The organism is Nocardioides sp. PD653-B2 (assembly GCF_002117935.1).
In the GTDB taxonomy this organism is placed as follows: domain Bacteria; phylum Actinomycetota; class Actinomycetes; order Propionibacteriales; family Nocardioidaceae; genus Nocardioides.
The window spans coordinates 56,181-110,779 of sequence record NZ_BDJE01000022.1 but is presented as its reverse complement, the minus strand read 5'-3'; the positions used below and the strand labels follow the sequence as shown (position 1 = coordinate 110,779).

Below are 54,599 nucleotides of genomic sequence, written 5' to 3'. Positions count from 1 at the left end.
CCTCGTAGATCACGTACCCGGCGACGCCGAACAGCAACACCCCGTTGGCCAGCGCTGCGAGGACCTCCAGGCGATAGGTGCCGAAGGTGCGCTGCGGGTGCGCCGATGCTTGGGCCAGCGTGATCGCGGCCAGGGCCATCCCCAGGCTGAGGACGTCGGTGCCCATGTGTGCCGCATCCGACAGCAGAGCCAGCGAGCCGGTAGCCAGGCCGACGATGAGCTCGACGAGCATGTAGGACGCAGGGAGGACGAACGCGATCAGCAGAGGCCTGCGGTGCCGGGCCCCTGCGGTGGCAGCGCTGGCGTGGCTGTGTCCGTGGTCGTGTCCCATTCCTCAGACCCCCGGGGTGCCGTCGGCGGTGTGGCCGAGGTACTCGCGGGTGACGTCCAGCAGCAGCCGTACGTGGCTGTCAGCCAAGCGGTACCGGACCATCCGCCCATCGCGCCGGTTTGTGACGACCCCGGCCGTCCGGAGCAGCCGTAGACCGTGGGACAGCGCGGAGGGCGACATCTCGACCATCTCGGCCAGGTCGCACACACAGGTCTCACCCGCCTCCAGCAACGCGAACAGCACCCGCACCCGGCCCGGGTCAGACAGCAGGGCGAACGCGTCCGCGATCCGACCCGACTCCTCAAGGTTGACCAGCAGCGGCCGGGTCGCGTCAACCCGGGCCTCGTCGACACCCGTCACCGAGCACGCATCGAGGCCGATCACCTGGCCTCTGGCGATTTGGACATCTGAACACTTGAACGAGCGGTCACAGTTACCGTAGTGCACGCCGGGTGCTCATCTCATTCGTCAGCCCCCGTGCGCTCGGCCACGCCACGGATCGAACTCGCGCTTGTGAATGATTTCACAAGTGCGTTGGATCGGCTTCCCGTCTGTCTAGGGTCGAGGCATGCTCGACCCCCTCGTCATGTTCGCCGGCCTGGCGGACGTCGCCCCGCAAGCGGCCCACCTTGCGACGAACGTCGAGCCGGCTGGCCTGTTGCCGGCGCGGCAGCAGATGGCGCTGTCGCTGGGGTGGCACATCGTCCTGGCGTGCTTCGGGGTGGCGTTCCCGGCGATGATCTTCGCGATGCACCTGATCGGCATCCGACGCGACGATGCCGACGCACTGCTGTTGGCGCGGAAATGGGCGAAGGTCTCGGCGGTCCTGTTCGCGGTCGGTGCGGTGTCGGGGACGGTGCTGAGCTTCGAGATGGGATTGTTGTGGCCGGGGCTCATGGGTACCTACGGCGACGTCCTCGGACTCCCCTTCGCCTTCGAGGGCCTAGCCTTTTTCGTCGAGGCGATCTTCCTCGGTATCTATCTCTACGGCTGGGACCGGATGCCACCCAAGCGGCACCTGCTGATGGTGGTGCCGATGGCGGTCACTGGTGTGGTGGGCACGTTCTGCGTGATCGCGGTGAACGCCTGGATGAACGCCCCGGTCGGCTTTGACCTCGTCGACGGCGAGGTCACGAACGTGGAGCCGTGGGCGGTGTTGCTTAACCCCGATGCGTTCTGGCAGTTCCTGCACATGTGGGTGGCCGCCTACATGGTCGCCGGCTTCACGATCGCCTCGGTGTACGCCGTGGGGATGCTGCGGGGTCGCCGTGATCGGGCGCATCGACTCGGATTCACCCTCGCCTTCGCGGTCGCGAGCCTCTCGGCCGTCGTTCAGCCGCTCATAGGGCACCTTCTCGGCAGCCGCCTCGCCGAGACACAGCCAGCCAAGCTCGCCGCGTTCGAGCTGGCGACGGAGACCGAGAGCCCCTCACCTCTACGGCTGGGCGGCATCATGATCGACGGGGAGGTGAGGTGGTCGATCGACATTCCCTATCTCGGCTCGCTGATCGCGCGCAACTCCTTCACCAACCCGGTCGAAGGTCTCTCCAGCTTCCCGGTCCAGGACCGTCCGCCGGTCAACATCACCCACCTGGCGTTCCAGAGCATGGTGGGCATCGGGACTCTGCTGATGGTGGCCGCGGTCGCGTTCTGGGTTGCCCGTTGGCGCGGCCGTGACCTGTTGGAGGGCCGCTGGTTCCTCCGGTTCGCCGCCGTCTCCGGGGTGCTCGCGGTCGTCGCCATGGAAGCTGGCTGGATCGCCACGGAAGTCGGCCGGCAGCCGTGGATCGTCTACGGCTTCATGCGCACACCCGAGGCGGCCGGGGAGAACTCGGGCCTGTGGTGGCTGCTCGGTTCAACCGCGGTGGTCTACACCCTGATGACCGCCGGGGCGGTCGTTGTGCTGCGGTCGATGGCGCGGCGCTGGCGCTCCGGCGAGATCGACCTCCCCAGCCCGTACGGACCACAAGCCCAGCGCCCTCACAGCTCCGGCGCCTCGACCCCTCAGGAGGCACAGCGGTGAGCCTGGCGGTGGTGGTCGCTGCTGCCCTCTTCGCGGGAGTTGTCGCCTACGCGCTGTTCGGTGGCGCCGACTTCGGGTCCGGCTTCTACGACCTGACCGCCGGCGGCACGACCCGTGGCGCCGAGCTCCGCACGCTGGTCGACCACAGCATCGGACCAGTCTGGGAGGCCAACCACGTCTGGCTGATCTACATTCTAGTCACCTGGTGGACCGCGTTCCCCGACACCTTCGCAGCCGCGATGTCGACGCTCATTCTGCCGATGCTTCTCGCTCTGCTGGGGATCGTGCTCCGGGGGGCGAGCTTCGCGTTCCGCAAGTACGCCGCCACACTCACGCAGGCCCGCCTGTTCGGCACGATCTTCGCGATCTCGTCGGTGATCACACCGTTCTTTCTCGGCGCCGTGGCTGGCGGGGTCGCCTCCGGGCGGGTGCCGGCGACCGGGCGCGGTGACCTGTGGACCTCCTGGCTCAACCCCACCTCGGTCTTCGGCGGGATCATCGCGGTCGGCACCTGCGCCTTCCTCGCCGGGACCTTCCTGTGCGCCGACGCCCGCCGCTCCGGCCAACACAAGCTCGCAGAGCAGGTGCGACGGCGGACGCTGGCGGTCGGGGCCGTCACCGGCATCGTCGTCTTCGCAGCGCTGATACCGCTGAAGCAAGATGCGCCCACGCTGGCCGACGGACTCGAGAACCAGGCCGCACCCCTGATCGCGATCTCGGCGCTCGCCGGCATCGCCACGCTGGTACTGGTCAGCATCCGCCGCTTCGCGGTCGCCCGAGTGACAGCCCTGATCGCCGTCGCCGCCGTGGTCACGGGGTGGGGCGTGGGTCAGTACCCCTGGCTGCTGGTCGACCACGTCACCATCACCGACGCCGCCGGCGCCCCGGCCACGCTGGAAGCGCTGCTCGTCGCGGTCGGCCTGGCTGCGGTCATCGTGCTACCCGCGCTGGGCTATCTCTACAAGCTGACCCAGTCGGAGTCATGGTCGCACTAGACCGACAGCGATGGAGGCCACACTCTTCGCCCGGGCGCACGACGGCAGTCGGGGTCAACAAGGTCCATGCCGACCAGGGACACCCGAGGGAGTGGTGTGTGAGCCGATCCGGTTGCCGGCGCGGGTGATGACGGTGGCGTGGGCACTGCGTCGGCGTCCGTTGCTCGGCCACAGTCTGTGTTCCTATCGCGAGGTCAACGTCGGCATCGGTGACGCCGGGCTCGCGCCCCGACGTGAGGGTCGCCGGCGTAGCGATGCAGAGAAGGATTGACCAAGGGCAGTCGTACGCCCTTGGTTCCGCCACTACTATGGCGCTTAGTAGAACTGCCCGTGTCGTGGAAGGGGTTGGCGATGTCCGATCTGATCTATCTGCTCGCGGTACTGGTCTGTCCGATCGCGATGGGCGCGATGATGCTTGTGATGATGCGCGGAAGCCACTCGGACAAGTCTCGTGTTGGCGCGGGTGACGAGGTGGCGCAACTTCGCGCGGAGGTCGAGCAGTTGCGCGGGGAGCGAAACTCGGGCCAGACGTCGAGCGGGGTGTGAGCGATCTCCTCGTGCCGCTGGCGGTGCTGGCCGGGACCCTCGGGTTGACGTGGGTGTGCTGCGTTCGCCCTGCCTTGCGGGCGCGTGCGGTCAGCACCGGGTCAGGCGAACACGAACGGGCAGATCTGCATGGCTGCTGCGCACAGCGCGGGCGCGGAGGCGACCAGGAGCGGCCCCCCGAAGGCCGTCGTGACGCCGATGCTGAGCAGCGTGGTGCGGGCGATGCTCAGGCGCTGCGGCGGCTGGATGAGTCGGTGGACACGGGCCAGTGCTGAACCACCGGCCGCGGCCAGGACGGCAGTCGGCGCGGGAGTCGGGGCGGTAGCCAGGGTGACCACGGCCTGGGCGAGGCGCCGGCGGGCGGCCGTCGCAGGGGGGCTGGGGACGACGGATCTGACTGCGGACTGCCGAATGGCCTGGTCGTCGGCGGCCATCTCCAACAGCGGGGGCACGTGCTGAGCGGCCAGTCGGAACAGCGGTACCCAGCCGAACGCAGCCGCCAGTGTTGCCGAGATCAGCGTCGCCAAATGGTGGCGCTGGCGCAGGTGCGCCCGCTCGTGGGCCAGCACCAGCCGGACCTGGCTATCGTCGAGCAGATCCAGTGCACCGGAGCTCACCACGATCGTGTCGCCGCCGCGTGCTCTCGAGCCAGGCAGGCAGTACGCCGCGGGGCGCTCATCGTCCAGGAGCAGGAGCAGGAGCCGGTCGCCCTGGTCGCCTTGTAGCCGGCGGGCCACCAGGGCGAGCACCCGCAGCTGTGCACGCCGCGCGCGTCTCGCCCGACGAGCGACCACGGCCAGGCAAGCCAGTAGACGCGCGAGCATCGAGACGCCCACGACCATTCCTGCCAGGCCCAGACCCAGGGCCGCGGAGCCGGGTGCGGCGAGCCCCGCACGCAGCGTCATCGCACAGCGCTCCAGGAGGTCGCTCAGGCCTGAGGTCACCATCTGGGGCAGCATCGGCGCCGCCAACGCCAACCCGCCGAGCACGACCGACGACACCACGCCGAAGGAGAGGGAGTGCCACAGCGCGACGGCCAGCCGCGGCGTGGTGGCGGCCCAGCGGGCTCGCGCGAGCGGATAGCCGGCGATCCAGCCCATGGCAGCGGCCGCCACGAACAGCACCACCGGCGTCGTCATGACGGGTCGCGCTCGGCGAGCAGGGCCCGCAACTGGGCGGCCTCGTGGGCGGTCAGCTGGTCGACGAAGCTCATCAACGCCGCGTCGCGGTCGCCGGCGCCGGCGCCGGCCAACGCTGCTTCCATCGCCTCGGCGGTGTACTGGGCGCGAGTCTGAGTGGCCGCGTAGACGTAACTGCGGCCCGCGCGGCGCCGTTCGACGAAGCCCTTGTGGAACAGGTTGTCCAGGACCGTCAGCACCGTGGTGTAGGCCCGGCTGCGGCCGTGGGGGAGGGAGTCGAGTACCTGACGCACCGACTGTGGTTCGGTGGATTTCCAGAGCTGCTCCATCACGAGCGCCTCCAGGTCACCCAGCGTCCGCATCGCCGCTCCCTTATCCCGTCCGCCCGTGGCGGTGGTTCCTGCCGGGGCCATATTCTATGCGGGATAGTAGATCGACCCCCCTTCGCCTCGGACAAGGACTCCAGCAATGACGAGTCATCTGGTCGCCGCCGGTCTGGTTGACCCCACGGCGCTGCCCGGGATGACCTCGCCGCCGGTCCCAGTCCTCGGTGGGTGGCGGTGGCCGTGAGGCAGTCGCTCGAGAGGGGGGCCGGTCCGGTTCCGTTCGTGCGGCTCCGGATCCAGGATCGGGATCGGCATCGGTGGCTGACCCTCGTCGCTCTGCTCGCTCTGGGGATTGCCGTGATGATGGCGGTGGCTGGTCTGCCGCCGGTCGACCTGCACGGCCCGTTGCACAGGTTCGGGATCATGGATCCGCTGTGCGGTGGCACCCGCGCGGCCCGATACGCCGCCCGGGGCGACCTGGGCGAGGCGTGGCGCTACAACCCGCTCAGCATCGTGATCGTGTACGGCGCCGCGCTGGCCATCGTGCGCGCGGGGGTCGGGTTCGTCTCCCGCCGCTGGGTCACGCTGATCACCGAATGGACACCGGCGCGGCGACGGTGGGCGATCGCCATGGTGGTCGCACTGGTGGTCCTGCTCGAGATCCGCCAGCAGCTGCGCGCCGACCTGCTCATGGCCGGCACGGATACCTGGCGGTAAGTGGCGGGGGCTGGGGCTCAGCTCGCCGCACCGGGGAAGCGGACCTCGCCGGTCACCTGGGTGACCCCGGAGAACCGGAGGCTGTCGAGCCAAGTGCTCTCCAAACCGGCCGACCGGTTCGCGGATCCGCTGTCGCGGTCGAGGTGACATCCGCCCGCGAACCGCGACCATGTCTGGTTGTTCAGCTGCTCCAGCATCCTCAGGGCTGACGCGACGACGCGACGTGCTCGTAGAACCGAAGGACATCGCAGGGCATCAGGACGCGGGGGACCTCGGCGAGCGCGGCGGGCCGTTGGTGCCCGCCACAGCTCAGGTGTTCCCGTTGGCGGCCCGGAACCGCCGCAGGCGCAGGCTGTTGGTGACCACGAACACCGAGGAGAACGCCATCGCCGCGCCGGCGAGCAGTGGGTTGAGCATGCCGGCGGCGGCCAGGGGAATCGCTGCGACGTTGTAGGCGAAGGCCCAGAACGGGTTGCCTTTGATGATCGCCAGGGTGCGCCGGGCGAGCCGGATGGCGTCGGCCGCGACTCGCAGGTCGCCGCGGACCAGGGTCAGGTCGCTGGCCTCGATGGCGACGTCGGCGCCGGTGCCCATCGCCAGGCCCAGGTCGGCCTGGGCGAGGGCGGCCGCGTCGTTGACCCCGTCGCCGACCATGGCGACGACCCGCCCGTCGGCTTGGAGCCGCTTGATGGCCTCGACCTTGTCGGCGGGGAGCACCTCGGCGATCACCGCGTCGGCGTCGATGCCCACCGCGGCGGCGACGGTGGCCGCGACGGCCCGGTTGTCGCCGGTGAGCAGAACCGGCCGCAGGCCCAGCTTGCGCAGTTGCCGGATGGCCGCGGCCGAGGTGGGTTTGATCGCGTCGGCGACCACGAGGACGCCGCGGCCGGCGCCGTCCCAGGCCACGACGACGGCCGTGCCGCCCTGTCGCTCCGCGTCGGCCAGGGCGGTCTCGAGCTCGGGTGGGATCGTGATTGCCCGCTCCCGGAGCAGCCTGAGCCGGCCCACCAGCACTTCGGTGGCCGCGCCGCCGTGCGCGATCCGCCCAGTGACGCCCAGACCCTCGATGTTGGCGAAGTCGTCGACCCGGGGGAGTGAGCCGTGGCGTTCGGTGGCGGCGGTGGCGATGGCGCGGGCGATGGGGTGTTCGGAGGCGTCCTCGAGTGCGCCGGCCAGCCAGAGCACCAGGCCCTCGTCCTCGACAGCCGCCGGCACGACCTCGGTCAGCGTCATGTGCCCGGTGGTCACGGTGCCGGTCTTGTCCAGCACGATGGTGTCGACCTTGCGGGTGGACTCCAGCACCTCGGGGCCCTTGATGAGGATGCCGAGCTGGGCGCCGCGGCCGGTGCCGACCATCAGGGCGGTCGGGGTGGCCAGGCCCAGTGCGCACGGGCAGGCGATGATCAGGACGGCCACGGCGGCGGTGAAGGCCTGCGCGGCACCGGCGCCGGTGCCGATCCAGAAGCCGAGAGAGCCGGCGGCGATCGCGATCACGATCGGCACGAACACACCGGAGATCCGGTCGGCCAACCGCTGGACGGCGGCCTTGCCGGTCTGTGCCTCCTCGACCAGGCGGGCCATTTGGGCGAGCTGGGTGTCCGCGCCGACCCGGCTGGCCCGGACGACGAGGCGGCCGCCGGCGTTGACGGTGGCGCCGACGACGGTGTCACCGGGACCGACTTCGACCGGGACGGACTCGCCGGTGAGGAGCGAGGCGTCGACCGCGGAGACGCCGTCCTCGACGACGCCGTCGGTGGCGACCTTTTCGCCCGGCCGGACCACGAACCGCATGCCGACGGTGAGCTGGTCGACGCCGATGCGCTCTTGGACCGGCCCATCGGGGTCGTCACGCAGTACGGCGACGTCCTTGGCGCCGAGGTCCATCAGCGCCCGCAGCGCGGCGCCGGCGCGGCGCTTGGCCCGGTGCTCGAGGTAGCGGCCGGCGAGGATGAACGTGGTGACGCCGGCCGCCGCCTCGAGGTAGATGTTGCCCGACCCGTCGGACCGGGCGACGGTCAGCTCGAAGGCGTGCTTCATGCCGGGCTCACCGGCGGTGCCCCAGAACAGGGCATAGACCGACCAGCCGAGCGCGGCCAGGGTGCCCAGCGAGATCAACGTGTCCATCGTGGATGTGCCGTGGCGCAGGTTGGTCCACGCGGCCCGGTGGAACTGCCAGCCACCCCACACCACCACCGGCGCGGCCAGGGTGAGGGAGAGCCATTGCCAGTTGGCGAACTGCAGCGGCGGGATCATCGCCATCGCCATCGCGATCACGGGAACGGTGAGGGCGATGGAGACGAGCAGACGGTGCCGCAGGGTCGCCGTGGCGGCGTCCTCGGGCGCTGTCTCGCCCTCCGTGCCGCCCGCCTCGCTGGCGCTGCCCCTGGGCCGACGGACGGTCGCGCCGTACCCCGCGGCCCTGACGGTAGTGACCAGGTCGTCGGTGCCCAGCGCGAGCGGGTAGGTCACCTTCGCGCGCTCGGTGGCGTAGTTGACCAGCGCGGTCACGCCCTCGAGCTTGTTGAGCTTGCGCTCGATCCGGTTCGCGCACGACGCGCAGGTCATCCCGGTCAGATCGAGCTCGACGTCGGCTGTTGGCGTCTCGGACGCGGGTGCAGAGGAGGTGGTCACGATCGTTCTCCTAGTCAGTGACCGTTGTGGCCGGACTCGGACGGCGTGGACTCGAACGGCGTCGACTCGGTCGGCGTCGAATCGGACGGCTCCGGGGGCTCAGCCGCTTCGCTGGCCTCGGCACTGAGAGCGAAGGACGCGGTGCGCACGACGCCGTCGTGCTGGAAGTCGAGGAACAGCCGGTAGGCGCCGGCGCTCGGTACCTCGGCGACGAACGCGACCGCCGGGCCGGGCTCCGTGGTGCCGTCGCCCGGGGTGCCGTCGGGGTGGACGTGCAGGTAGGCGAGGTCGCCTTCACGGAGCGCCACGAGATGTCCGTAGGCGCCCAGGTACGGCTCCAGGTCGGTGACAGGCTTGCCATCCTTGGTCACGGTGAGTCTCAGGCGGGAGTCGGTGCCCGCGACGAGCTCGCCGTCGATCGTGACCTGGTACCCATCCACCGCACTCGTTCGCGACTCGCCCGGGCTGGCCGCGGGCTGGTAGCGGCCCGCCACCGGGAGGTCGGCGCCGAGAGTCAACGCGTCCACGTCGGTGGGCTTGAAGTCCGCGAACAGTCGCCAGTCGCCGGGGGTGAGCGCGAGATCGGTCGACCAGGTGCCGTCTGTCGCGAGCGTCGGGTGGACGTGCTGGAACCCGGTCAGGTCGCGCCGTACCGCGATCAGGTGCAGTTCCTTCGCGTGCTCGACGTCGTACCCGGTCACCGGCTCCCCGTCGGGCCCGAGGATCCGGAACGACAGTGGGACCCCGGTCCCGGGCGCAGCGGTTTGCTGGCCGAGGTCGAAGGTGTACCCGCCTGAGGAGACCATCAGGCCGCCCGGGACCTCCATGGCGTCCTCCATGGCGTCCTCCGCGGACTCCGCCCCTTCGGGAGCTGTTCCAGCCGAGGTGTGATCCATGGCCTCGGCACCCTCGCCGTTGTCGCCGATCGGGCCGATGCCACGGCCGACCACGAGGGCGGTCGCGAAGACCGCGACCACGGCGGCCACGAAGGCGGCGATGCGGACCGCCGTGCTCATCCGAGCTGGTACCCCGCTTCCTCGACCGCGGCCCGTACCGCCACCGGGTCGATCGGCTGGTTGCCGATGACCGTCAGGGTGCCTGTCTCCAAGACGACGTCGACCTGCTCCACGCCGGGAATCTCGCTGACCTCTTCGGTGACGGAGGCGACGCAGTGGCCGCAGGTCATGCCGGTGACGGTGTAGGTGCTGCTGCTCATGGGAGGACTCCTTCGATTCAGCTCGGCTCCGTGTCGACTCCAACCATATACCCTACGGGGGTACGGCCCGGTTAGGGCTTGGGTGTCGCGATGTAGCCGGAGCCGGCCCCGGCGATGGCGGCCACGATCGCGTCGGGGGTGCAGGTGGCCGGGTCGAACTCGACGACAGTGCGGCGCTTGCGCAGCTTGGTCGTCGAGCGGCGTACCCCGTCGAGCTCCTCGAGGATCTCGTCGATGAGCAGCGTGCACGATGCGCAGTGCATGCCCTCGACGCTGAAGGTCTGTCGTGTCGTGGTCGCCATGACCGTCCTCCTCACTGGACCGTGATCAGCCCGGAGTACATGCCCATGGCACAGGAGTACTCGATGGTCCCCGCCTCCAAGGTGCCGGCGTCGATGACGGTGTCGCCGTTGGCAGGGAGCACCTCATCCACGCCGAGAGAGCCGATCACCAGGGCTCGCTCGCAACCGGCAGCGTTCTCAGACCGGAAAACCTGCTTGGTCGGGACTCCGGCCTTCACCAGCACATTGCCAGGGGAGTAGCTGCCCGGGCTGACGGTGATCACCGCGGTCTGGGTGCTGCCGTCCGCGGCCGCGGTGACCGTCGAGGCGTCCGCCGGCGCCTCCTCGAACCCGAGGGTGCTGGCCAGGTTCCTCGCGGCGAGCGGCGAGCCCAGGATGGTGAGCCCGCCGTTGAACGTGTACAAGCCCATGCCCAGCAGGACGACGCCGGTCGCGATCGCGAGGCGGTTCTTCCACGTGGTGACCGCCTTGAGGGCCAGGTACCCGATCAGGGTGAACAGCGGGCTCGTCCCGATCACGAAGACCGCCATCGTGGCCGCGCCGCCGACCCACGAGCCCGAGGTCAGCGCCAGCGCCATCACCGACAGGGTCACTCCGCACGGGATCAGGATGGTCGCGAAGCCCAGCACCGCCGGAGCGAGCGCAGCCTGGGATCGCGCCCGGCCGCGCACCAGGCGCAGCCAAGACGATGGAGGAGTGATCACGAAGCCCTTGAACCCGGGCATCCCGAGCTGGGCGAGACCGAGCACACGATCAACGCGCCGGCGAGCAGCTGAACTAGCGCTCGCGTGTGCGCCGACAGTTCAACTGCCGTACCCACCCCACCCAACAGTGCTCCGAGGATCGTGTGGGACACCAGCTTCCCGGCCAGGAAGCCACCCACAGGACTCAGATCGTCCGCCAACCGCCCGAGCCGCAGCCGAGATGTCCCCAACGCGGGCCGGTCGGTGCCCGCCGCCCGGCCCTGCCCGTGGTCGCGGGACATCGCGGCCGACGCAGGCCGAACCCCCTTGTGTTGGCGAGCCACCAACCCGGTGAGCAGCCCACCCTGAACCGCGGCGCAGGAGACGCCGCCCGCCAGCAGGCCCGTGACCAGGATGGCCATCAGGTTCATCGACCGACTCCCCTCGGGCGAAGGCGGCACAGGTGAACCATCGGCACGACGCACTCCTCAGTGGCATAGGGGGATCCTGATCGGCCTCGAATGCCGCGACCAACCGATCAACTATGGAACATAGTAGATCCGTCCGGATCCTGCGCCCGCCGAACTGGGAGGGCGTCCAAGACCGCGCTCTGCCGTGAGAGATTGTGCGCCACGTGTCCTTGCCCAATGGGTGCCCGCCGGTTGGAGCGGCTCATTGCGTCGGAGGGTTTGGTTGGCCGCCGTTCGTGTCCTCGTCGAAGGCGGCGCGCATCCGCAGATCATCTCTGGGATCGGCCGGTGCGCAACACCCGGTCGACCGCTGTCGCCGCCGGGACGAGAGCCACGTCAAGGCGACCACCAAGACGATGAGTGCGCCAGGAGCCAGGTAAGCCATCCGCGCCTCCGATCGCCAGGTACTCGTGTTGGCGGTCACCACGGCTCGCAGCGGGCGATCACTAGGTCGAGTCCGAGGACGGTGTCACCGTACTGCGGATCCTCCTACGCACGCGACGTCACTCGGAGCATCCGTCTCGCCGTCGAGGGGGACGACCCTGCGCTGATGGCGGCAGACGTCCCGAGCCAGAAGCCGACAGGAGAACGCAATCCGAGATACCGGAGGGGGGTACCCTGAGAGTGGAGTTTCCCGACCGAGAGCCTGAAAGGCACCGCGATGACCGAGCAGCAGCCCGCGCACGAGCACAGCTACATCGCCAACAACACCAAGGGTGACTACCTCAAGCGGCTGCGCCGCATCGAGGGCCAGGCGCGCGGCCTCCAGCGGATGGTGGAGGAGGAGCAGTACTGCATCGACATCCTCACCCAGGTCTCGGCGATGACGAAGGCACTGCAGTCGGTGGCACTCGGCCTGCTGGACGAGCACATGGCCCACTGCGTGGTCGACGCCGCCCGTGAGGGCGGGCACGAGGCCGAGATCAAGCTCAAGGAAGCCTCCGACGCGATCGCCCGCCTCGTCCGTTCCTGACCCACAAACCTGCCATCACAGCCACATCGAGAAGGAATGAGAACGATGAGCCAGACCAGCACCTACACCGCCACCGGCATGACAAGCGGCCACTGCGTCTCCTCGGTCACCGAAGAGGTCCAGGAGATACCCGGAGTCGAGTCCGTCGACGTGGTCCTCGAGACCGGTGCCGTGAGCATCACCAGCGCCGAGCCCATCGACGCCGCCGCCGTCCGGTCCGCCGTGGAAGAGGCCGGCTACCAGGTCGCATGACCCGCAGCTGAGCAGGGCGATGAAGCGCACCAAGCTTGAGCGCGGTCGCTGAGCGGATCTCCATCGCGATGGAGATGGTCCAGGGCTGCGAGCGGTGCCTGCAGTCCCACATCGACGCGGCGCGAGGACTGCGGATCGGCGAGGACGAGATCGAGCTGGCGCGCCACGGGACGTCGTCGGGTCCCCGCTATGCCGCGATGATCGCCTACGGGCTTCAGGTCTATCGCGAGCCCACCATCATCAGTGACGAGCAGATCGAGGCGCTGCGCTCGCATGGGTTCAGCGACCGCGAGATCGCGGACGTGGATGGCCTCGTTGCCCCCAACGTGCTGACCGGCGGGTTCAACCTTGTCGCCGGACTTCAATCCGACCCCGGTCACGTCGCCTAGCCCCGAGAGCCGGCACGGATGGCGTCAAGCACATGGTCGATACCATCGGAGCGTGACCCTGCCCGTGCCAGTCCCGACCTCAGCGCATCGCACGCTGCGGTTGGCTGGACTGATCGTGGTGCTCACAGGCCTGTTCGGTATGCACGGACTCAGTGGTCAGAGCAGTGGTCATGGTGCCGCAGGCATGAGCATGCAAACAGCTCCGCCGGCGCTCCTGACGGAGTCCTCGATGAGCATGGACGCCTCCGACCTTGCCGCGATCCCCACGGGCATCGTGTCGGATGCTGGGCTGCGGGCCGGCAACCAGGCAAAGGAGCTGCTCGAGGCTTCCACCGGCTCCGGTCATGGTGGCATGGCGATGGGCGCCATGTGCCTGGCCATCCTCGGCGCCGCGCTGCTGGCCCTTCTGCGGCTCCTCCACCGGGCGCGAGTAGCACCAGTGGTCTGGTCGTTGCCTCGATGTACCCGAGTGATCGTTCCTCGTGGTCGGGACCCTGACCCGCCATCCCTGATCAAGCTGTCGATTCAGCGCTGCTGAGCATCTGCGGAGCACCCCTGCTGTGGCTCCGCTGATTCCCGCATGCCCTCATTCGACAGACCACTCAGGAGATATACCCATGAAGAGAGCACTCATGTCCGTCGCATTTGCCGTCGTGGCAGCACTGACCGTTGCCGGCTGCGGCAGCGACACCGATTCCAACGATTCAACCGGTAGCAGCGGTGCGCAGTTCAACGACGCCGACGTGACATTCGCCCAGTCGATGATCCCGCACCACGAACAGGCCGTGGAGATGGCCACGATGGCCCAGGAACGCGCCTCCAGTCCCGAGGTGAAGCAGCTTGCCGAGAAGATCGAGGCCGCTCAGGGCCCCGAGATCGACACTATGACCGGCTGGCTCGAGGACTGGGGCCAAGAGGTCTCTTCCGACTCCGAGGGCGGGATGGATCACTCCGGCAGCGACATGTCCGGAATGATGAGCGACGCCGATATGGAGAGTCTCGGTACTGCTACCGGCGCCGGGTTCGACCAGATGTTCCTCGAAATGATGATCGAGCACCACACTGGTGCCATCGAGATGGCTAAGACCGAGCAGCAGGACGGCGAGAATCCCGACGCCATCGCGCTGGCCGAGAAGATCGAGGCCGATCAGACCGCCGAGATCGCCCAGATGGAGGACCTCCTCGGGTCCTGACCACGACCCTCGTGTCCACCAGGTGCCCACTCAGGCGTGGCCCGCAGATCTCGTGCGGGCCACGCCGGCTCGGCAGCAACGGGCGCCTGACACCCGCCTGGGTGGACCGCCCCATCCGCCGTCCCCAACTCATCGGAAGGAACCCACGTGACTCTGACTCACGCACGGAACAGATCAGTACTTCGCCGGATGTCCGCCGCCCCGGTGATCAGCGCTCTACTCCTCGGCCTGCTTCTGGGCTGCGGCAGCGACCCAGCGAACAACGACGCCTCTAGTCAGGCCGGAAACTCAGGCGGATCGGCTGACCCGGACCAGACCTCAATGCCCCCGTGGCCAGCACCGACCGACGTACCCGCGCGGGTCGCCAGTGCCGGCCTGGACCTGGGACCCATGGGAACCGCCGAGCACTACCACCCACAGCTGCGGATCATCATCGACGGCAAGGACGTGCCGATACCGGCCAACATCGGCGTCGACCCCACCACCGGCGCCATGTCAGCGGTCCACACCCACGAGACCGACGGGACGATCCACATCGAGGCCGACACCGTCGGCGAAACCTTCACGCTGGGCCAGCTGTTCACCCAGTGGGGAGTCACGCTGACCCCGACGCAGATCGGTGGGGTGAGAGCGAAGGACGGACAGCAGGTGAACGTCACCAGCAACGAAATGTCGGTCGCCGGCGACCCCAAGGACCTCCGCCTCGAGCCCGATCAGCTGATCGTGCTGCGCCTGCCCTGAACCCCCGCACTCGTTTCCGGTGGCTCCGATGCCCTTCGCTCAGTTTTCCTGGGCGTCGGCCAACGGATCCGACTGGGGCGAGATGAGGACCGACTCCTTGACTACATACCCAAGGGGGGTATCATGGAACCATGAGCGACTCTCTCCAGCGCAACGCATCAGCTACGACGCCGCTCGTGAAGGATCCCGTCTGCGGGATGGACGTGGACCCGGCCACGAGCCCGTACAGCTCCGAGCGCGACGGGCAGACCTACCACTTCTGCTCGGAGCGCTGCCAAGCGAAGTTCGAGACCAGCCCGGAGACCTACCTGGTCCCACACCCCGACCAGCCCGACCAGCCCGACCAGCCCGACCAGCCCGACCAGCCCGGTCAGCACGATCACGGCGGGCACGACCATGGCGATCACCAGACCGATCACGGCGCCGATCGCGTGGCCGATCCCGGGGCCGGTGCTTCTGCGGCAGCAGGTGAGGCCACCGAATGGACCTGCCCGATGCACCCGGAGATCCGGCGTCCGGGGCCGGGTTCGTGCCCGATCTGCGGGATGGCGCTCGAACCGGTCACGGTGACCGCGGACAGCGGGCCGAGTCCCGAGTTGGCGGACATGACCCGCCGGTTCTGGGTGGGTGTCGCCCTGTCGATCCCGGTTGTCCTGCTGGGCATGGGGGCCGATCTGGTCCCGCCGATCCACGACCTCATCTCTGCCAGAGCCTCTGCCTGGGTCCAGCTCGTCCTGGCCACGCCGGTGGTGTTGTGGGCGGGCTGGCCGTTCTTCGAGCGCGGCTGGATCTCGGTGCGGACCCTGAAGCTCAACATGTTCACGCTGATCGCGATGGGCACCGGGGTCGCCTGGCTGTTCAGCGTGGTCGCGACCGTCGCACCGGGCATCTTCCCCGACGCATTCCGGATGGACGGCGCGGTCGATGTCTACTTCGAGGCTGCCGCGGTCATCACCACCCTGGTCCTCCTCGGCCAGGTCCTGGAGCTGCGCGCCCGAGAGCAGACCTCAGGGGCCATCCGTGCCCTGCTCGACCTCACTCCCGACTCCGCCCACCGGATCCACCCGGACGGCACCGAGGAGGAGGTGACCCTGGACCAGGTCCAGGTCGGTGACCGTCTCCGGGTCCGCCCCGGCGAGAAGGTCCCCGTGGACGGGATGGTCGAGGAAGGCCGCTCCTCACTCGATGAGTCCTTGGTGACCGGGGAGTCGATGCCGGTCACCAAGACCACCGGCGACACCGTCATCGGTGGCACCATCAACCAGACCGGATCAGTGGTCGTGCGTGCCGACAAGGTCGGCCGCGACACCATGCTCGCCCGGATCGTCCAGATGGTCGCCGAAGCCCAACGCTCACGGGCACCCATCCAGCGGGTCGCCGACCAGGTGGCCACCTGGTTCGTGCCCGCGGTCATCGTCGTGGCGGTTGTCGCGTTCATCGTCTGGGCCATCGTCGGGCCCGACCCCCGTCTGGCGCACGCGCTGATCGTGGCCGTCTCAGTCCTGATCATCGCCTGCCCCTGTGCTCTCGGCCTGGCCACGCCGATGTCGATCATGGTCGGCGTGGGACGGGGCGCTGGGCTCGGCGTCTTGATCAAGAACGCCGAAGCCCTCGAAGTGACAGAGAAGGTCAACACCCTGGTGGTGGACAAGACCGGGACCCTGACCGAAGGCAAGCCGTCGGTCACCCAGATCGTCCCGGCCACCGGGTACGACAGCGACGAGCTGCTCCGGCTCGCCGCGGGCGTCGAGCGCGTCTCCGAACACCCCCTCGCGATGGCCGTCGTCAAGGCCGCCACCGACGCAGCTCTGGCAATCCCGGACGTCTCCGACTTCGACTCGCCCACCGGCAAGGGCGTCATCGGCACCGTCGAGGGCCGCCGAGTCCTGCTGGGCAGCTCCACCTTCCTCGGCGACAACGGCATCGACACCAGTGTCCTCGCCGCCGAGGCCGACAGGCTTCGCGCCGACGGAGCCACCGTGATCTTCGCAGGCATCGATGCCCAGGTCGCCGGGATCATCGCCATCGCCGACCCGGTCAAGGACACCACGCCGGCCGCCCTGGAAGCGCTACGTGGCGAAGGGATCGAGGTCGTCATGCTCACCGGCGACAACCGGGTCACCGCCGAAGCCGTCGCCCGCCGCCTCGGCATCGACCGGGTGGAGGCCGAAGTGCTCCCCGACCACAAGAGCGACATCGTCACCCGTCTCCGCGCCGACGGTCGCGTTGTCGCCATGGCCGGCGACGGCGTCAACGACGCACCCGCGCTGGCCGCCGCCGACGTGGGCATCGCGATGGGCACCGGAACCGACGTGGCCATCGAGAGCGCCGGGATCACCCTGCTCAAGGGCGACCTCACCGGGATCGTCCGAGCCCGGAAGCTGTCCCAGGCGACCATGTCGAACATCCGACAGAACCTGGTTTTCGCGTTCATCTACAACGTCGCCGGAATCCCCATCGCAGCCGGCGTGCTCTACCCCGCCTTCGGATGGCTGCTGTCCCCCATGATCGCCGCCGCCGCCATGGCACTGTCCTCAGTCAGCGTCATCACCAACTCCCTACGGCTCCGCGTCAAGTAACTATGAGCACAGCTGCCTGCTCGGCCCCACGGGGGTGGAGGTCTCTCGCGGCGGGTAGGGCCAGGGGTTGGGCACGCATGTCTCGACACACTTGGTCTGGCGCATCATGACGGGCGCCCGCTGTCCTTCAGCGGGGCAGGCCTCGTGCGAGTTGCCGTGGGCGTGTCCGAAATCGTGGTTGACCAGGTAGCGCCGGTAGGTCTGCGGGTCCTTGCCGAAGGCAGTCGCGCCCGCATACGGCACTGCATCGTTTGACGCCGTGACTTCCTACCTCATGTTGCACCACGTCATCGAGTGGCGAGCCGCGCTCAATGAAGTCACCCGCTTGCTCAAGCCGGGTGGAGCCCTCCTCGGCTACGACCTGACGGACACCCGGCTCGCACGGTGGATCCACGCAATCGACCGATCCCCGCACCGTCTCATCGAGCCCAGCGAACTCACAGATGCGCTGACTGACCTGGGGCTGACCGGGATCACCGTGGACTGCGCAGCTGTCGCCCACTTGATGCGCTTCCGCGCCGTCAAACCGAAGGAACTGTCACAACCCCCGCACTGATGCCTCCAGGCTGGCCCGCCTCGCCAAGCTCGGCGTCGATGTGAGTTGTCAAGGTCGGCGGGGGTATGCCGTGATGCGATCAGGACTTTCGATCCTGAATGCGGGAAAGGGTGTCTAATCCCCATAGCTGGCGACGACAGAGACACGACAATGCCGGGATGCTTTCCGCTCGGGCATAGCTGGCAGGCATGGTCAGATCGGAGTCTGCCAGTTGGCAACGACGCCTTGGAGTCGCGTCATCAGGTCGAGCCATAGCCCGCTGACCTGGAGTACGCCGAGCGCGATCAACATCAGGCCCCCGAGCAGCATGACGGTGGAGGCGTGGCGGCGCGCCCATTGGAGGCGGCCCATTGCACGCGAGACCGAGAACGCGGCGATGATGAATGGGATCCCGAGGCCGACGCTGTAGGCGAAGGACAGGAAAGCGCCTCGTCCGGCGCCGGCGCTGCTGGTGGCCAGGGTGAGCACGGCGGCGAGAGTGGGGCCGATGCACGGGGTCCAGCCGAGGCCGAACATGACGCCGAGGAGTGGTGCACCGGCGAGCCCGGCGCGCGGGCGGTATCCGAGCCGCAGGCTGTGGCTGGCGATCGGGAGCTTCCAAAACAGGCCGGTGAACATCAGGCCGAAGACGATGGTGAGCGCCCCCAGGACGCGGACCAGTGTTACTTGGTGGGCGATCAGCAGTGCACCGAAGGTGCCGAACAGGACGCCGTAGCTGGTGAACACTGCGGCGAACCCGGCGACGAACAGGACAGCGCCCGTGACTACCCGACGTGTGCTGGGCGCGTGGGCGGTCGTGCGGGGCTCGGTCTTCGTCGCGCTGAGACCCTCGGGGGGCCTTCCAGCGGCGCACGCATCGGTGGAGTGACGGTTCTCCGCGCCGGATATTCCGGCAACGTAGGACAGGTAGCCGGGCACGAGAGGAAGGCAGCACGGCGAGAGGAAGGAGACCAGTCCGGCAGCGATCGCCAACAGTGCCGCGACCACGAGCGGTCCCGACATCACCAGGTCGCTGGCGTTCATGGCAACGATGGTCTCGCTCCTTTCCTTGTCTGGCCGCGCTGTCCGCGGCGGATCCAGTGCGAACCTAGGCCAATAGCCCTCGATCGATATGGGGTGGGTCAGACCCCGGCGTAGGAGTGGAGCCCGGAGATCCACAAGTTGACGCCGAAGAAGTTGAACAGGAACGCGGCGTACCCGGCGAGGGCAAACCAGGACGCGCGGACGCCGCGCCACCCGGCGGTTGCCTGGGCGTGCAGGTGGGCGGCGTAGAAGACCCAGGTGATGAACGCCCAGGTCTCCTTGGGGTCCCAGCCCCAGTAGCGACCCCAGGCGTTCTCGGCCCAGATGGCACCGGCCATCACGGCGAAGGTCCAGATCGGGAAGGCGAAGATGTGGGCGGTGTGGGCGACCTGCTCCAGGGTGCGCGTGGAGGGAAGGCTGGCCGCGTAGCGTCCCCTGGGCGCCTGCGCGGTGCCGCGCCGCTCCTGGCGATGGCGCACCAGGAACAGGGCGGTCGCCACGGCACCGACGGTGAAGACACCTCCACCGGTGATCGCGGCGGCGACGTGGATCACCAGCCAGTACGAGTCCAGCACCGGCACCAGCTCGCCGGCGGGGGCGTAGAGGACGGTGACGGCCAAGCCGAGGGCGAGCAGGACGATGGCCACGATCCAGACGCCGAAGGCCCGAACCGGGCGCCTGGACAGGAACGCCAGGTACGCGGCGCCGGCCGCGAGTGCGCACACGAGCACGAACTCATACATGTTGCCCCACGGCACCCGGCCTGCCGCGAGACCCCGGGTGATCACGCCGCCGAGATTCAGCAAGAACGCCAGCACGGTCAGCGACGTGCCGACCGCGCCCAGCAGGCGGATGCGGGAGGGTGCGTCGGTGACCGCCGTGCCGGTGCCTGCCACACGTGCGCCTGCCACTCCGGCGGCCTCCACCCGGGCGCCTGCCATCCGGCCGGCGGTTTCGGCGGCGTAAGCCAGCATGGCCAGCGCATAGACCGCGATGGCGGAGTAGACCAGGCCGTTGGAGAGCCGGGCGAGTATCTGCTCGTCGAAGATCATTCGGAGGCGTCCTTGCCAGCGGTTACGGAGGGGTGGTCCGGGCCGTGCAGTGCGGCGACGAGGTCCTGGATCTCGTCGGGAGGAGATTCGCGGCGGGTCAGGGAGTAGCTGGCAACCTCCACCAGGCACCCGCCGCCTTCGGCGGGTCGAACCCGCAGCCACAGCCGGCGGCGGCGAATGGCCAGTGATGCGGTGAGCCCGACGAGGAGGACGACCGCGGCGACGAGGGTGATCTCCTTGCCGGGGTCGTAGGCGATCTGGAAGTTGGCGAACCGGGACACGCCGTCGAAGGTGAGGCTGCCCTGACCGCCAGGAAGCCGCATGGTCTCCCCGACCGACAGTGCCTGGCTGAAGGGCTGCCCGTTGCGGCGCACCTGGGTGAGCTCGTCCTTGTCCAGGGTGAACACCGACTGCGGTACACCGTCGGCGAACCCCAGGTCGCCGGTGTAGGCGGTGAGGAACAGCTGGGGGTTCAGGGTATCGGGGAACGTCGAGTAGGGGCCTTGAGGGCCGACGTCGGCGGTGGGCAGCAAGAAGCCTTCGAAGGCGAGCTGGGTGGGCTGGGCGTCCGGCGCCTTGATCACGCCGTCGGAGGCGTAGCTGGTGTCCAGCGGCAGGAACTGCACCGGGCCGGTGAACACGGCTTTGCCACGCCCATCGCGCACGGTGACGATGGGGGCGTACCCGTTGCCGGTGAGGAAGAATTTCGTCTCGTTGATGTCGAGCGGCCGGTTGGGCTCGACGGTGACGGTCTGCTCCTCCCCGCCCCCGGCGCGGTAGGCGAGCCGGGCGGCGAACTGGGAGGGTTGACCGAGGTTGGGTCCGCTGGTCTGGTAGGAGACATCGAACTCCTCCAGGCGGAAGGACAACGGTTCCAGATCGTCCACGTCGGTCCACGCCGAGGGGGAGAAGGCGTCGTACTGGGAGAGGTCGTTGGCGAAGGTTCCGCCCTCGGTGACCGCCACCCGGCCCTCGAACCCGATCAGCTTGCCGGCGGCGATGCCAACCAGGAGCACCAGCAGCGACAGGTGGAAGGCGAGGTTGCCGACCTCGCGGAGGTAGCCGCGCTCGGCCCGGACCTCATGACCAGCGGTGGCGACGCGGAACCGTCTGCGGTTCAGGTGGGCCGCGGCGGTGGCGATGACCTCGGCCGGCTCCTGGGTGGTTTCCCAGGTGTGGTGGCCCTCCAGGCGGGTCAGGTTCCGCGGGGCCGGCGGGGGAGCGCTCCGCGCGGACTGCCAGAGTCGACGGGACCGGGGGAGCACGCATCCGGTCATGGAGACCAGCAGCAGCACATAGATGGCGGCGAACCAGGGGGAGGCGTAGACGTCGAACATCCCGAGCCGGTCCAGCCACGGCGCGAGCCGGGGATGCTCCAAGACGTACTGCTGCACCGCGGCCGGGTCGCTGGCGACGTTGCGCTGCGGAAACACCGACCCCGGGATCGCGGCAAGCCCGAGCAGCGCGAGCAGCACCACCGCCGTGCGCATCGACGTCAGATTCCGCCACGCCCAGCGCAGCCACCCCCACGACGGCGGCGCCTGCGCCCGGCCCGCGGGGGCGGCCTCCGTCGCCTTCGTCTCCACGTCAGTCACTGCCCGGGGTCCGATTCCGCCGCGGTCTCGGTGACGATCGTCGACAACGTCGAGTAGCCGGTGGGGCCGACAATTCTGGCGGCGAGGCGACCCTGGGCGTCGACGACCAGGGTGCTCGGCACCGCGCTGGGCGGCAGCGCCGTTCCGAAGGCGAGCATCGCATCGGTCGAGGTGTCGGTGGTGATGCTGGGGTACTCGATGCCGTAGTTGTCCTCGAACGCCCGCGCCGCGGCGTCGTTGTCGCGCACGTTGATCCCGACGAACCGCACGCCTAGCTTCCGGGTCTCCTCCGACACCTGTTTCAGCACAGGAGCCTCGGTCCGACACGGCGCGCACCAGGAGCCCCAGACGTTGTAGACGACCACCTTGCCGGCCAGGGAGGTGGTGTCGAAGCGACCGCCATCCAGCAGCTCGCCCGTGAACGGCTCGACCCGTTGCCGGTCCTCGGCGGCGATGACCTCGACGACGCCGTCGGTGCCGGTCGGGGTCCTGCCGTCGGCGGTGCAGGCCGACAGGGTCACCGCCACCGCAACGAGGCAGGCCGCGCCGCGCGCCCGAGACCTCCGGTGGCAGATCATGGCGGGTCTCCTAGGCTTCCAAGGGGGCGCCGATCGCGCCGTAGGCCAACTACTACCCTACATAGGAGAAACCGCGTTGACCCCGCCGGGCATCGGCGACGAGAGAGCAGGCAGGTCATTGGGACGACCGACCGAGTGCCGAGTACGCATCCTGACGGGCGCGGTCGCCGGGGTCGCGATGGCCGTCCTGCTGACTGCCTGTGGCGGACCATCTCGCGACGTCCCGGGAGAGGACTTCGCGGCCCCGCCGGTCGAGCCGATCGCGGTGGACGGGCTCGATCGCTGCGTCGGGTTGGAACGCGAGGGCTCCGTCGGCAAGGACCCTGACCGGCTGCCACCGGTGGAGCTGCCGTGCCTGAACGAGGCGAGGCCGGTGGACGCGTCCCGGTTGGCCGGCCCCGCCGTGGTCAACCTGTGGGCGTCGTGGTGTGGACCCTGCCGCAAGGAGATGCCGATGCTCGCGGAGGCGGCCCGTCGCAACCCCGCTGTCCGGTTCCTCGGCATCAACACCCAGGACCGTCCGGAGGCGGCCGCCGACTTCCTCGCCCGCACCGGGGTCACCTACCCACAGCTCGTCGACATTGACGGGCTGGTCCTTGCCGACACCCGGGTCCGGGGCCTGCCGGTGACTCTCGCCCTGGACGCGGACGGCAGGGTCGTCGAACGGGTCATTGGGGAGATCTCCGAAGCCGAACTCAGCACCCTGCTGGATTCGCTGACGGAACCGGACTGAAGCCGTGCAGACCCCACCCCGGACTTCGGTCTCGGCCCGGTCAGCCTCACCTGACGAGCCGGCCCTCTCGCCCGTCCACCAGCCTCGACGCCGCAACCGGCTCGCGCGACTCGCGGCCGCATCGCTGGCCGGTGTCGCCGCCGCGGGAGCCAGCGCTCCGTGGGAGCAGCGCTGGCTCCTACCGCTCGCGGTCGCGGCCCTGGTGTTCCTGCTGCATGGGTCGACACTGCGTCGCGCGTTCCTCCTCGGGCTGCTGTTCGGGCTCGGCTACACGGTGCTCCTGACGGCGTGGATGCGGGCCGTCGGCACCGACGTTTGGCTGTTGATCAGCCCGGTCGTCGCCGTCTAATACGCCCTCGCGGCGGTCGGCATCGCGCTCGTGGGTCGGCTACGCGGCTGGCCCTGGTGGACGGCCTGCGTGTGGGTGGCGGTCGAGACCGCGATGTCGACCTGGCCGCTCGGCGGCTTCCCGTGGACCCGGCTGGCCTGGGCCACCATCGACACCCCGTACGCCCTGTGGCTGCCTGGGTCGGCGCCACCGGCGTCAGCTTCCTGGTCGCCCTGACCGGCGCCACGCTCGCCTGGATGGTCAGTGAGGGTAAGACACACCCGGTAGGAGCGGTCGTGGCCATCGTGGCCACACTCGTGGTCGGCTCCGCGCCCGTCCTGGTCAGGCCCGAGTCGTTGACCTCCTCCTGGGAAGCCGACCGACCGACCGTGACGGTCGCCGCGGTACAAGGCGACGTCCCCGGCGCCGGGAACGACCTGGTCGCCGTTCACGAGCAGGTGACCGAGAACCACGTCCAGGCCACCATCGACCTCGCCCAGCAGGTGCGATACGGCGCCGTCCCGCAGCCCGACTTCGTGCTGTGGCCGGAGAACTCCACCGCCGTCGACCCGTGCCGCAACGCACAGACCAACTCAGGGATCTCCCGGGCCGTGACAGCGATCGGAGTGCCGGTGCTAGTGGGCGCCATCGTCGACGGCCCTCGCCCGGACGCCGTGCTCAACCAGGGGCTGGTCTGGGCGCCGGACGGCTCGACCAAGGAGCGCTACACCAAACGTCACCCGGTGCCGTTCGGCGAGTACGTGCCGTTTCGCAGCCAGCTCTCCGGACTCAAGATCGGGCGCCTGGACATGATCCCCCGCGACATGATCGCGGGCACCCGCATCCGGCCGCTCGACATCGCGGGCACCCGCGTCGTGGACCTGATCTGCTTCGACGCGGCATTCGACGACTCGGTGGCCGCCCAGGTCCGGAACGGCGGCCAGATGATCGCTGTGCAGACCAGCAACGCCACCTTCACCGGAACCCCGCAGCTGCAGCAGCAGTTCAGCATCAGCCGGGCACGTGCCATCGAGACCGGCCGCACCGTAGTGGTCGCCTCCACCAACGGCATCAGCGGCGTCATCGGCCCCGACGGTGCAGTCCGCGACCAGTTGACACCCCGGACAACCGACATCGCGGTCGCTCAGGTGCCCCTGGTCGAGGCACAGACGCCCGCAGTGCGCTACGGCTCGCTGATCCGACAAGTCCTGTCTCTGGCGGGTGTTGCCGCTGTCATCACGGCGGCCGCCCGACGCAGACTCCCGAGGCTGCGTCGCCTTGGCGGATGGTGTGCGCGCCGGTAGCGGCGATACCTCAGCCGATATGTAGGCCTTTCCTGTCAATGGGCAGGGTGAGGCGCCCGTCTCCGTTGTGGGGGCGGGCGCCTCGTGCTTCGTCGACGTTCCTGGTGGTGAGCGTGTCGTTGGCGACGCGCGGTCAGGCTGATATGCGCGGGTTGGGTACCGCAGGGCGGGGTGTTCGGCAGGAGCGGTCCGCGTGTCTAGGATCGAGCGTCACCGGCCGGTGAGGGCTGGTTGCTCATAGCTGAATCGCGGGTCGCTCCACGCGCTGCTGCCACCGGCGTGCTCGACGAAGCAGATCGGGGTTGGGCTATTCCTCGAGCACGGCCAGGGACCAGCACCAGCCGGCGAGCTCGCGGGCGATCGCGACGTTGGCGACGACGTGGCACTTGCGGCGTGCGCGGAAGGTGTCCCAGCGGGCGTTCAATCGCCGGTTGCCGGCATCGCCGCGTGCTCGGGCGGCTGGTGGAGCGAGTTCCCGGCGATCGCGCATGGTCTTGCCGACCACGTAGCGGGCCCTGTGGTGCCAGGCTGCTTCGACCAGGAGCCTGCGGACGTGGGTGTTGCCGGTCTTGGTGATCGCACCTTGGACTCGGCTGGAACCTGAGGAGTACTCGGACGGCACGAGCCCGACGAACGAGCCGATGGTGTTGCCGGTGAAGCGGTGCCAGTCACCGATCTCGACGGCCAACGCGAACCAGGTCAGGGTGCTGACACCGCGTAGGCACCCGAGTCGCCGCACGAGTGGGGTGAACTCGGAGTCGGCTGCCAGCACGGCGATCGCGGTATCGAGCCGATCGCGGCGTGCCTTCACGGTGAGCACGGCGTCGTAGTCGGACTCGTAGGTCATCTGGAGTGCGGGTGCGTCGAAGCGTTGCTGTCGTAGCCACGCGCCGTGGGGGCCGGTCCACGCCTCCCGCCGGAGTAGACGATCCCTTGGCGTAGCAGGAGCTTGGACAGTCGGTGCCGGGCTCGCATGAGGTCGCCGCGGGCGTCCTCACGTGCGCGGACCAGGTCGCGTGCGTTCTCGTGCTCAACGCTCGGGACCGACACTGGTGTGAACTCGTCGAGTCGGAGCAGTCTGGCCAGATGGACCGCGTCCTTGGCATCGGTCTTGACCCGGTCACCCGAAGGACGTTGCAGCTTCGATGGCGCGACGACCTCGCACCGGATCCCGGCTGCGTTCAGTGCCCGTGACAACCCGAATCCGGTCGGACCGGCCTCGTAGGCCACCGCGACCGGACCTGGCAGGTCGCCCAGCCAGGATCGGATGTGCTCGTGTGACGGAGTCAGCTTAGTCTGGACGAGCTCGCCCGTGACGCCATCGATCGCTGCTGCGGCAACAGATCGTGCGTGCACGTCGAGCCCAACGCTCGTACGCTCGGTAAACACCGGGCCTCCCACAAATGTCGGATAGGCCGAGCAGGCGGCCCCTGCTCGGTAACCCACGAATGTTGTGAGTGAGGCCCCGGCCCGCAACCCCGTCAGACGACCGGGTCACTCATACCGTCTAGGTCCTTGCGCCGGGCCAGGGCGACAGCCCCAATCCCCTCGGACGCGGCGTACGCGACCAAGATGAGTCGGCCGCCCCCTGTCCCGCGACTCCTCACCTACCCACAGGGCGGCCGCATGCTCCTATCTGCCCCGGGCCGGCAGGCTCGCCGGACGGTCACAGGCCGAACGCGCCGCCCTCGATCAGGATGACGAGGCCGAGCACGATGAGGACTAGCGGGAACAAGATGTGCTCCCACCGCTCGAGCACCTCTGCGATGGGCTTGCGGGTGGCCACGAACCTGGCGGCAAGGACGAGGACGGCGACCAGGGCCAGGAACACGACGCAGTAGGCCACGAGGGCGCCGGTGCCGACCGCGAGGAACACCGGCACGTAGACCCCGATGTTGTCTCCACCGTTGGCGAAGGTGACTGCCGCCACCGTGAGCGCACTGACGGGCTTGTCGGCCACGGTGTCGTCGTCATGGTCTCCGTTGCGCCAAACCTGCCAGGCAGCAAATCCGCCCAGCAGCAGTGGGATGAGGCCGAAGTACGGGATGGCGTCGTCGGGAAGGAACAGCCCGGCGCCGAAGGTCACCGCGACCGAGGCGAGAAGGATGCCACCGAACCCAAGGTATTGCCCAACGACGATCTTGGTGGTGGTACCTCGTTGCCCGGCGCCGCGTGCGAAGAACAGCGACAAGACGATGATGTCGTCGATGTTGGTGACAAGGAACAGGCCAATGGCCTGCAACGTGGAGGAGAGCACGTTCATGTCTCATGCGTTCCGTCGGTTTCGACGCATTTCGTCGTCTCGGGTGTAGAGGGCCGTATGCCTGCTCGGTGGCGACGTCAGCCGAGTTCGGGGCGCCGAGACGTGTGATGCCGGGCGCTGAAGGCGGTGGCTATGTCTGCGGGGGGTGGTCCGTGACGGGCGGGTTGGCGGTGTGGTCCTTCGTCGGCGCCGTGGCGGTGTCGCTCGTGCGTTCGGGTCGGGCGTGCAGGAGGGCGATCACGATGAAGCCGGTGACCAGGAAGGTGTCGGCGAGGTTGAAGGTGGGCCACCAGCCGGTGTGCAGGTAGTCGGTGACCCGGCCGTCGAGGGCGCGGTCGACGACGTTCGCGAGGGCGCCGCCGATCACGGCGCCGCCGGCGATCCGTTCGACCCACCCCGCTTGGGGGGCCCGGTGCCACGCGTACACCATGATGGCGACGGCGATGGCGGCGGTGATGGCCACGATCACGCTGACGGGAAGTCGGTCGCCCATGCTGAACGCCACGCCGGAGTTGTACGCCAGCTGGAGCTGGAGCAGCCCGAGATCGACCGAGGAATCGGCCAACCGGACCTCGGAGGCCGCCTTCGCGGCCAGGTCGATCCCGGCGACCGCTACGGCTGCGAGCAAGACCGCCACACGAGCCGTCCGCGCACGCGTCCCGGCCTCACGCAAACCGCGGCTCACCTCGCCGCCGCGTCAGCCGGCACCGCAACGGCCGTAGGCATGGTCGCGGGCGCGGGCGGAAGGGGGCGGACGCGGCCGGCGCGCACGCCGTTGCCGATCACGAAGATCTCGGCGACCTCGTGGACCATCACGACCGCGGCCAGCCCGAGCACGCCGAAGGCAGCGAGCGGGATCAGGATCGCGATCAGTACCAGGGAGAACCCGACGTTCTGCAGCATGATCGACCGTGCCCGGCGGGCGTGGGTCAGGGTGTGCGGCAGGTGGCGCAGGTCTTCGCCCATGAGGGCGACGTCGGCGGTCTCGATGGCCACGTCGCTACCCATGGCGCCCATCGCGATGCCGACGTCGGCGGTGGCCAGGGCAGGGGCGTCGTTGACGCCGTCGCCGACCATCGCGGTCGGACGGTCCTCGCGGAGCCGGCCGATGATGGCCGACTTGTCCTCGGGCCGGAGCTCGGCGTGCACGTCGGTGATGCCGGCCTGGGCGGCTAGGGCGGCGGCGGTGCGTTCGTTGTCGCCGGTGAGCATGGCGACCTGGTAGCCGCCGGCGCGAAGGCGGGCGACCACCTCGGCGGCCTCGGGGCGCAGGTCGTCGCGGACGGCGACGGCGCCGATCACGGCTCCGTCGTACTCGATGAGGACAGCGGTGGCGCCCGCTTCCTGCATGGCGGTGACGGGCCCGGCGAGGTCGCCGGCGGGGATCCAGCCGGGCCGTCCAAGGCGGGCTGGGCGGCCGTCGATGGTTCCGGTGAGGCCGGCACCGGTGACGGCCTCCACGCCGTCAGCGTCGCGGTGTTCAGGAAAGGCGGCCAAGATCGCGCGGGCCAGGGGGTGCTCGCTGCGGGACTCCAGGGCCGCGGCGATGTCGAGGACCTGCTCCCGCGTCTGGCCAGGAGCGGTGGCGACCTCGACCACGGAGGGTTGGTTGCGGGTCAGGGTGCCCGTCTTGTCCAGAGCGACTGCACGGATCCGGCCGAGCGCCTCCAGGGCGGCACCGCCCTTGACCAGGGCACCGATGCGGCTGGCGGCACCGATGGCGGCGACCACGGTGACCGGCACGGAGATCGCCAGCGCACACGGGGAGGCGGCGACCAGGACCACCAGGGCGCGCTCGATCCAGGTCGCCGGGTCACCGAGGAGGCTGCCGACGATCGCGATGACGGCGGCGAGGACCATGACCCCGGGCACCAGGGGTTGGGCGATCCGGTCGGCGAGCCGCTGGGCGTTGCCCTTGCGGGACTGCTCGGCCTCGACGATGGTGACGATGCGGGCCAGGGAGTTGTCCTCGGCGGTGGTGGTGACCTCGAGCTCGAGGACACCGGTGCCGTTGATGGAGCCGGCGTAGACGGTGTCGCCGACCCCGGCCTCGACCGGGACGGACTCGCCGGTGAGGGCGGAGACGTCCAGGGCGGTGCGGCCGGTGCGGATGATCCCGTCGGTAGCGACCCGTTCGCCGGGCCGGACCAGGAGCAGGTCGCCGATGACGAGGTCTGCCGGGGAGACGGTGACCTGGGTCCCGTCACGGAGGATGGTGGCCTCGGCCGGGACCAGGGACAGCAGCGCGCGCAGGCCGCGGCGGGTGCGGGCCACGGCGTACTCCTCCAAGCCCTCGCTGATGGAGTAGAGGAACGCGAGCGCGGCGGCCTCGGCGACCTCGCCGAGGATGACTGCGCCGACGGCGGCGATCGTCATCAGGGTGCCGACGCCGATCTGGCCGTTGATCAGCCGCTTCAAGGTACTGGGCACGAAGGTCCAGGCTCCGAGGGCCAGCGCGATGGCGTATAGGCCAGTTACCACGGACCCCGAGGCGTCGTTGAGGTCGGCAATGAATCCGGCGATCAGGAAGAGTCCGGCGAGGGCCGCGAACCGCAGCTCACTGACCTCCCACAACCGCCCCGGCTCGTGCTCCTCCCCGTCGTCGTTGTGGTTGCGGGGCTCGTCGTGCGCGCAGCAGGCGTCCGTCACGGTGCTACTTCCTCAGTCGTCGCAGGGGCGGTCTCGGTAGAGGCGTCAGTAGGGGTATCGGCGGTAGAGCCGTAGTTCGGGCACAACTCGACGGCCTCGCCGGTCAGGGCGAGGAGCTGCTCGGCCGCACCGATCAGGTCCATCAGCTCGGGGTGGGCGAAGGAGTAGAACATCTGCCTGCCTTCCGGCCGGCCGACAACCAGCCCGCAGTCACGCAGACAGGCCAAATGGCTCGAGACGGTGCCCTGTGCCAATCCGAGCGTCTTGGTCAGCTCCACCACGCGGCGCTCACCGTGGGACAGCTCGCGGACTATCGCCAGCCGAACGCGGTCCGCCAGCCCGTGGAACAACGCCGCGCCGCGCCGCAACGCCGGGTCAGCCTTCACCGTTGTCATCGACATTCGTCAATGATAGCGATTCTTTTCATTGATCCGCCAACCGGTGACGCCGCTCAAGACCAAAGGAGCCCAGCGGCGTCCAGAACACACTCCAACGACAAGCACTTGTCCGGCGATACCGAGTTGGCGGGATGACAGCATGGCCGCCAAACGAGACGACGAGGACGGCCATGGACAACGCCAAGATGATCGAGGGTCTGGGACAGCGAGGTAGGCCGCTTCTGGGTGGCAGAGCAGGAACGCTACGCGCGCATGAACGCGGGGTTCAACCAAGCAGCTCCTGGCCGCCGCCGCGCCCATGGCCGGTGAGCGAGTCCTCGAGGTGGGCTGCGGGTTCGGAACCCTTGCCCTCGAACTGGGACGCGCCACCGGCCCGTCCGGCGCGGTTCTCGGCGTCGACGTCTCAGGACCGATGCTCGAGGTGGCGGCGGCCCGCGCCAGAGACCTCCCCACGTCGCATTTCGTCGGGCCGACGCCCAACATGCCGATCTGAGCCGGCCTGCCTTCGACGCGGTGACCAGTCAGTTTGGGGTCATGTTCTTCGCCGACCACGCGGAAGCGTTCTGCAACGTCGGCACGGCCGTGCGGCCGCCTCGTCTTCACCTGCTGGCAGGACGTGGCGAAGCAACCCCGCCTCATGGTCCCCGTGGCCGCTGCTCTGGAGCGCATCCCGCCGCCGGATTTCGATGAGAACTTCTGGGGCTTGGTGGCGTTCTCGCTCGCGGATCCCGCAACCATCGAGGGAGTGTTGGGCGGGGCCGGGTTCACCGACGTGGGCATTGAACCGGTGATCGCCGCCGAGTATCAGGGAGCGAATGTTGCCGACACGACCTCGTTCATGCGCCAGAGCGACTTCGGGGAGGTGATGTTCGCGTCGGCCGCCCGGCGACGGCCGCGCGGGGATGGGACGCCGTCGCGACAGCACTCGCAGAACACCAAGCACCGGACGGTGTCTACCTGGATGGGGCCGCGTGGCTGGTAACAGCCCGCGCGCCGGCGAGCTGAGACCCGCAAAGTGCAGCACAACGCAGCGAGAGCCAGGGGACGGGGGCCGCACCCAATCGACTGCGCAGAGCCACGCACACGGGTCACTCCGGTGGGACGCTAATTCGTGCTGGGGCACCTCCGATGCCCTCACGGCTCCACCTACACTTCGCGAGTGTCCACTCGAACCCGCGCGCAGTTGTTCCGAATCGTTGCCACGGCCGAAGCCGTCTCGTGGGCTGGTCTGCTGACCGGTATGTACTTCAAGTATCTAACGGACGCAGGGGACGTCGGGGTCCGAATCTTTGGACCCGTCCACGGCGGCATCTTCGTCGCGTACGTGCTGATGACGTTCGTGGCGTCCCGCGCGCTCGGATGGGGTCGGTGGACGACACTGGTGGGACTGGCCTGTTCGGTGCCGCCTTTCGCGACAGCGGCGTTTGAGGTGTGGGCGCATCGCAGTGGCCGGCTTTCGACGCCGGCGACGGGTTGCCCTGACGAGCCGCTCCGCAGCCGAGCGGTTGCCGGCGACCGCGTCTGAGCCACGGTCGCAGGTTTCGCGTTCACCCCTGGCCGAGACCACGAGCAAGCAGCCGCCCGCCAACCCCGTGGTCGAGGCCGTCCGGCGCCCGAAACTGCGACTCGGCGCAGTAGGCGGAGAGCGCATTTACTTGAGCTGGGTGAGCTCAGCATGCATGCCCCTTGCGAACGAGAGGTCGCTGATGGTTCTGAGAACCCGGGATGCAGCTGTTGGGCGACCGGATCGGGGTGGCGGCGATCAGCACCGGCTGGCGGCTGACATACCTCCGCCATATATTCGTCACTTCGTAGGAGCGGCTCCATCGACTCGACGGATCTCGCCTGGCCATGTGCGGCGTCTCGACATCTATTCGCTGAAGGGGAGCCCTGTCGCGGACCTAGAGAATGTGCTTAAGCGAGGGAACACTCAACCTTGAGCGGAATTTAGGAGTTCCATGTCAAGTAGCGAGGGTCGGCTGGTGCGGAGCCGGGCTACTCAGTACTCGAAGCCCATCCAGGCCGCCTCCCTGAGTTACCCGCTGCTGTTGCGAAGTTCCAGCTACGCGTGGTGGAAGCCGGTGGCGGGCGTGGCTCTTATGCTCGTCGGCGTTCTGATCGTGGTGCCCGTCGTGCTGATGCCAGTGCTGGCCGTCGCGGTCACGCTCCAGGGTGGCCGCGGGTCGTTCACCGAGCGCTTCGCCGCCGCGATGCAGGCTGACCAGGTCACGCCGTCCTCGATGCTCTACCTCAACCTGACCTTGGCGTCCCTGACCGTGCTTGCCATGGTCATCGTGCGCCGGGTCCACGGAATGTCCCCGCGCTGGCTGGCCTCGGTGTTGCCAGGGATGCGGTGGAAGTTCTTCTTCGCCTGCCTAGGACTGGGCCTGATCGCGCTAGCCGCCTCCCAAGCTGTACAGGCACTGCTCCCGGGTGACCCGACGGTCAACTCCGGCCAAGCGGAGCTGCCTACGGGTCAACTGCTGGCCACGGCCGTCGTCATCCTTCTCACCACACCGTTGCAGGCACTGGGGGAGGAGTATGGCTTCCGCGGCTACCTCATGCAGGCCTTCGGTTCCCTGTTCTTCTCACGTGCTGCGGCGCTTCTAATCACTTCACTGCTGTTCGCATTCGCGCACGGCGTCCAGAACCTGCCGCTGTTTCTCGACCGGTTCGCGTTCGGTCTCATGGCAGGACTGGCAGTGATCCTGCTCGGCGGACTCGAGGCTGGGATCGCGTTGCACATCTTGAATAACGTTGCCGCTTTCGGAATCGCGATCGCCTATGGCCAAGTCGGCAGTGCACTCAACGTCACGGCCGTGTCGTGGTGGCAGATTCCAGTAACCGTTGTGCAGAACGGGGTATTCTTGCTGCTCGTTCTGTTCGTAGCACGCCGCATAACGCTCTCGAATCGCACTCCATGACTGCCTGGCTAGCAGTAACGCGGCCCGTTGACCGACGGGACGTGCGCACTGGTGCGGCAGCGGGGTCGAGGATCGTCGCGTCGGACGCGGCCTGGACCGACAGGATGCGAGGTCGCCAGCGAACAGCGGAGCCGTGGACTCGCAACGAGCACCGACCCTTGCGCCTACAAGGGCTGAATGTCGCCCATGACCTTCAAGGTGTTCGTCTTCCCGTCGACGACGGAGCGACGGGCCTGGCCAAGTGCGGCCACCAGTGTCGCGGGGCGTCGGGAGCTGACCAACCAGTAGGGGGCCGGATCGTCGGGATCGTCGATCTCGATGCGCACTGCACGAGGAAGGTAGGGCCGCAGCAGGAGGAATGCCCGCGCGTCCGCGAGCGGTCCCGACAGTTCGCGTGCCACAGCCTTGTCAAGAGCCACGACGGGCCCAACGAACCTAATCTCGATCTTTGCTCGTCCGGCTTGCAGCCAGCCGTCGTCCACGACGATCCGAGCGCCGCCATAGGACCGGAGCCCGGTTGCGAGCACGGCGAATAACGCAGTGGTGATTCCCCACGCAGCTAGCTCGGGGATCGCAACGACCATGGCGACCCAGAAACTAGCCACCAGCAGACCGCCCTGGAGCCACCAGCGGAACGGTACGCGGAGCCGCTCCCGGAACGCCGCCATTGTGGTGCTCACAGTGCCAGCTCCTCGCTACGAGCGGCGCACGTCGTACCGCCGCTGCTTCTCCTGCACAGGTTACAAGATGCCCAGTGCTCGGCGCCGAAACGGTTAGCGGCGCCGCTGCAGCGCGGTGATACCGAGGGCGACGCCGAGCCCCGTCAAGAGGGACCCGAGGAGCGACAGGAAGTGCTCTGGGAAGACGAATCGTCGACGTACCCCATTCCTGACAGTGAGCAGGGTGGCGAGCACGATCATCGCGCCGGCCACTACGAGGCGGACGACCCGGCCCATTCTCAGCGGCCCTCAGGAGGTAGTGACGTGGATATGGTCGTAGTGGTTGGCGGTCACCGAGCCTCGATCCTCCATCGCGCGCCAGCCTTCCGAGGCGCCGCTGCACGGACCAGATCCGCCGGGCGTGGATGACGTAGTTGACGTTGAATTCGGAAGAGTACTCACGGAGGAACTCCGCGACCTGCCAGGCGCGGTCGCCGGCCACCATGATGTCCATGGCGATGCCTCGGGCGTGCTCTCATCGCCGCGCAACGTGCCGTACGTGGTGATCTCAGGGAAGTTGGCGCAGACGGCCTGGTGGATCGCCTGGATGTTCGGACTGACGCTGGAGGGGACAGAGGTGCCGTTGGTACACTGACCGCCGAGGCGGGGGCCAGGGTCGGGCTTCTCGTCGCTGAGGTAGCCGGAGGTCACCCAACGAGCCTGCCCGTCCAGGACGATCTCCTGGCGGCCGAGCAACTCGCGTCCGGTGACGGGCACCTTCTTGCCTGAGCCGAAGACCCTGATCTGCCTGGTCCGCTTGTCGGGGCGGGTCCACAGGTTGAGCTCGGTGGTGGTCCACAGCTGGGTGTCGGTGTTCCTAATGGCCGCCGCCACCGTCCGCGGGAGCAGGGCCTTGTCGACCCGACTGAGCTGTGGCTCCGCGGCCTCGAGCACTCCTGCGGGAGTATCGATGGCGGTGCGTCTGCTGCCGCTGCGGGAGACGGCGGGTCTACGGTCGGCGATGTCGCCCGCCGCCGACTCGTTGACCGTCAGGACATCGGCGGATGGTTCGTATTCGGCGACCCCAATCGCCACGGCTGTGCCGGTTGCGAGCAGGGCGAGGGGAGCGGCGATGAGCACGGCCGGAGACTTGCGGCGCGCAATTTCTTGCTTGTGGCGGTGGGTCGCCACGCGGTGAGTCCTTACTGTCGATGCCAGATTGATGTGTCGACCGAGTCGGTCGTTGCCCGTCGATGCGACGGGACGGCGCTCTGTCACACTGCGAGATGAGTGCACATCGCGGTTGATCCGGATGCGAGGAGAGGTGCAGATGTGAGTGCGGTGTAACGCGCCCTGCGGTCCACGAACGGGCCGCTGGGCGCGCCCGCGCGTTGTGGTGTCCGAACTACGAGCGAACACCTTCGATGATGAGCAGGAGGCTCAAGATCGCGAGTAGGGCGGCGCCGTACTTGATGGCGCTCGCGAAGCTGCCTGGCGAGGATGGCGCCAACGACGATGGCGAGGGCGTGGGCGGCGTCCATTCCGACCGTGGATCCGATCCACGTGCCGAGCCATCCTTTATGGGTGGCGAGGGTGATGGTGGCCCGCATGGTTTTTGTCGCCGAGCTCGGCGAGGAAGAAGGCGGTGCCGCGGCGAGGAGCCCATGCCGGTGCTGGTCCGAGCCTTGGCCGCCTCGTCTTCGGTGAGTTCGTCGCCGCGCAGGGTCCATAGTTCGAAGCCAGGAAGGCGATACCGGCCACGATGGAGATGTTGGCTTGGTACTCCTCGAACGAGGTGCTGATCCAATCCCGCGCACTACCCGTAAGGGGGTAGCGGCGTGAGACCTTCCGGACAGGTCCGCGGCCCTGCCGAACCGCCCCGGGCGCAGGAGCTCAGGTGATCTCGACTCTTGTCTGGCCCGTGCTCGCAGCGAACGCGATGTCGCCGGCGTAGTCCACGGTGACGGGATAGCTGCCGGGGCGCATTCGGCGGTGGACTCCGAAACGCGCATCGGCGCGACCGTTGTCGATCTTGACGGTCTTGCTCCGGTCGCCAACGCGGACGGTGACCTCGCCGGTTGGGCTCGGGCGTACGTCGGCTGGCGCGGCGAAGATGGCGGTCACGCGCACGGAGCGGTTCCGTGAACTCGTCGTGAGAGCGATTGCCGGTTCGGCCGTGGCCGGCCCGACGGACGGTGTGGTTTGGACGGTGGGGGCCAAGCCGTCGCGGGTGAGGGTCACTCGGCAGGAGAGTTCGTGCCCGACGTCCCAGGGACGAACCTGGTAGGCCTGATCGCGAGCGCCGCGGATGGGTCGAGCGCCTCGCCGCCATCGATAGGTCACGGTGGCGTCCGCAGGTCGAAAAGTTCCCGGGTCGACGCGCAACCTGTCTCCCAAGCGCACGACGAGGGGGGCCCCTGCCGCGGCAGGAGCCTCCTTGCTGGTGCTGACTCCCACGATCGTCGCTGGCGCTTCAATGACGATCATCGTTTGCCGGGTGGAGTCGATCAGGCGGGCTGCTCTGCGCCGGATTCCTGGGAGCGCGCCGTACAGGTGCCGTCCGGGGCAAGCGGTGTCGTTGGTGTCGCGGTGCCCGTCGATGACGGGAAGCTTCACCCGGCGCCTCGCGGCGAACTTGTCGCTGCCTTCGGACGTGACGCGGATGTGGCCGCGTGGGTTCCGCTCGAAGGGATCGAGCCGCCACGCTGCGATCGCGGCGATGGTCTCGAGCATGGGCTTGGTGGGGCGAGCGGCGTCGTAGTTCCCGATGGCGGATATGCCGGTTGACTGGGCATTGAAGCCGAGAGTGTGAGCGCCGCGCACGAGCTTGGCGGGTCCGCCAGCCCGTCCGACGAAGGCCCGACCGAATCGATCGACGAGGAAGTTGTAGCCGATGTCGGACCAACCCAGGCTCTGGGTGTGGTAGGCGTACATGCCCCGGATGAGAGCGGGGACGTCGTCACGGTCATAGTTGTTGGAGTTCACCGTGTGATGAACATGGACCTGCTTGATTGTGTGGTTGTAGGTGGGCCGACCGTCGCGGAGCGACTCGTCGGCGCCCCACTTCGGGCGTGTGATGAGCTTCGGCCGCGGTACCCGGTCCTCTTCGGCGCGCTCCGTGGTGGGCCGGGATGAGATCTCGGTGACGAGCCGGTCGCTGGGGCGCGCCTTGGGGTCGAGCAGCACCAGAGCAAGTCCGTCGGGACGTTGACCCTCGACGCGGATCTGGATGCCGTCGGCGCGACCGATCCACATCAGGTCGGTCCCCGCGAGCGGGGCGGCCTCCTCGGCGTCGGGGATGTCGTGCATGGGCGGGACTGGGGTCCAGTCTCCCCAGGTGCCGGATTCGCGGGATCTGATCCAAGTGGCGGGTGAGGTTGCGCCAGCGGGCCACGTCAGCGCGACCATCGAGTGCGCAGAGGTTGGGAGCTTCTGGGATTCCCACCGGTTGGGGCGCACGCGAGGAGCGACATCGTCGCCGACGGGGACCGTCAGCGACGCCACATCGCTACCGGCATCGGCGGAAAGAACGAGCGCCCCGGACTCGGGGCTTGGTTGGTCTTCGGCTGGATGGATGGTGACACGGGCGGCGGCACCGACGGTCGCCAAAGCCGCCCCGCCGACCGCGAACCGAAGCAGCGGCCGTCGACCCGTGGTGCCTCCGCGGACAGGAGAGTCTTCTTCGGTCACAACAGTCACTCTAGTTTCTTGCTACGATGATGGGTAGTAGATGGGCTGCGTGGCGAGGTCGCGCGTCTAGGTATCGGTCTCGCGAGCGAAGCAGACTGCATCGGTACCGCGCGGCCGCCAACGGCCCGCCCAGGCGTGAAAGAGCGGCGGGCACGGGCGAAGCCATCGGCGTGCGATACGCCGTCGTGGCTCGCAATGCAGAGCCCGCCGTCGGCTGGCACGACGCGGATGGCCGCGGACGTAGCGACGAGCTGTTCGTCGGACGAAGGCGGCGCCGCGAGGTGGTGCCGTCCGAAAGTGGTTCCGCAGGCGACAGGGGTGTTACGAACTCAGTGAGGTAGATGGCCATGACGACGACTATGCGGGATGAGCAGGCTTCCGGAAATCGACATGGGGTCGCCGACGACCTAGCGGACGCTCGTCAGCGAGCCACGCTGTCCGGATTGAGTATGCGCCAGTGGCCAGTGGGCACCCGACGTCCCACGCGACCCGATCCCGAGTGCCGGACTGGCTCGCTTCCTGCGGCTAGCCGCCCGCCCCGCGCCAGCGAAGGCCTCATACCCGCTGATCGGATCTGCGAGCTCCCGGACACCGGCGGCCACCACTTGGCGTCGGCCACAGCGCGCGCATGGTGGGCACGGGACCAGCGGTTCCACCAACGGTTCCCAGGAACCGCTCTGCATCACCGACTCCTACCGAACCTCGCGCAGCACAAGTCCTGCGCGCGGCCAAGCCCGAACTGGCGGCGACGCCAGGCACGAGCAGCCACGGTTGGGCGACCGCGCTCGACCGGTGTGGTGGGGTGGAGTCCGTCGACACCGATGAGCATCGATGGCTCAAGGGCAACGGCGCAGCGCTGGGCTGAGTGAACCCGTCGTGGGCCCAGCGGTACGGCTCAAAGCCAGAGCCATGGCACTGGGAGTTCGTCCGCCGGTGATCGGGCTGAGTCGTGCCCCACGGAGACTCCCGAGCAGACCGTAAGTCCCCGCGGACCTGAACGGGTTGACACCGCGGGCACGGTGCGCGGGCTGATCTTCCTGCAGGTGCGTGTTGGCACGGGGAGCGCCCGCTGGGTGCCACGGCCGCTTAGTAGCGTCGCCGCTGCAGCGCGGTGATGGCTAGGGCTACGCCAAGCCCGGCCAGGAGGGACCCGAGGATGGACCAAGAACCGCTCTCTGAGACCGAGTCACCGATGTATCCCATCCCAGACAACGCGAGCAGCTGCCGAGCTCGAGCATCACCCCGGCCACCATGAGACGGACGAGCTGGCCCACTCTCACCAGCCCTTAGTAGGTCGTGACGTGGACATGGTCATAGTGGTTGGCGGTCACCGACCCGCGATCCTCCATCGCTCGCCAGCCCTCCGCGGAGCGACCGACAGACCAGATCCGCTGAGCATGGATGAGGTAGTTGACGCCGAACTCGGAGGAGTACTCGCGGAGAAACTCCGCGACCTGCCAGCCGCGGTCGCCCGCGACCATGATGTCCATGGCGATGCCCTGGGCGTGCTCGCCATCGGGTCGCAACGTGCCGTAGGTGACGATCTCAGGAAAGTTGGCGCAGACGGACTGGTGGATGGCCTGGATGTTCGGGCTGACGCTGGAGGGCACCGAGGTGCCGTTCGTGCACTGACCGCCGCTGCTTGGGCCGAGGTCGGGCTTCTCGTCGCTGAGGTAGCCGACGGTCACCCAACGAGCCTCACCCGCTAGCACGATCTCTTGGCGGCCGAGCATCGCTCGTCCGGTGACCGCCACCTTCTTGCCTGAGTCGAGGACCCCGACCTGCCTGGCGCGGTCGTCGGGCCGGGTCCACAGGTTGAGCTCAGTGGTGGTCCACAGTTGGGTGTCGGCCTTTCTGATCGCCGCCGCCACCGTCTGCGGCAGCAGCGCCCTGTCCGCTCGAGTCGCCTGCGGCTTGGCGGTCCGCTCAAGCGTTCGTGCGCGAAGCTCGGGGGCGCTGCGGCTGCCGCCGCGCGAGACGGCGGGCCCGCGGTCGGCGATGTCGCCCACCGTCGATCCGTCGACCGCCACAACATCGGCGGATGGTTTGGAACCGGCAACTCCGATGGAGACGGCCGCGCCCGTTGCCACTAGAGCAAAGGAGGCTGTGATGAGCATGGGGCGAGGCTCGCGTCGAACGGGCTCCCGCTTGTGGCGGTGTGTCGCCACGCACTGGTCCTTCCTGCCGCTGCTAGGACGGTGTTGGTGTCCGGCCAGGAGCGCCAACACGAGCGGTCATCTAAGCACAGCCGAGACTCGGATTCTCGTCCGGCCTTAGGTCTACCGCGGAACACGTGTCTTCTCCAGCGCTGCGCATCGGGGGTGGGCATCGAGGTCCGGCGCCATCCGGGCACTGCGGTCTGTCGTCGGAGCCGTCGCGAGCATGGCGACCTGCGTCCAAGTCTTGTGCAAGCGCATGGGTCTCGATTCAGGCACCGGAGCGCGGCTACAGGCCGAACAACAGATACAGGCCGGAAAACGTGTAGAGCGTCATCGCCAAGAGCAGGGGCAGTTGCCCTGAGAACTGCCGCCGAAGTGGCAGGATCTGCAGCGACCTGTCGTGCGCGGCCACCACGCCGAGCACATGGCCGACCACGATGGCCATGACCTTGATCAGAGCCAGCAGCGAAGGGTTCAGGGACAGCCAGTAGTTCACCTCCCAGTCCGCGGTGCCGAACAAGTTGTCGCCCCGGCCGAGGGGATCGCTGAGCTGGAGCAGGGTCTGCTGACCGTACTCGTCAAAGAACGACAGGTAGTGGGCGATCATGTAGCCGACGATGATCGGCACGATCGAGTGCGCCAGTGCCGCTGGATGACTCCAGCGGGGCAAGCGGTCGTCGCCGGCGAACGCGGTCGTTGCGATCGTGAAGGTGACTCCGACGACGAGGCGCGCCGCTACCAGCAGACCGGTGTTGATGGTCGTGATCGACGACTCGGTCTCCTGGGAGTACTGCACCCAGAACGTCGAGGATCGGAAGCTGTCGAACGCCGTGGACCCGAGCAGGACGGACACCACGGCCACGAGCCCGGCCTCTGGCCGGATGCCCGCGAGGTTGCGCAGCGGCGCACGCATCGCAAGCCCGCCGTCAACGGATCTACCCCAGATGGATAGCCGACGAGCGTCGAGTACACCTCGAACGGGTCTGCGCGCTCGAGCCAGCGAGAGCCGAACACGGCGCCGCCGAGCAATATCGCCGCGGAGTACATGGCGAACCACGGCCGCACCGGTCCCAGGTAGACCCGCCCGGGTACACCAGCTCCATCCAGACGAACGCCAGCAGACCGAGCGCAGCCGGCCAGTAGCCGAGCCGGGGCGGGTATGGCAGCATCCCCTTCCCGGGATCACCTCCCGTGAGCCGCGTCAGGACCAGATGCGTGGTGCGCGCCCGGCTGACGGCCTTGAACCAAGGACCGAACAGCAGCGAGGCGGGGACAATGCCCACCCACAGCCAGACGTAGACGATGCCGAAGGTCGGGTTCGTCGCGAGATCTCTGCCCGCCACCGCCGCCCAGACGACGAAGCCGAGTACCAGCAGCCCGGCGAGCCTCAGCGTCCATCCGAACGCCCGATGTCCTACGACCGTGGCCACGAGCCAGGGAGCCGGCGTACCGGCCATGGTGTCGTTGTAACGGGGCGATCGCCAAGCGTAGAGCAGGACGATGAAGGAGACGGCGAGGGCCGCGGTGCCTCCGGCCCCGGCCAGGGAGGCCGGGATGGGGAGGTCGCTGCTTGCGCCAAGTCCGTGGGCGAGGTTCACCCGGTCACTCGCACCCGGGCCACGACAGCGGACGTGTCGTGCTCCTCGATCTCGACGGCCCCGGGGGTCTCCACCACGAGCTCGTGCGTCGATACTCCCTTGCCGAAGTCGACGAACTGCTCCGGCTTGGAATGGACGTGCAGTTGGCCGGGTCGGTCCGAGGAGATCCAGACGGTGAGCGGTTCCCCGGCGGGAACCTCGATCGCCTCGGCGTTCGGCCCGACGTCGTCTCCGGAGATGGTAACGCGAAGAACCGGACCCTGCTCCGGCTCCGAGGTCGGCTCGGGCGCCCGCCCCGGTCGTTGCTGGTGCGGAACTGACATCCGCCGGCGCGTGCGGGTCGCCCGACCCCGCGTCTCCGCGGGCCTCCCGGACGAACACGCGCCCAACATAGCCGCGGAGACCAGCATGGCCGCCACGATGCTGGCGCGAAGCCATCCCGCACCTCGAAGCGGTGGCCTGAGCGCTGTCGTATGGCTTGCACCATGCAATCTTCAGTGTCTCCTGCTTGGTCATGAGCGATGTTCGACCTGGAAATCTACTATCCAACTTCGTACATGCGTCTCCTCGATTCGGTAGATCGCTCCGACGCACTCGCTTACCGTCGCCCGAGTCGAGCCCTCCCACACCACCGCACGGGACTCGACCGATCGAGCAGCTCGGCGCCGTCGCGGAAGTGTGATGATCGTTCTCCCTGTCGCTAGTGTTCGTCGCTGATGGTTACCGGAGTCGACCCCTCGGAGTTGCGGGCAGCACGCGAGAAGGCGGGCCTGACCCAGCACGAGTTGGCGCGTCTCGTCGGTGCTGCTGGCGGGGAGCGCATCTCGCGCTGGGAGCTCGGCACGTCCGCTCCCCGGCCGGATTTCCTGGTCAAGCTCGCAAGAGCCCTCGACATCCCGACCCTTCGTCTCATCCACATTGACGGTGAGATCCCCGACCTCAGGGCGCTGCGTCTGCAGGCCGGGCTGACAGTGCCAAAGCTGGCGGCGGCCGTGAATGTGGCTGTGCCTACCTATTACGCCTGGGAGCAAGGCCGCTGGGCTCGGCTTCCTGCGGCCAGGCAACTCGACAAACTCGCCCGCGCGTTGGGGCACTCCCCGGAAGTTGTCGTCGCCGCCTTCTGTGAGGCACAACGCCAGCGCCTGCGGCGCGAGGAGAAGTAGCTTCGGGCAGATTTTCCGCAGGCGCCTCCTGGTTTGCCGTTATCCACAAGGACAAAAATCTCCCCGGGTGAACCGGATGATTTGTGGTCCCATAGATCCGGACGTTCGGTGCGCGAAACTGATCAGTCCCATTGGGGGACTGGGCCGCGTAACCACGTCCGGTCAGGACTCGGGCGATGACATCTCGGAGTTGGTCACCTGCGGACAGTCAACCGCTCGATAGAAATGCACTAGTGTCTTCATGTCGGGTTGGGTTGGCGATGACCGCTCCGGACCCGTCTTGACACATAGGTGATCGAGACACGAGAGGACTCGGGATCCATGTCGCAGAACACCGCTCAAGTTCGGTCAGGCGAGGCAACCCCCACCAGCCGACCCACGCCCAATCTCAACAACAGTCCTCGACCACGACCCAAGCGGCGCCGCAGACGATGGGTGTTCGCACTCTGTGCGGCCCTTGTCGCCGCAGGAGCGCTCGGTACCGCCTTCGCCTTCACGTCGGTCAACGACACGCAGGAAGTCCTCGTGGTTAGCCGCGACATCAAGCGCGGCGAGACCATCGAGGCCGGCGACCTCGCCGTCGTGCGGGTCAGCGCCGACCCGGCGTTGACCCCGGTCCCCGGCAGCCAGAAGGCCGAGCTCGAGGGCAGCCGCGCCGCGGTCGACCTGTGGGCCGGCACCCTGCTCACCGCGCAAGCAGTCACCGACAACCTGGTGCCGGGGGAGGGAGAGTCCCTGGTGGGCATCAGCCTTACTCCCGCCCAGATGCCGTCGGAGCCGCTCTACGGCGGCGACATCGTCCGGATCGTCACCACGCCCGGCGACCAGGGAGAGATCACCGATAGGGAGCCGGTCACCATCGAGGCCACCGTCGTTGGTGTTAGCCGGGTCGAGGAGACGGGGGAGACCGTCGTCGACGTCTCGGTGCCCGAAGCCGAGGCGGCCGACCTGGCTGCCCGAGCTGCCACCGGACGGGTCGCACTCGTCTTGGACGCTCGGGAGCGCTGAGGCATGGCGGTGATCGTCCTGGCCTCCGCGAGCGGTTCGCCTGGCGTGTCGACCACGGCGCTCGGGCTCACCCTCAACTGGCACCGACCGGTGCTCCTGGTCGACGCAGACCCGACCGGATCCTCCTCGGTCTTCGCCGGCTACTTCCACGGCGCCCAGGAGCCGACCGGCGGCCTGATCAACCTCGCCCTCTCTCTGCGCGAGGGGACGCTGGCCGACGCACTGCCCCGCGAGACGCTGCTGCTGGACCCCGGGGCGGCGGCCGAGCGGTCGGCTTGGTTCCTACCCGGCATCCGGGCCCACGAGCAGGCCCCCAGCCTGCTGCCCCTGTGGGAACCGCTCACCGAGCAGCTGCGCGCCCTCGACCGCAACGGCCAGGACGTCATCGTCGACGCCGGACGACTCGGCCTCGCCGGCTGGCCCCAGCCGCTCATCGCCGCCTCCGACCTAGCCCTGCTCGTCACCCGCAGCTCGCTGCCGGCACTCGCCGGCGCCACCAGCTGGGCCAAGACCCTGCGAGCACAGTTCGCCGCGGCTGGCGGCCTCTCCCGGCTCGGGGTCCTCCTCGTCGACGAGGAGCGGCGCTGGCACACGCTGCCCACCGGTGCCCGAGTCCGGCCCTACACCGCACGCCACATCGTCAAGGCCCTCCAGATCCCTGTGGTCGCCTCCGTGGACTGGGAGCCCGAGGTGGCCGAGGTCTACTCCCACGGCGCCCGCAAGCCCCGCAAGTTCGAGTCCTCCGGGCTGCTGCGCGGCTACCGGGCCAGCACCGCGGCCATCCAGTCGATTCTCGGCGCCAACCAGGCCGCCCTCGCTCCCACGAACGGAGGCCAGGCATGAGCACCGACGGACACCACCCGGAGACCAACGGCCGCGACCCACTGCGCGCCGACGAGTGGTTGGAGGCCCGGCACGCCGCGAACCGCGAGAAGACCTCGCCCTTCGCCCGCGGCCGCAGCACGAACGGCACCCCGCCGCCCCCGCCGGCGCCGGTCGTCGAGGACCACGACCCGACGTCACTGCCGATCTTCGCCGGCGCCTGGACCAGCGAAGGCGAGGACCGGCTGCAGGGCCGCGCCCGCTCGGAGTTCAGCCTGCCCCCGCTGGTGGCGCCCGCGCCGGAGGAGCACCACCACATCCTTGGTGCGGACGGCGGGGTCGAGCTGGACTGGGAGTTGATCGCGCAGTATCGCGCGGAGATCTCGTCGCGCCTGACCGCCCGGCTCGACAAGGAAGGTGGCCGGGTCACCGAGGAGGACCGCGAGCAGATGGGCCTCGACGTCATCGAGGAGCTCATCAAGTCCGAGGCCGAGACGCTGGTCTCCACCGGCCGGCCGCCGTGGACGAAGGACCACGAGAAGGCACTCAAGTGCGCCCTCCACGCCGCCCTGTTCGGACTCGGCCGCCTGCAGCCCCTGGTCGAGCGCGAGGACGTGGAGAACATCATCGTCATCGCTCGCGGCCCGCTCTGCTCGGTGTGGCTGGAACTGGTCGACGGCACCCTGGTGGAGGCCGCCCCGATCGCCGACTCCGAGGACGAGCTGCGCGAGTTCCTCTCCGACCTCGGCGCTCGACAGAACCGCCCCTTCACCGAGGCCCGACCGCACCTCGACCTCCGGCTGCCCGGGGGAGCGCGGCTCGCGGCCGGCTCCTGGGTGATGGCCTACACCTCCGTCGTGATCCGCCGCCACGGCATGCGCGAGGTGTCGATGGACGAGATGGTCTACGACCGCAAGGCATGCAGCCCGGTCCTGGCCGACTTCGTCGCCGCCTGCGTGCGCGCCGGCAAGAGCATCGTCGTCTCCGGCGTCCAAGGCAGCGGCAAGACCACCTGGGTCCGCGCCCTGTGCTCGTGCATCCCGCCCTGGGAGATGATCGGCACCTTCGAGACCGAGTTCGAGCTGCACCTGCACGAGCTCGTCGACCGCCACAAGATCGTCCACGCCTGGGAGCACCGCCCGGGATCCGGAGAAGTCGGCATCGACGGCCGCCAGGCCGGTGAGTTCAGCCTCGAGGAGGCCATCCACCACTCGTTCCGGTTCAACCTCGCCCGCCAGATCGTCGGCGAGGTCCGCGGCCCCGAGGTCTGGAACATGCTCAAGGCCATGGAGTCCGGGCCGGGCTCGATCAGCACCACTCACGCCCGCAGCGCCGAGCACACCATCGAGAAGCTCGTCTCCTGCGCCATGGAGAAGGGCCCCCAGGTCACCCGCGAGCTGGCGATCAGCAAGCTGGCCGCCGCGATCGACATCGTGATGTACCTGCGCTCGGAGGTCGTCGCCAATCCCGACGGCACCTTCCGCAAGCATCGCTGGGTCGAGGAGGTCCTGGTCGTCCAGCCCAGCATCGACGCCGCCAGGGGATACGCCACCACCCCGATCTTCGCCCCCAACCAGCTCGGCCAGGCCGTCACGACCGGCAAGCTCGACAACTTCCTCGCCCAGGAGCTGGCGCGGCACGGGTTCGACCTCGAGGCCTACAAGGCCGAATCCCAGGCCAACCCGGGGGTGGCCACCTCATGAGCACCGCGTTCCCGCCGGCCGTCTTCGGCGCCCTCATTGTCACCGGCCTGATCGGGATGGTCTACGCGCTGATCCCCGCGCCGCCCAAGCCGCCGCAGCCCGCCCGGACCGTCACCCCGTTCGGACGGCTGGGGAACTGGTTCGTCCGGCTCGACCGGCGCACCCGGATGCTGATGGCCGGCGGTGCCGTGGCCGGCCTCCTGGTCGCGCTGGTGACCGGCTGGGTGATCGCGATCGCGCTCGTCCCGGTCGGGATCATCGGTATCCCGCTGCTGCTGACACCGCCGCCGGCGGCCGCGAGCATCGAGAAGCTCGAGGCGCTCGAGGAGTGGACGCGGTCCCTGTCGGGCAAGCTGACCGCCGGCCAGTCCCTGCGCTCGGCGCTCATCAAGTCCCTGCAGTCCGCGCCGGCGCCGATCGAGCGCGAGGTCGGGCTGATGGTCTCCCGGTTGTGGAACAACACCGCCAGCACCGAGGACGTGCTGCGCGCCTTCGCCGAGGACCTCAACGACTCCACCGGCGACGTCGTGGCCAGCCAGCTGATCCTTGCCGCAAGCGGCCGCGGCCAGGCCGGACTGTCGAAGGCGTTGGACGCCCTCGCCGAGACCGTCGCCTCCGACGTGCGCGCCCGCCGCCAGATCGCCGCCGACCAGGCCAAGCCACGCACCACCGCCCGCACCGTCACCGTGATCACCCTCGGTGTGCTGGGCATGCTCGCCTTCACCGGCGACTACATCGAGCCCTACGGCAGCCCGCTGGGCCAGGTCATCCTCGCTGTCCTGCTCTCGGCCTACGTGGCCACGCTGCTGTGGATGCGCCGGATGGCTGTCGCCAAGCCGCTCCCGCGGTTCCTCGACCTCCAGGCCCGCAACGCGCACCGCGCCGCCCAGCGCACGGTACCGGGCGAGAAGGAAGGAGCACTCGCATGACCGGCCTGCAGATCGCGCTCGCCAGCGGCACCCTCATCGGGCTGGCCCTCGCCCTGCTCGTATGGCGCCTCGCACCCTCCGACCCCGACCTGGTCGACGCGCTGGACCGTCTCTCACCTGACCACGTCGTACCCCGCCGAAACACTCCCGACCCCGACGCCGACACCGGCACCAGCTCGGCGGTCGATCGGATCGGCTTGTGGGCGATGAAGAACCTGCCCGGCGGCGCCTGGGCCCACACTCCCCGCAAGGACCTGGCCATCCTGCAGATCAGCGAGACCCGGTTCTACGGCGAGAAGGTCGTATGGGCACTGCTCGGCCTGATCATGCCGCCACTGCTGGCCGCCTTCTTCACGCTGATCGGCCTGCCGCTGCCGTTCGCCATCCCGACGCTCGGCTCGCTGGCCCTGGCCGCCCTGTTCTGGTTCATGCCCAACTACAACGCCGCCGACGACGCCAAGAAGGCCCGCATCGAGTTCAGCCGCGCCCTGGGCGCCTACATCGACATGGTGGCCACCGGCGTACGAGACGGATCCAGCGGCCAGCAGGCACTGCGCTCGGCAGCCGAGGTCGGCGACAAGTGGGTCTTCAAGCGGATCGAGAGCGAGCTGCGCCGCGCCCGCTACATGACCCGCGCACCCTGGGACTCCCTGCACGGCCTCGCCGACGAGCTCGCCGTCCCCGAGCTCGACGACCTCGCCGACATCATGCAGCAGTCCGGCCAGGACGGAGCCCAGATCTACCACAACCTCCGGGCCCGCGCCGCCGCACTCCGCTCGGCGATGCTCAGCGCCGAGATCGGCAAGGCCAACGCCACCTCCGAGCGCATGTACATCCCGGCCAGCCTGCTCGGCATCGTCTTCATGGCGATCCTCGTCGCCCCCTCGATGCTCCGCTTCACGACCTGACCGACCTAACACCGACCCCAAGAACCCGGGTCACCCAGACCGCAAACCGAACACCAGGAAGGAAGAACCCCGATGTTGCAACTCTTCATCGTCCTCCAGTTGGCGGCACTGACCGCGCTCGCCTCCCTCGAGGACCGCGTCACCAGGCAGCGCGACGAGCGCGGCTCCGTCACGATCGAGCAGGTCCTGTGGGCCGGCGCAGTGATCGTCATCGTCGGCATCGTCGTCGCCGCCATCAAGTTCTTCGTGACCAGCGAGTCCGCCAAGATCAAGTAGGCCGCCATGTTCGCCAGCCTCCATCGCCGAAGCCGGGACGAGCGCGGGTCAGTGACCATCCAGATGGTCTTCCTGATGCCCGCGCTGTTCCTGCTGATGTTCCTCGGCCTCCAAGGCGCCCTGTACTACCACGCGAAGCAGGTAGCGCTCGCGGCCGCGCAGGAGGGCGCCCGTGAGGCAGGCAGCGAGACCGGCACCCGCGACGCCGGTGTGGCCACGGCGAACACGTTCCTCCACGACGCCGGAGGCTCCGACGTGATGACCTCCACCAGCGTCTCCGGATCACGGACCACGACTACCGCCACGATCACCGTCACGGGAAAGTCCATGAGCGTGATCCCCGGCTGGCACGTGACCGTCACCCAGAGCGCCAGCGTCCCGGTCGAGAGGCTCACCGAATGACCAGGCAGACGAGGCGGACCAGCGCACGCCACCGGCGCCGGGAGGAGCGCGGATCGGTGGCCATCGAGGCCGCGATCGGCGTCCCGGCCTTCGGCCTGTTCGTGGCGATGATCATCCTGGGCGGCCGCTTGGAGATCGCCAAGCAGTCCGTGGACGCAGCCGCCTACGAGGCAGCACGAGCGGCCTCCATCGAGCGCACTCAGAGCGAGGCCATCACCTCCGGCAAGTCCGCAGCCACCAGCAGCCTGCACGACCAGGGCCTGCAATGCACGACCACCAATATCACGATCAACGCCGCGGCCTTCAACGCCCCGCTGGGAACCACCGCCCAGGTCACCGCCACCGTGACCTGCAAGGTCGACGTGGCGGACCTGAGCATCCCCGGCCTCCCCGGCACTCGGACGATCACCGCGACCGCCAGCAGCCCCGTCGACGCCTACCGGGAGCGCCGATGATGAGCCACCGCACCCGCTGCCTCACGACGCGGCGCTCGCGCGATGAGCGCGGCTCCATCAGCGTCTGGTTCGCCACCGCAGCACTGGCGATGATCATCCTCGTCGGGATGGCCGTCGACCTCGGCGGCAAGGTCCACACCCAGCAGCAAGCCCGCAGCGCTGCCGCCCAGGCCGCCCGCACCGGCGCCCAGGAGGTCCAGGGCTCGACCGCAGTCCGCGGCGAGGACCTCCGCGTCGACATCACCGCCGCCAAGACGGCCGCCATGGACTACCTCCACGCCGCCGGCGTGGAAGGGAACGCGCGCGTCGTCAACGGCAACACCCTGATCGTCACCACCACCGACACATACACCAGCAAGTTCCTCGGGATCATCGGCCTGGACACCATGCAGGTCACCGGGGAGGCGTCCGCGCGGCTCATCCGCGCCGAAGGAGGCATCGAGAGATGACCACGCCCACCCATCCCACCCTGGGCCATCGACTCACCGGCCTCGCGGCCTCGGTCGCCGTACTCGGCATCATCCTCGGCCTGCCCGCACTGTTCCTCGCGATCGGTGCCAGCCCAATCCCGGACCACGTCCCGACCCTCGACGGCATCAAGAACGCGCTCCTGGCGCCCGACGACGGCACCCTCGTCCTCGGCCTGTTCAAGGTGATCGGCTGGGTCGCGTGGGCCTTCATGGCGCTGAGCCTGGTCGTGGAAGCCATCGCCCGGCTCCGCAAGGTCCAGGCACGCCAGCTGCCGGGCCTGGGCCGGCCGCAGGCCGCAGCACGCGGCCTCATCGGCCTCGCCGCTCTGCTGTTCATCGCCGCGCCCATCGCCGCCCAGTCAGCCACGATCACCTCGGCCGCCGCGGCCCCGGTGACGGTGGGACACGTCAACGCCGGTGCCGCCGACCAGGCACCCGCCCATCAGGACGTCAAGGTCGAGACGAAGCAGGAGCGCCAGCGCAAGACGGTCGACCACGCTGTGAAGCCGGGGGAGAGCCTGTGGTCGATCGCCGAGGACCACTTCGGCGACGGTGCCCGCTACAAGGAGCTCGTCGAGCTCAACCGCGACATCCTCGGCGCGCAGCCGAGCTTCCTCGAGCCCGGTTGGGTCCTCAAGCTGCCCGCGCTCAACAGCGGGGCACCGGCGCACGACTACACGGTGCAGCCCACCGACACCCTCAGCGAGATCGCCCAAGAGCAGCTCGGCGACGCCGATCGCTGGCCCGAGATCTACCAGGCCTCCACCGGCATCACCCAGCCCGGCGGAGCCCAGCTGACCGACCCCGACGTCATCGACGTCGGCTGGAAGCTCAACATCCCCGGCGCCGACCAGGGGGGCAGTCACGACGACACCCGGCACCAGCAGCCGCGCGACGTCGAGCCCGAGACGCCCGCCAGCCCCGAGGACCAGCGGCTCGTCGACCCGCCGGCCGAGGAGGAGCCGCCGGTCGCCCAAGAGCCTGAGGCGCCCGACGTCCCCGAGGCGGCCTTGCCCGACGTCGCGCCCTCCCAAGCCGAGGAGCCGTGGGTGCCGGCCGCCGACGTCGACCAGGTCGATGACGCCGACGACTCGATCCTCGACGCGCCGTGGGTCCGCGCCGGGCTGACCGGCGGGGGAGTCCTTCTGTCCGGGGCACTGCTCATGGCCCTGCGGTCCCGCCGCCGCGCCGGCTACCGGAACCGGACACCCGGCCGCGCGATCGCCGCGCCGCCTCCGGAGCTCGCGCCTGTCGAGATGACCCTGAACGCCACCGGTTCCGCGGCCGCGGCGACCGTGGAGTTCGCGGACGAGGCGCTGCGCCGCCTCGCGGCCGCCGTCGGCGCGCAGGGCACCACGATGCCGCCGCTCGCCGCCGTGGAGCTCGGGCACGGCAAGCTGACCCTGCACCTGAGCGCGCCGGCCGCCGTCCCGGCGCCCTGGGTGGGCAGCCCGGACCAGACCCACTGGCACGTCAGCACAGACACCGCCGTCGACGAGCTCGGCCCCGACACAGGGAACGTCGAGCCGCCCTACCCGCTTCTGGCCACCATCGGCATGAGCGACACCGGCGAGACGTGGCTGCTCAACTGCGAGGAGCTGTCCACCCTCACCATCAGCGGCGACCCGACCTACGGCCGGGACTTCGCCCGCCACCTCGCCGCGCAGCTGGCCGTCAACCCGTGGTCGCGCCGCGTGCAGGTCGACTGCATCGGCGTGGCTGAGGAAGCCGTCGCCATGGACGAGCGGATCAGCTACTACCCGACCGGAGCAGCCGGGTCACCCGCGACCGCGGAAGCCCTCGCGGCCGCCGTCACCACGGTCGACCGGGCGAAGCGACACGACACCGACGCGTCCACAGCCCGCACCGGCAGCGTCGACGACGACACCTGGCCCGCCCGGATGCTGTTGCTCGACGCGGCGGCCGGAGACCCCGAGGACCTCGAGCAGCTGCTGCAGCTGGTCACCAACCACGTCGGGCAGTCCGCCACCTCCATCGTCGTCGCCGGCGGACGCCCCAACACACCGGGCGCCGTCCTGCACATGACGAACACCGGCCGCGTCGTCCTCGAGCACGCCGGCCTCAACCTCATCGCCGTCGGCCTCACCAGCGACGAAGCCCGCGGCTGCGCCCTGGTCTACGCACAGAGCGAGGTCGCCGAGGACGTCCCCGTGCCGGTCGACGAGACCGTCACGGACGGCTGGGAGGCCTACACCGACCAGTCCGGGGCACTGCGCCGCGAGTACACCCTGCCGCGCAACACCCCCGCGGACACCGTCGACGAGCCGCTGTCCTCCCTCCTGGAGGGCGACGACGAGGACTACATCCGTCAGAGCGCGATCGTGCAGGAGGACCTCGAGACGCTGGCGCCGAAGGTGCCCGAGCACGTCCGAGCCGAGGTCGAGCAGAGCGACCCCACTCTCGACCAGGACATCGCCGACTGGTTCTCGACCGACTGCGACCGTCCACGGCTCAGCCTGCTCGGTCCGGTCACCGCGCGCACCCACGGCAAGGCCCTGGCCAAGCGCAAGCCCTACTTCACCGAGCTCCTCGCGTACTTGGCCCTGCACCGCAAGCACGGAGCCACCCGCGAGGAGATCGGCGAGGCATTCGGGATCACCCCCGGCAAGGTGCGCGATTACACCAACACCGTCCGCGAATGGCTGGGCACCAACCCCACAAGTGGAGAGCCCCACCTGCCCCACGCCGACAAGGCCCCTGCCACCAAGCTCCGCGGCGTCAACGTCTACCAGGTCGACGACGGCCTCCTGGTCGACCTTCACCTCTTCCTCCGACTGCGCAAGCGCGGGCAGGCCCGGGGCGGCGCGGAAGGCGTCGCCGACGTCTGCACCGCGCTCGAGCTGGTCGGCGAGGCGAAGCCGTTCAGCCAGCTGCGTGAAGAGGGATGGTCTTGGCTCGTCAACGAGCCCGACCGCGTCGACCTCATGGCTTCAGGCTGGATCGCCGACGTCGCCCTCATCGTCGTCACCGAGGCTCTCGCCGCAGGCGATCTGGTCAAGGCCCGCTCCGCCGCCTACGTCGCCAACCGGGCCGACCCTGACGGAGAGAGCACCCGCCTATGCCTGGCCCACGTCATGAAGGTCGAGAGCGACCAGCTCGAGGCCGACCGGATCCTCCGCGAGGAGATCTGCAACCGGTCCGACGACGGCGACGCCCCCATGGAACTGTCGGAGCGCACGAAGACCATCATCAGTACCCACGGCTGGCTCGCGAGCTGACTCGGGAAGGGAGCACCAGCACATGACCACCTTCAACCAGGAGCTCACCGGCCGCTACGTCGCGGCCGGCGGCGACCGCCCCGACCTCGACGCCCGACGCGTCGCCAGAGCCGTCTTCGTCCGCGACACCGTCCGCACCCTCTACGACGCCGACAAGCGATTCGGCATCGACCCCGCCGACAACGGCTCGCTGGCCGAGCTCGTCGACGCCGCCGAAGAACACCTCGAGCACATCGCCACCGACGTCGGCCAGCGATCAGTCATGGCGCCGCCCAACACAGGAGGAGACACCGCATGAGGAAGCACCACTCCGCACTCGGGGGAGTGGCCCTCGCCCTCGCCCTCACCCTCACGGGCTGCTCGGACGACGGCACCGACCCCGAGGCCGAGGACACCCCGACCGCTACGCCGAGCTCGAGCCCAACGAGCACTGCGCCGACGCTGCAGACCCCCGAGGAGAAGGCGGCGGCCCAGCTGGCGATGTACCTCGAGGTACGCGACCTCGCTTACCGGAAGCGGGACATCAACTTCAAGGCGCTCAACCCGGTCGCGACCGGTGAGGAGTTTCTGCAGTTGCAGCACACCGTCGCGAGCATGATGAATGAAAACGTCACGGTGACCGGGGAGTACGCACACACGCTCGACGAGCCGCGGAATCGCGGGACCTCGATTCTGATCATCGACTGCGAGGACCGCACCAAGGTCACCTGGAAGAACGACGGGGCGATCCGGCAACCGGACTTCACGGACCCCAACGGAGACCCGCTCCGCAACCCCGCCCCGGTTGAGTACACGCTCGTCAAGGACAAGGGTGCTTGGAAGGTCTCCGACTCGGACCTGCTTTGGGACCAGCCATGCTGAGGAGACTCATTGCCCTCTTGGTGGCGTTGGCAGGGTCGCTCGTCATCGTGTTCGTCACCGCCTCCGCCGCGAGCGCTGACTGCACAGCGGACCCGGTGACCGGCGAAGTTGTCTGTGACGACGAGGATGGCGGCAACGATGGCGGTGACGGCGGTGACACCGGTGGCTCGTCGACTTGCTCGACCTCGGACGGTAGGGAGATCCCGTGCACTGGCCCCGGCGGGTCGGTATGGAGCAGCAGCCATCAGTGCTGGGTCGGCGACGTCTGGGATCCGGGTGGGGAAGGCCCACTGCCGCCCCCTGGACAGACCAATGAGGATGGTGCGTGGCACATCTGCTACTGGCCGCCCCCAGGCTCCTCATGGGATCCGGTCTGGATCCAGAACGGCACGGTCACGATCGACCCGGTGGTTCTCGCCAATCGCGCGATCGCGTCGATGGACCTGGATCCGATCAGGATCGGCATCGTTCCCGAGCCTGGCCCCAACCGGGTTGGACTCGTTGGGCTGCCGGTGTGGATGTGGGTCGACAGCCCGACCGATGACACGTTCGGACCGATCACCGCGTCCGCCAGCGAAGGGCCGGTCTCGGTCAGCGCCACCGCCAGCGTCTCCAGCATCGTGTGGAACATGGGCGACGGCACCAAGGTGACCTGCACCGGCAAGGGGACGCCGTACGCCGATCACTACGGCAAGCAGGACTCCCCGACCTGCGGGCACCGCTACGCGAAGATGTCGACCGACCAGCCCGAGGGTGCGTACCAGGTCACCGCGGCCAGTCACTGGGTGGTCGAGTGGACCGGTGGCGGGCAGTCCGGAACCATCGAGTTCGACCTGGCCACAGAGCCCCTCCCGATCCGCATCGGGGAGGCCCAGGTGCTGACCCAGTGACCCTGTACTAGCCGACCGACCACCGACACAGGTCCCCGTCCTCACAGCAGCAAGGGAACCTGTGTCGTTCGCTGCCCGAGCGCGCCCCGAGGCACCGGGCCCGCCGAGCGGAGCTGCTCGTGCTACCGCTGCTGGACGTGAAAGAGCCCCAGGCGTCTCGGGTCACCTGGGGCTCGTGAGAAGTAGAGCATGGGGTGGCTCGCCTGCGCTGATGAATAGAAGATCGCGCGGACCTAGACGCTCGCCGTCGGGGTGCCAGGTGGCCCGTCACGTGACCTGGGTGCCGCCCTCCTGGCGGTCTGGGGTCCGCCGATCTGCGAGCTCGCCCTCGACACAGCGTGGCCTGACGGCCGTGTGGTCCGGCAGGGAGTCAGGCGAGGATGCAGTCGGCGAGTGGGGCGCGGAAGCGCTGCGAGAGCACGGATCTGAGTTGGAGGAACAGTGACACGTCGCAGGGG

The 54,599-nt window shown here is 68.9% G+C and carries 60 protein-coding genes and 2 pseudogenes (2 of these 62 cut by a window edge); 33 read left to right on the top strand and 29 right to left on the bottom strand.

Annotated features, from left to right (window positions below; genetic code table 11):
- Positions 1-232 (bottom strand): annotated as a pseudogene (locus PD653B2_RS10115) (cation diffusion facilitator family transporter) (it extends 577 nt beyond the left edge of the window).
- 102 nt (positions 233-334) lie between these two features.
- Entirely contained in the window at positions 335-691 is a 357-nt protein-coding gene (locus PD653B2_RS10110) for an ArsR/SmtB family transcription factor (RefSeq protein ID WP_242665232.1), read from the bottom strand.
- A 208-nt stretch (positions 692-899) separates the two neighbouring features.
- On the opposite strand from PD653B2_RS10110, the gene PD653B2_RS10105 reads away from it, so the two are divergent.
- From PD653B2_RS10105 to PD653B2_RS10095, 3 genes are all read left to right on the top strand, one after another.
- A complete protein-coding gene (locus PD653B2_RS10105; protein ID WP_242665231.1) occupies positions 900-2,354 on the top strand; it encodes a cytochrome ubiquinol oxidase subunit I in 1,455 nt (484 codons plus the stop codon).
- Positions 2,351-3,349, top strand: a complete 999-nt coding sequence (locus PD653B2_RS10100) for a cytochrome d ubiquinol oxidase subunit II (RefSeq protein ID WP_085872246.1) — start codon at positions 2,351-2,353, stop codon at positions 3,347-3,349. The genes PD653B2_RS10105 and PD653B2_RS10100 overlap by 4 nt, the downstream gene beginning before the upstream one ends.
- Positions 3,350-3,700: 351 nt before the next feature.
- Positions 3,701-3,895, top strand: coding sequence for a hypothetical protein (locus PD653B2_RS10095; protein WP_085872245.1), 195 nt, complete (start codon positions 3,701-3,703; stop codon positions 3,893-3,895).
- A 101-nt stretch (positions 3,896-3,996) separates the two neighbouring features.
- Here PD653B2_RS10095 and PD653B2_RS10090 read toward each other — a convergent pair whose 3' ends face one another.
- Together PD653B2_RS10090 and PD653B2_RS10085 are read right to left on the bottom strand one after the other, a co-directional pair.
- A complete protein-coding gene (locus PD653B2_RS10090; RefSeq protein ID WP_085872244.1) occupies positions 3,997-5,034 on the bottom strand; it encodes a M56 family metallopeptidase in 1,038 nt (345 codons plus the stop codon).
- Entirely contained in the window at positions 5,031-5,396 is a 366-nt protein-coding gene (locus PD653B2_RS10085) for a BlaI/MecI/CopY family transcriptional regulator (RefSeq protein WP_085872243.1), read from the bottom strand. The genes PD653B2_RS10090 and PD653B2_RS10085 overlap by 4 nt, the downstream gene beginning before the upstream one ends.
- A 246-nt stretch (positions 5,397-5,642) precedes the next feature.
- Between PD653B2_RS10085 and PD653B2_RS10080 the strand changes: the two genes are divergently transcribed.
- The gene (locus tag PD653B2_RS10080; RefSeq protein ID WP_207559476.1) at positions 5,643-6,077 is read left to right on the top strand and encodes a DUF2752 domain-containing protein; all 435 of its coding nucleotides are present in this window, start codon (positions 5,643-5,645) and stop codon (positions 6,075-6,077) included.
- 309 nt (positions 6,078-6,386) lie between these two features.
- Here PD653B2_RS10080 and PD653B2_RS10070 read toward each other — a convergent pair whose 3' ends face one another.
- From PD653B2_RS10070 to PD653B2_RS10050, 5 genes are all read right to left on the bottom strand, one after another.
- Positions 6,387-8,642, bottom strand: coding sequence for a heavy metal translocating P-type ATPase (locus tag PD653B2_RS10070; RefSeq protein ID WP_089503925.1), 2,256 nt, complete (start codon positions 8,640-8,642; stop codon positions 6,387-6,389).
- A gap of 80 nt (positions 8,643-8,722) precedes the next feature.
- On the bottom strand, positions 8,723-9,724 hold the full coding sequence (locus PD653B2_RS10065; protein ID WP_085872239.1) for a hypothetical protein: 1,002 nt from the start codon (positions 9,722-9,724) through the stop codon (positions 8,723-8,725).
- Complete coding sequence (locus PD653B2_RS10060) at positions 9,721-9,924, bottom strand: heavy-metal-associated domain-containing protein (protein ID WP_085872238.1); 204 nt, start codon at positions 9,922-9,924, stop codon at positions 9,721-9,723. Before PD653B2_RS10060 ends, PD653B2_RS10065 begins: the two co-directional genes overlap by 4 nt.
- 71 nt (positions 9,925-9,995) lie before the next feature.
- A complete protein-coding gene (locus PD653B2_RS10055) occupies positions 9,996-10,226 on the bottom strand; it encodes a cation transporter (protein ID WP_085872237.1) in 231 nt (76 codons plus the stop codon).
- Positions 10,227-10,237: 11 nt separating this feature from the next.
- Positions 10,238-10,975, bottom strand: coding sequence for a sulfite exporter TauE/SafE family protein (locus PD653B2_RS10050; RefSeq protein ID WP_242665230.1), 738 nt, complete (start codon positions 10,973-10,975; stop codon positions 10,238-10,240).
- Between the two features lie 1,065 nt (positions 10,976-12,040).
- Here PD653B2_RS10050 and PD653B2_RS10045 point away from each other — a divergent pair.
- From PD653B2_RS10045 to PD653B2_RS10015, 7 genes are all read left to right on the top strand, one after another.
- On the top strand, positions 12,041-12,352 hold the full coding sequence (locus PD653B2_RS10045; RefSeq protein WP_085872236.1) for a metal-sensitive transcriptional regulator: 312 nt from the start codon (positions 12,041-12,043) through the stop codon (positions 12,350-12,352).
- A 45-nt stretch (positions 12,353-12,397) separates the two neighbouring features.
- Positions 12,398-12,604, top strand: coding sequence for a heavy-metal-associated domain-containing protein (locus PD653B2_RS10040; RefSeq protein ID WP_085872235.1), 207 nt, complete (start codon positions 12,398-12,400; stop codon positions 12,602-12,604).
- A 68-nt stretch (positions 12,605-12,672) separates the two neighbouring features.
- The gene (locus PD653B2_RS10035) at positions 12,673-12,993 is read left to right on the top strand and encodes a carboxymuconolactone decarboxylase family protein (protein ID WP_133059060.1); all 321 of its coding nucleotides are present in this window, start codon (positions 12,673-12,675) and stop codon (positions 12,991-12,993) included.
- 52 nt (positions 12,994-13,045) lie between these two features.
- Complete coding sequence (locus PD653B2_RS10030) at positions 13,046-13,531, top strand: DUF6153 family protein (RefSeq protein WP_133059061.1); 486 nt, start codon at positions 13,046-13,048, stop codon at positions 13,529-13,531.
- 79 nt (positions 13,532-13,610) lie between these two features.
- A complete protein-coding gene (locus tag PD653B2_RS10025) occupies positions 13,611-14,186 on the top strand; it encodes a DUF305 domain-containing protein (protein ID WP_085872232.1) in 576 nt (191 codons plus the stop codon).
- Positions 14,187-14,375: 189 nt separating this feature from the next.
- The gene (locus PD653B2_RS10020) at positions 14,376-14,927 is read left to right on the top strand and encodes a hypothetical protein (protein WP_085872231.1); all 552 of its coding nucleotides are present in this window, start codon (positions 14,376-14,378) and stop codon (positions 14,925-14,927) included.
- Between the two features lie 131 nt (positions 14,928-15,058).
- Positions 15,059-17,506, top strand: a complete 2,448-nt coding sequence (locus PD653B2_RS10015) for a heavy metal translocating P-type ATPase (RefSeq protein ID WP_085872230.1) — start codon at positions 15,059-15,061, stop codon at positions 17,504-17,506.
- Here the strand turns inward: PD653B2_RS10015 and PD653B2_RS26040 are convergent, their stop codons facing one another.
- On the bottom strand, positions 17,507-17,749 hold the full coding sequence (locus tag PD653B2_RS26040) for a DUF3152 domain-containing protein (RefSeq protein WP_085872229.1): 243 nt from the start codon (positions 17,747-17,749) through the stop codon (positions 17,507-17,509).
- Here PD653B2_RS26040 and PD653B2_RS10005 point away from each other — a divergent pair.
- Positions 17,718-18,062: a methyltransferase domain-containing protein gene (locus PD653B2_RS10005; RefSeq protein ID WP_278247500.1), complete on the top strand. Its 345-nt coding sequence runs from the start codon at positions 17,718-17,720 to the stop codon at positions 18,060-18,062. The two genes, PD653B2_RS26040 and PD653B2_RS10005, sit on opposite strands and share 32 nt — an antisense overlap.
- 192 nt (positions 18,063-18,254) lie before the next feature.
- On the opposite strand, the gene PD653B2_RS10000 is transcribed toward PD653B2_RS10005, so the two are convergent.
- The 4 genes from PD653B2_RS10000 to PD653B2_RS09985 form a co-directional block, all read right to left on the bottom strand.
- Positions 18,255-19,085, bottom strand: coding sequence for a cytochrome c biogenesis CcdA family protein (locus PD653B2_RS10000; RefSeq protein WP_085872228.1), 831 nt, complete (start codon positions 19,083-19,085; stop codon positions 18,255-18,257).
- A 98-nt stretch (positions 19,086-19,183) separates the two neighbouring features.
- Positions 19,184-20,137, bottom strand: a complete 954-nt coding sequence (gene ccsB / locus PD653B2_RS09995) for a c-type cytochrome biogenesis protein CcsB (RefSeq protein ID WP_085872227.1) — start codon at positions 20,135-20,137, stop codon at positions 19,184-19,186.
- Complete coding sequence (gene resB, locus PD653B2_RS09990; RefSeq protein ID WP_085872226.1) at positions 20,134-21,732, bottom strand: cytochrome c biogenesis protein ResB; 1,599 nt, start codon at positions 21,730-21,732, stop codon at positions 20,134-20,136. The genes ccsB and resB overlap by 4 nt, the downstream gene beginning before the upstream one ends.
- The gene (locus PD653B2_RS09985) at positions 21,729-22,310 is read right to left on the bottom strand and encodes a TlpA family protein disulfide reductase (protein WP_085872225.1); all 582 of its coding nucleotides are present in this window, start codon (positions 22,308-22,310) and stop codon (positions 21,729-21,731) included. Before PD653B2_RS09985 ends, resB begins: the two co-directional genes overlap by 4 nt.
- Positions 22,311-22,386: 76 nt before the next feature.
- Here PD653B2_RS09985 and PD653B2_RS09980 point away from each other — a divergent pair, with 76 nt between their 5' ends.
- From PD653B2_RS09980 to lnt, 3 genes and pseudogenes are all read left to right on the top strand, one after another.
- Positions 22,387-23,043, top strand: coding sequence for a TlpA family protein disulfide reductase (locus PD653B2_RS09980; protein ID WP_165763416.1), 657 nt, complete (start codon positions 22,387-22,389; stop codon positions 23,041-23,043).
- Between the two features lie 4 nt (positions 23,044-23,047).
- A pseudogene (locus tag PD653B2_RS25630) lies at positions 23,048-23,608 on the top strand (hypothetical protein).
- Positions 23,515-24,675 (top strand): apolipoprotein N-acyltransferase, encoded by a 1,161-nt coding sequence (gene lnt, locus PD653B2_RS09975; RefSeq protein ID WP_345775747.1) that lies wholly within the window; start codon positions 23,515-23,517, stop codon positions 24,673-24,675. Before PD653B2_RS25630 ends, lnt begins: the two are co-directional and overlap by 94 nt.
- 307 nt (positions 24,676-24,982) lie before the next feature.
- Here lnt and PD653B2_RS25325 read toward each other — a convergent pair whose 3' ends face one another.
- The 6 genes from PD653B2_RS25325 to PD653B2_RS09950 all read right to left on the bottom strand — a co-directional run bounded on the left by PD653B2_RS25325 (position 24,983) and on the right by PD653B2_RS09950 (position 29,988).
- Positions 24,983-25,522 carry a transposase gene (locus PD653B2_RS25325; protein ID WP_207559477.1) on the bottom strand — a complete coding sequence of 180 codons (540 nt, stop codon included), beginning with the start codon at positions 25,520-25,522 and terminating at the stop codon, positions 24,983-24,985.
- Complete coding sequence (locus tag PD653B2_RS25320) at positions 25,519-26,064, bottom strand: IS110 family transposase (RefSeq protein ID WP_207559478.1); 546 nt, start codon at positions 26,062-26,064, stop codon at positions 25,519-25,521. Before PD653B2_RS25320 ends, PD653B2_RS25325 begins: the two co-directional genes overlap by 4 nt.
- 277 nt (positions 26,065-26,341) lie before the next feature.
- The gene (locus PD653B2_RS09965) at positions 26,342-26,938 is read right to left on the bottom strand and encodes a cadmium resistance transporter (RefSeq protein WP_085872223.1); all 597 of its coding nucleotides are present in this window, start codon (positions 26,936-26,938) and stop codon (positions 26,342-26,344) included.
- A 130-nt stretch (positions 26,939-27,068) separates the two neighbouring features.
- Positions 27,069-27,575 carry a signal peptidase II gene (gene lspA / locus PD653B2_RS09960; RefSeq protein WP_242665228.1) on the bottom strand — a complete coding sequence of 169 codons (507 nt, stop codon included), beginning with the start codon at positions 27,573-27,575 and terminating at the stop codon, positions 27,069-27,071.
- Positions 27,576-27,619: 44 nt separating this feature from the next.
- Positions 27,620-29,587, bottom strand: a complete 1,968-nt coding sequence (locus PD653B2_RS09955) for a heavy metal translocating P-type ATPase (RefSeq protein WP_085872221.1) — start codon at positions 29,585-29,587, stop codon at positions 27,620-27,622.
- Entirely contained in the window at positions 29,584-29,988 is a 405-nt protein-coding gene (locus PD653B2_RS09950) for an ArsR/SmtB family transcription factor (protein WP_085872220.1), read from the bottom strand. The genes PD653B2_RS09955 and PD653B2_RS09950 overlap by 4 nt, the downstream gene beginning before the upstream one ends.
- A 295-nt stretch (positions 29,989-30,283) precedes the next feature.
- On the opposite strand from PD653B2_RS09950, the gene PD653B2_RS26035 reads away from it, so the two are divergent.
- From PD653B2_RS26035 to PD653B2_RS09930, 4 genes are all read left to right on the top strand, one after another.
- On the top strand, positions 30,284-30,478 hold the full coding sequence (locus PD653B2_RS26035) for a methyltransferase domain-containing protein (protein WP_085872219.1): 195 nt from the start codon (positions 30,284-30,286) through the stop codon (positions 30,476-30,478).
- A gap of 153 nt (positions 30,479-30,631) precedes the next feature.
- A complete protein-coding gene (locus tag PD653B2_RS09940; RefSeq protein WP_133059062.1) occupies positions 30,632-30,967 on the top strand; it encodes a hypothetical protein in 336 nt (111 codons plus the stop codon).
- A 177-nt stretch (positions 30,968-31,144) separates the two neighbouring features.
- Complete coding sequence (locus PD653B2_RS09935) at positions 31,145-31,510, top strand: DUF3817 domain-containing protein (protein ID WP_085872217.1); 366 nt, start codon at positions 31,145-31,147, stop codon at positions 31,508-31,510.
- Between the two features lie 433 nt (positions 31,511-31,943).
- On the top strand, positions 31,944-32,909 hold the full coding sequence (locus PD653B2_RS09930; RefSeq protein WP_085872216.1) for a CPBP family intramembrane glutamic endopeptidase: 966 nt from the start codon (positions 31,944-31,946) through the stop codon (positions 32,907-32,909).
- A 164-nt stretch (positions 32,910-33,073) separates the two neighbouring features.
- Here the strand turns inward: PD653B2_RS09930 and PD653B2_RS09925 are convergent, their stop codons facing one another.
- The 8 genes from PD653B2_RS09925 to PD653B2_RS09890 form a co-directional block, all read right to left on the bottom strand.
- Positions 33,074-33,589 carry a DUF3093 domain-containing protein gene (locus PD653B2_RS09925; RefSeq protein WP_242665227.1) on the bottom strand — a complete coding sequence of 172 codons (516 nt, stop codon included), beginning with the start codon at positions 33,587-33,589 and terminating at the stop codon, positions 33,074-33,076.
- Positions 33,590-33,877: 288 nt separating this feature from the next.
- Complete coding sequence (locus PD653B2_RS09915; RefSeq protein ID WP_085872213.1) at positions 33,878-34,759, bottom strand: hypothetical protein; 882 nt, start codon at positions 34,757-34,759, stop codon at positions 33,878-33,880.
- 83 nt (positions 34,760-34,842) lie between these two features.
- Positions 34,843-35,178 carry a TMEM165/GDT1 family protein gene (locus PD653B2_RS25625; RefSeq protein WP_242665226.1) on the bottom strand — a complete coding sequence of 112 codons (336 nt, stop codon included), beginning with the start codon at positions 35,176-35,178 and terminating at the stop codon, positions 34,843-34,845.
- Between the two features lie 283 nt (positions 35,179-35,461).
- On the bottom strand, positions 35,462-36,877 hold the full coding sequence (locus PD653B2_RS09905) for an N-acetylmuramoyl-L-alanine amidase (protein ID WP_165763413.1): 1,416 nt from the start codon (positions 36,875-36,877) through the stop codon (positions 35,462-35,464).
- 1,667 nt (positions 36,878-38,544) lie between these two features.
- Entirely contained in the window at positions 38,545-39,375 is an 831-nt protein-coding gene (locus PD653B2_RS09900; RefSeq protein ID WP_133059064.1) for a hypothetical protein, read from the bottom strand.
- Between the two features lie 328 nt (positions 39,376-39,703).
- Positions 39,704-40,330 carry a hypothetical protein gene (locus tag PD653B2_RS25620; RefSeq protein WP_242665225.1) on the bottom strand — a complete coding sequence of 209 codons (627 nt, stop codon included), beginning with the start codon at positions 40,328-40,330 and terminating at the stop codon, positions 39,704-39,706.
- A 22-nt stretch (positions 40,331-40,352) separates the two neighbouring features.
- Positions 40,353-41,015 carry a hypothetical protein gene (locus PD653B2_RS25615; protein ID WP_242665224.1) on the bottom strand — a complete coding sequence of 221 codons (663 nt, stop codon included), beginning with the start codon at positions 41,013-41,015 and terminating at the stop codon, positions 40,353-40,355.
- Positions 41,012-41,338, bottom strand: coding sequence for a hypothetical protein (locus PD653B2_RS09890; protein ID WP_133059065.1), 327 nt, complete (start codon positions 41,336-41,338; stop codon positions 41,012-41,014). The genes PD653B2_RS25615 and PD653B2_RS09890 overlap by 4 nt, the downstream gene beginning before the upstream one ends.
- Positions 41,339-41,731: 393 nt before the next feature.
- Here PD653B2_RS09890 and PD653B2_RS09885 point away from each other — a divergent pair, with 393 nt between their 5' ends.
- From PD653B2_RS09885 to PD653B2_RS24605, 14 genes are all read left to right on the top strand, one after another.
- A complete protein-coding gene (locus PD653B2_RS09885) occupies positions 41,732-42,178 on the top strand; it encodes a helix-turn-helix domain-containing protein (RefSeq protein ID WP_085872209.1) in 447 nt (148 codons plus the stop codon).
- Between the two features lie 435 nt (positions 42,179-42,613).
- Complete coding sequence (locus PD653B2_RS09880) at positions 42,614-43,186, top strand: SAF domain-containing protein (protein WP_242665223.1); 573 nt, start codon at positions 42,614-42,616, stop codon at positions 43,184-43,186.
- Between the two features lie 3 nt (positions 43,187-43,189).
- Positions 43,190-44,029 carry a MinD/ParA family ATP-binding protein gene (locus PD653B2_RS09875; RefSeq protein ID WP_085872207.1) on the top strand — a complete coding sequence of 280 codons (840 nt, stop codon included), beginning with the start codon at positions 43,190-43,192 and terminating at the stop codon, positions 44,027-44,029.
- The gene (locus PD653B2_RS09870) at positions 44,026-45,711 is read left to right on the top strand and encodes a CpaF family protein (RefSeq protein ID WP_085872206.1); all 1,686 of its coding nucleotides are present in this window, start codon (positions 44,026-44,028) and stop codon (positions 45,709-45,711) included. Before PD653B2_RS09875 ends, PD653B2_RS09870 begins: the two co-directional genes overlap by 4 nt.
- Entirely contained in the window at positions 45,708-46,640 is a 933-nt protein-coding gene (locus PD653B2_RS09865; RefSeq protein WP_085872205.1) for a type II secretion system F family protein, read from the top strand. Before PD653B2_RS09870 ends, PD653B2_RS09865 begins: the two co-directional genes overlap by 4 nt.
- Entirely contained in the window at positions 46,637-47,548 is a 912-nt protein-coding gene (locus PD653B2_RS09860; RefSeq protein ID WP_085872204.1) for a type II secretion system F family protein, read from the top strand. The genes PD653B2_RS09865 and PD653B2_RS09860 overlap by 4 nt, the downstream gene beginning before the upstream one ends.
- A 72-nt stretch (positions 47,549-47,620) precedes the next feature.
- On the top strand, positions 47,621-47,824 hold the full coding sequence (locus tag PD653B2_RS09855) for a hypothetical protein (protein WP_085872203.1): 204 nt from the start codon (positions 47,621-47,623) through the stop codon (positions 47,822-47,824).
- Between the two features lie 51 nt (positions 47,825-47,875).
- On the top strand, positions 47,876-48,226 hold the full coding sequence (locus PD653B2_RS09850) for a TadE family protein (RefSeq protein WP_242665222.1): 351 nt from the start codon (positions 47,876-47,878) through the stop codon (positions 48,224-48,226).
- Complete coding sequence (locus PD653B2_RS09845) at positions 48,223-48,681, top strand: TadE/TadG family type IV pilus assembly protein (RefSeq protein ID WP_085872202.1); 459 nt, start codon at positions 48,223-48,225, stop codon at positions 48,679-48,681. Before PD653B2_RS09850 ends, PD653B2_RS09845 begins: the two co-directional genes overlap by 4 nt.
- Positions 48,678-49,130, top strand: a complete 453-nt coding sequence (locus PD653B2_RS09840; protein ID WP_085872201.1) for a TadE/TadG family type IV pilus assembly protein — start codon at positions 48,678-48,680, stop codon at positions 49,128-49,130. The genes PD653B2_RS09845 and PD653B2_RS09840 overlap by 4 nt, the downstream gene beginning before the upstream one ends.
- Complete coding sequence (locus PD653B2_RS09835; protein ID WP_085872200.1) at positions 49,127-52,390, top strand: LysM peptidoglycan-binding domain-containing protein; 3,264 nt, start codon at positions 49,127-49,129, stop codon at positions 52,388-52,390. Before PD653B2_RS09840 ends, PD653B2_RS09835 begins: the two co-directional genes overlap by 4 nt.
- Before the next feature lie 22 nt (positions 52,391-52,412).
- Positions 52,413-52,688: a hypothetical protein gene (locus PD653B2_RS09830; protein WP_085872199.1), complete on the top strand. Its 276-nt coding sequence runs from the start codon at positions 52,413-52,415 to the stop codon at positions 52,686-52,688.
- Positions 52,685-53,251 (top strand): hypothetical protein, encoded by a 567-nt coding sequence (locus PD653B2_RS09825; RefSeq protein ID WP_133059066.1) that lies wholly within the window; start codon positions 52,685-52,687, stop codon positions 53,249-53,251. The genes PD653B2_RS09830 and PD653B2_RS09825 overlap by 4 nt, the downstream gene beginning before the upstream one ends.
- The gene (locus PD653B2_RS24605) at positions 53,245-54,141 is read left to right on the top strand and encodes a hypothetical protein (RefSeq protein ID WP_133059067.1); all 897 of its coding nucleotides are present in this window, start codon (positions 53,245-53,247) and stop codon (positions 54,139-54,141) included. The genes PD653B2_RS09825 and PD653B2_RS24605 overlap by 7 nt, the downstream gene beginning before the upstream one ends.
- 370 nt (positions 54,142-54,511) lie before the next feature.
- On the opposite strand, the gene PD653B2_RS09815 is transcribed toward PD653B2_RS24605, so the two are convergent.
- Positions 54,512-54,599, bottom strand: the 3' end of a protein-coding gene (locus PD653B2_RS09815) for an NACHT domain-containing protein (protein WP_085872196.1). 2,744 nt of this gene lie beyond the right edge of the window; the window shows 88 of its 2,832 coding nt (coding positions 2,745-2,832); the start codon falls outside the window, past its right edge — the gene reads right to left on this strand; the stop codon is at positions 54,512-54,514.

What these genes read in the sequence shown, in the direction of transcription:
- PD653B2_RS10105 (WP_242665231.1), top strand. Translation starts at nt 900, where the DNA reads ATGCTCGACCCCCTCGTCATGTTCGCCGGCCTGGCGGACGTCGCCCCG.
- PD653B2_RS10095 (WP_085872245.1), top strand. Translation starts at nt 3,701, where the DNA reads ATGTCCGATCTGATCTATCTGCTCGCGGTACTGGTCTGTCCGATCGCG.
- PD653B2_RS10090 (WP_085872244.1), bottom strand. Translation starts at nt 5,034, where the DNA reads ATGACGACGCCGGTGGTGCTGTTCGTGGCGGCCGCTGCCATGGGCTGG.
- PD653B2_RS10085 (WP_085872243.1), bottom strand. Translation starts at nt 5,396, where the DNA reads ATGCGGACGCTGGGTGACCTGGAGGCGCTCGTGATGGAGCAGCTCTGG.
- PD653B2_RS10070 (WP_089503925.1), bottom strand. Translation starts at nt 8,642, where the DNA reads ATGACCTGCGCGTCGTGCGCGAACCGGATCGAGCGCAAGCTCAACAAG.
- PD653B2_RS10065 (WP_085872239.1), bottom strand. Translation starts at nt 9,724, where the DNA reads ATGAGCACGGCGGTCCGCATCGCCGCCTTCGTGGCCGCCGTGGTCGCG.
- PD653B2_RS10060 (WP_085872238.1), bottom strand. Translation starts at nt 9,924, where the DNA reads ATGAGCAGCAGCACCTACACCGTCACCGGCATGACCTGCGGCCACTGC.
- PD653B2_RS10055 (WP_085872237.1), bottom strand. Translation starts at nt 10,226, where the DNA reads ATGGCGACCACGACACGACAGACCTTCAGCGTCGAGGGCATGCACTGC.
- PD653B2_RS10045 (WP_085872236.1), top strand. Translation starts at nt 12,041, where the DNA reads ATGACCGAGCAGCAGCCCGCGCACGAGCACAGCTACATCGCCAACAAC.
- PD653B2_RS10040 (WP_085872235.1), top strand. Translation starts at nt 12,398, where the DNA reads ATGAGCCAGACCAGCACCTACACCGCCACCGGCATGACAAGCGGCCAC.
- PD653B2_RS10035 (WP_133059060.1), top strand. Translation starts at nt 12,673, where the DNA reads ATGGAGATGGTCCAGGGCTGCGAGCGGTGCCTGCAGTCCCACATCGAC.
- PD653B2_RS10025 (WP_085872232.1), top strand. Translation starts at nt 13,611, where the DNA reads ATGAAGAGAGCACTCATGTCCGTCGCATTTGCCGTCGTGGCAGCACTG.
- PD653B2_RS10020 (WP_085872231.1), top strand. Translation starts at nt 14,376, where the DNA reads ATGTCCGCCGCCCCGGTGATCAGCGCTCTACTCCTCGGCCTGCTTCTG.
- PD653B2_RS10015 (WP_085872230.1), top strand. Translation starts at nt 15,059, where the DNA reads ATGAGCGACTCTCTCCAGCGCAACGCATCAGCTACGACGCCGCTCGTG.
- PD653B2_RS10000 (WP_085872228.1), bottom strand. Translation starts at nt 19,085, where the DNA reads ATGAACGCCAGCGACCTGGTGATGTCGGGACCGCTCGTGGTCGCGGCA.
- ccsB (WP_085872227.1), bottom strand. Translation starts at nt 20,137, where the DNA reads ATGATCTTCGACGAGCAGATACTCGCCCGGCTCTCCAACGGCCTGGTC.
- PD653B2_RS09985 (WP_085872225.1), bottom strand. Translation starts at nt 22,310, where the DNA reads ATGATCTGCCACCGGAGGTCTCGGGCGCGCGGCGCGGCCTGCCTCGTT.
- PD653B2_RS25325 (WP_207559477.1), bottom strand. Translation starts at nt 25,522, where the DNA reads ATGACCTACGAGTCCGACTACGACGCCGTGCTCACCGTGAAGGCACGC.
- PD653B2_RS09965 (WP_085872223.1), bottom strand. Translation starts at nt 26,938, where the DNA reads ATGAACGTGCTCTCCTCCACGTTGCAGGCCATTGGCCTGTTCCTTGTC.
- PD653B2_RS09950 (WP_085872220.1), bottom strand. Translation starts at nt 29,988, where the DNA reads ATGTCGATGACAACGGTGAAGGCTGACCCGGCGTTGCGGCGCGGCGCG.
- PD653B2_RS26035 (WP_085872219.1), top strand. Translation starts at nt 30,284, where the DNA reads ATGGCCGGTGAGCGAGTCCTCGAGGTGGGCTGCGGGTTCGGAACCCTT.
- PD653B2_RS09930 (WP_085872216.1), top strand. Translation starts at nt 31,944, where the DNA reads ATGTCAAGTAGCGAGGGTCGGCTGGTGCGGAGCCGGGCTACTCAGTAC.
- PD653B2_RS25625 (WP_242665226.1), bottom strand. Translation starts at nt 35,178, where the DNA reads ATGCGGGCCACCATCACCCTCGCCACCCATAAAGGATGGCTCGGCACG.
- PD653B2_RS09905 (WP_165763413.1), bottom strand. Translation starts at nt 36,877, where the DNA reads ATGCACGACATCCCCGACGCCGAGGAGGCCGCCCCGCTCGCGGGGACC.
- PD653B2_RS09900 (WP_133059064.1), bottom strand. Translation starts at nt 39,375, where the DNA reads ATGCTCATCACAGCCTCCTTTGCTCTAGTGGCAACGGGCGCGGCCGTC.
- PD653B2_RS25620 (WP_242665225.1), bottom strand. Translation starts at nt 40,330, where the DNA reads ATGCGTGCGCCGCTGCGCAACCTCGCGGGCATCCGGCCAGAGGCCGGG.
- PD653B2_RS09890 (WP_133059065.1), bottom strand. Translation starts at nt 41,338, where the DNA reads ATGTCAGTTCCGCACCAGCAACGACCGGGGCGGGCGCCCGAGCCGACC.
- PD653B2_RS09885 (WP_085872209.1), top strand. Translation starts at nt 41,732, where the DNA reads ATGGTTACCGGAGTCGACCCCTCGGAGTTGCGGGCAGCACGCGAGAAG.
- PD653B2_RS09875 (WP_085872207.1), top strand. Translation starts at nt 43,190, where the DNA reads ATGGCGGTGATCGTCCTGGCCTCCGCGAGCGGTTCGCCTGGCGTGTCG.
- PD653B2_RS09870 (WP_085872206.1), top strand. Translation starts at nt 44,026, where the DNA reads ATGAGCACCGACGGACACCACCCGGAGACCAACGGCCGCGACCCACTG.
- PD653B2_RS09865 (WP_085872205.1), top strand. Translation starts at nt 45,708, where the DNA reads ATGAGCACCGCGTTCCCGCCGGCCGTCTTCGGCGCCCTCATTGTCACC.
- PD653B2_RS09860 (WP_085872204.1), top strand. Translation starts at nt 46,637, where the DNA reads ATGACCGGCCTGCAGATCGCGCTCGCCAGCGGCACCCTCATCGGGCTG.
- PD653B2_RS09855 (WP_085872203.1), top strand. Translation starts at nt 47,621, where the DNA reads ATGTTGCAACTCTTCATCGTCCTCCAGTTGGCGGCACTGACCGCGCTC.
- PD653B2_RS09845 (WP_085872202.1), top strand. Translation starts at nt 48,223, where the DNA reads ATGACCAGGCAGACGAGGCGGACCAGCGCACGCCACCGGCGCCGGGAG.
- PD653B2_RS09840 (WP_085872201.1), top strand. Translation starts at nt 48,678, where the DNA reads ATGATGAGCCACCGCACCCGCTGCCTCACGACGCGGCGCTCGCGCGAT.
- PD653B2_RS09835 (WP_085872200.1), top strand. Translation starts at nt 49,127, where the DNA reads ATGACCACGCCCACCCATCCCACCCTGGGCCATCGACTCACCGGCCTC.
- PD653B2_RS09830 (WP_085872199.1), top strand. Translation starts at nt 52,413, where the DNA reads ATGACCACCTTCAACCAGGAGCTCACCGGCCGCTACGTCGCGGCCGGC.
- PD653B2_RS09825 (WP_133059066.1), top strand. Translation starts at nt 52,685, where the DNA reads ATGAGGAAGCACCACTCCGCACTCGGGGGAGTGGCCCTCGCCCTCGCC.
- PD653B2_RS24605 (WP_133059067.1), top strand. Translation starts at nt 53,245, where the DNA reads ATGCTGAGGAGACTCATTGCCCTCTTGGTGGCGTTGGCAGGGTCGCTC.